We start from the raw sequence: 55,465 nt of genomic DNA, 5'->3' as shown, positions 1-55,465 counted from the left end.
ATGTAGGCCGGGCAAGCGAAGCGCCCCCGGCAACGAAACAGGCAATCACTCTTCCTTCGGCAAACACTGCAAATGACCGTGGCGCACGCCGCGCTGGGCGATGACGTCATCGGCAAAATGCTGAACGTCGCCCATATCGCCTTTCAGTACGGCGATCTCCAGACAGTCGTCGTGATTAATGTGTACATGCAGCGTCGCCACCGACAAATCATGGTGATGATGCTGAGTGGAAACGATGCGGCTGGCTAAATCGCGTTTCTCATGCTCATAAACATACGAGAGCACCGCGAAGCCCTGGGTGCCGTGCTCCTGCGTGGCCTCCTGCGCCAGCGCGCCGCGCAGAATGTCACGAATCGCTTCGGAGCGGTTGTTGTAGCCCCGGCGCTGGCTCAGGCTATCCAGCGTTTCGAGTAAATCGTCATCGAGAGTAATAGTGACACGTTGCATCTGAATTAAACCTTTTCTGTCGCGCGACGGCGCACGGGAAATGCGGGAAGTACCGCATTTTGTAACACACGCCCGGCGTCAGAGGAAAAGGTTAATGTGTCACCTACGGTTCGCGTCTCAACAATCTGCCCTTCATCCATCACCATTACCCGGTGGCAAAAACGTTCCACCAGACGTAAATCGTGGGTGATAAACAGACAGGCGGTGCCGAACTGCTGTTGCAGCTTTTTGAGCAGACGAATGACGCCCGCCTGCAATACCAGATCGAGGTTGGAGACCGCTTCATCCAGAATCAGTAACTTGGGTTCGACCGCCAGCGCCCGCGCCAGGCAGACGCGCTGTAATTGCCCGCCGCTCAGCTGTGGCGGACGTTTATCCAGAAGCGTGTCGTCCAGGTCCACCGCCCGCAGCATCTCGCTGGTGCGCGCGATTTGTTCGGCTCTGGAAAGCGACAGCAAATGGCGCATCGGTTCACGCAGGATCTCGCGTACGGTTTTACGCGGGTTTACCGCGCTGATTGAGTCCTGAAACACCATCTGGATATCACGGCGAAACGCTTTTTGTCTGGCCCGGTTAAGCGTGGAGAGCGGCTCGCCCTGCCAGCAGACGCGGCCCTGCGTCGGCGATTCCAGCCCGACCAGCAGGCGGGCAAGCGTGCTTTTCCCGCAGCCGCTACGCCCCAATAACGCCACGGTTTCGCCGCTTTTCAGGCTTAATGACACCTCTTTCAGCACCGTGTGATGCTGATGTTTGCCGCTGAGGTTAGCGTGCGCGTATTGATGGGAAATACCGCTTACCGTCAGTAACGTCATGAGGCTAACTCCATACCGTACAGCGCGAGATGCGCCGAAACCAGATTACGCGTCACGCTATGCTGCGGGGTGCGGAATAACGTTTCAACGTCACCCAGTTCTACGATCTTGCCGTTGTCCATTACTGCCACATCGTCCGCCAGTCGCGCGACGACGCCCATATCATGAGTGACCAGCAGCATACCGGGCGCGCGGCTACGCATAATGCTTTCCAGGAGATCGAGGATTCGTGCCTGGGCGACCACGTCCAGGTCGGTTGTTGGTTCGTCCGCGATGATGAACGGCGCGTCACACAGCAGCGCCATCGCAATCATCATGCGTTGCAGCATGCCGCCGCTCATCTCGAACGGGTAAAGCTTCAGTACCCGCGCGGCATTTTCCAGACCTACCGCCTCCAGTGCCGCGATAAGCGTGGCGTCATCCGCCGGTTTACCTGCCGCCAGGCAGGTTTCTTTTGCGTGGGCCGCCATCGTGTGCAGCGGATTAAAGGCGCTGCGCGGGTTCTGCATGATGGTCGCGACCTTAATTCCACGCAGCTTGCAGGGGGAAATCGGCTGACCATCGGCCAGAATGGCGCCCGCTGTCTGACGCACGCCTGCGGGCAGGATGCCCAGCGCCGCCGCGCAGGTCAGCGATTTACCGCTGCCGCTGCCGCCTACCAGCGCCAGTACGCGCCCACGCCTGAGCGCTAACGACACGCCGTGCACCAACGGTCTGTCTGCTTGCAACACAATGTTTTGTAATTCAATTTGTTGTGGCATCAGTGGGCATGCTCCGTCACCAGATGAGGGTCGAGGTGATCGCGCAGGGCGTCACCCACCATGTTAAAGGCCATCACGCTGATAAACAGCGCCAGTCCCGGCCAGAACATCTGTAGCGGCTGAGTCCAGATATACTGGCGCGCATCGTTAATCATTACGCCCCATTCCGGCGTTGGCGCAGTGACGCCGAGGCCGAGGAATGACATCCCGGCGACGTGCAGCATCATATGGCCGATATCCAGCGTCGCCAGCACGAGCAGGGAGGGGATCACCGCCCCGGCCAGGTGGTCGATAAACACGCGCACATGCCCGGCGCCGGAAAGGCGCGAGGCGAGCACAAATTCACGCTGGCGCAGGGAGATCACCAGGCTGCGCACCATCCGCGCATACCAGGCCCAGTGCGACAGGGCGATTGCGATGATGACGTTGGTCAACCCCGTCCCCAACACGCCCACGAGGAAAAAAGAGAGGATGGAGGTCGGGAACGTCATAAAGATATCCGCGACGCGCATGGTGAACTGATCGACGCGACCGCCCATCAGTCCGGCGCTGCCGCCGACGATCAGCCCCAGCGCTAACACCAGCAACAAACAGGCGATTACGGAACCGAGCGAGACGCGGGTTGCCGCCAGCAGGCGGGAGAAAATATCGCGCCCCAGATGGTCGGTGCCCAGCCAGTGCTGGCTGTCCGGCGACAGTAAACGTGACGGTAAATCAATCGCCTGCGGATCGTACGGCAACCACCACTGGCTGGTGAGCGCGATGATCGCCAGCAAAGCGATAATGAGGAGCGCCAGGCGCACCGGCCAGCGTGCAGAGAGAAAAAAATTCACGAATGCGCTCCTTCATGGCGACGAATGCGCGGGTCCAGCGCGGCGTTCAGCAGGTCAACAATCAGGTTACAGACCACGAAAACCACCACCATAATGAGCGTAAAGCACTGAATGACCGGGTAGTCGCGGTTAAAAATGGCTGACACCGCATAGCGCCCGACGCCCGGCCAGGCGAAGATGTTTTCGATAATCATCGTGCCGCCAATCAGTTCGCCAATGTGCATCCCGACGGCGGTAATCATGGGTAGCGACGCGTTACGCAGAATATGGCGGCGCTCGGTTTGTTTCGCGTTCAGGCCGCGCAGACGCGCCCATGTGACGTGGCGCTGACCGGCGACTTCCAGCATGCTGGCGCGCAGCAGGCGGGCGTTAATCGCCAGCGACATAAACGCAATCGACACCGCAGGCAGAATGATGTGCTGCCAGCCGCCGTAGCCCATTGCCGGTAGCCACTTTAAATACACCGAGAAGAACATCACCAGCAGGAAGGCGAGCCAGAAGTTGGGCATTGATACGCCGAGAAACGCGATCAGCCGCACGATGAAGTCCGGCAGACGGTCACGATGGCGCGCCGCCCAGATCCCCAGCGGTACAGACGTGAGCAGGATCAGCACCAGCGCCGCGCCCGCCAGCTGTAGCGTGGCGGGCAGAAAGTTCAGTACGTCCTCCAGCACCGGGCGCTGAGTGGCGAAAGAGATGCCAAAATCCAGATGCAGCGCTTTCCACAGCCAGGAGCCGTACTGCACGACCAGCGGTTGATCCAACCCCAGCATAACCCGCGTGGAGGCGACCATCTCTGGCGTTGGCGGTAAGTTAGAGAGCCGCAGATAGTCGAGCGCCGGGTCGCCGGTGCCCATGCGCAGCATTAAAAAGATAATTACCGACGCGGCGAAAATCATCGGGATCAGCAGCAAAATGCGCCGCACAATATAACGCAGCATCAGGGTTTCACCGGGTTGATCTGTTCAAATGGGATCTCGGAGGTAATGGGCGCATAAGGAATTTTCCCCAGCCCGGGTTTCGCCACCACCATCATCGACATATAGCTGATGGGCAGATACACCGCATCGTTATGCAGACGCGTGAGGATGTCGCGATACAGAGACTTACGCTGCGCCTCATCGGTGGTGGTGAGCACCTCGCCAATTTCTTTATCAATTTGCGCTTTGTCCGGCAGCCCAAGCTGCGCCTGATAATCGGCGTGGGACGGTACGCGCATCGAGCTCATAAACGCATGCGGATCGTACGGCGCGCCCCAGGTGCGGGAGAAAATCATCCCGAAACGGCCATCGCGCATACGGGCATAAATACTGCTCTCTTCCTCGCCTACCAGCGACACATCGACGCCCACTTTGCGCATATCGGCCTGGATGATTTCCGCCATCGATTTGCTCAGCGCGTCGGTGCCGATATAGGCCAGCTCAACGTGTAGCGGCTGACCGGCTTTTTCACGAATGGTTTTCCCGGCAGGCAATGTCCAGCCCGCTTTTTCCAGCAGCGTGTTAGCCTGTTGGGGATCGTACTGGCGTGGTTTCAGGCCAATGTCGGCGTAAGGCACGGAGGGGGCAAACAGCGTATCGGCGATCTGCTGGGTGCCGTACAGGGCATTATCGATCAGCGATTTTTTATTTACCGCATAGTTCAGCGCTTCACGCACCGCCAGCTCGTTGGTTGGCGCTTTGGCGGAGTTCAGCGCCAGCATGACGGTCTCAACCGGCGCGGAAAGCTGGGTACGGTATTCCGGCGTCTGGCTGAAACGGGCGAAGGTATCGAGCGGCAGCAGTCCTTCATTGCCATACAGCAGGTCAATATCGCCGGTCTCAAAGGCCACCGCGCGGGTCGTCGGGTCCGGGATCACTTTAATCGTTATCTGGCGGATCGCAGGTTTTTCGCCCCAGTAGTGGTCATTGCGTACCAGCACGTCGTACTGGTTGAGCTTCGACGCTTTCAGAACCCACGGCCCGGTTCCGACAGGCGCTTTAATGCCGTTCATCGTTTCGTTGTTTTTAAACTGGGACGGGGCGATAAAGCGGAAAGGGCGCGGCAGGGCGAGTTCTTGCAGGAAAGGATAATAGGCGCTTTTCAGGGTGATTTGCAGTTCGGTTTTACTCAGCGCTTTGACGTCGGTGATTTGGTTCGTCAGCTCCAGCCAGGCATGGCGCTGGCGGTTATCAAGCACCGCGCGGAAATTCTCTGCTGCGGCCTGGGCGTCAAACGCTTCGCCGTTAGAGAAGGTTACGTCATCGCGCAGCGTAAACACCCAGGTTTTGCCATCTGCCGAGTGGGTCCAGCTTTTTGCCAGCCAGGGTTTTACTGAACCATCCGCCTGATACTTCACCAGCGGTTCATACACCATGCTCTGGGCGAACATCTGGTTAGGCGTATAAAGGTGCGGGTTTAGCGGCCCTACGTTTACCGGCCATGCGGTGGTGATCTCGTCAGGTGCGGCGGCATGCGCGAGGAATGACGCACAGGCCAGCAGCGCAAAAAGTGTGCGGCGTAGTCTGGACAAAATGGTGGCCCCGATTAAAAAGAGGTACGACTAAATGAGTATGACGATTCTAAAGATTCATCATACTTTTGACGTGTTCTGGATCAATAGTTGGGCGGTCAAAGGGGGAAGGTATACGAAAATCATATGGTAGCGGCGGCGGAAGGGACACCGGGTGCGCCCCTTTTCCGCAATAAATTTACGCGATGGATTCCAGGCGCTGCACGCAATCAGCGGTCAGCGTGAACGGTGTCGGCGTGCAGACCGCCAGACTCAGGGTATCGAGCTGGCACTGGCTGACCGACAACGCCGAGTTGAGCGTGCTGTCCACGCTGACGATTTGCCAGGCGCTGCCGCCGCGCTGTTTTACGATAGCCTCTTTGCGCGTCCAGATGCGCCAGAACGCCGTCAGCTGTTGTTCGGGATGTTCGGCTTCCACTTCCGCATGTTCGCCAAGGCTGAACACCGCGTTGGCCAGCGACCGCCAGTTATCTCGCGGGCGGATCACTTCAATGTCGCAGCCGACTTCGCCCTCGTCGCTCAGCAGCAGGGCGATATCGTCCCCGCTATGACTCAGGTTAAACCAGAGCCGGGTGTCAGGAGAAAAAGCAGGTTTTCCCTGTTCGCCATACACAATCTCCGGCAATGGCGAAAGGGCATGGGAAAGCAGTACGCGACCGGCCAGCCAGCGCGCGCGGCGAGCGCCCTGCGGCGCCTGTGCGTACAGTGGCGACGGCAGCGCGCCTGTGCTCAGTGTCGAAACTTTTCCCAGAACAATCCGGTACATATCAGGGCCAACGTTTAATAATGATAGAAGTATTGATGCCGCCAAACGCAAAGTTGTTGCTTTGCAAAAACTCACAATCAATCTTGCGGGCTTCACCCATGATGTAATCCAGCGCGCCGCATTGGGTATCCGGCTGACTCAAGTTTAGCGTAGGTGCAAACCAACCTTCACGCATCATTTGCAGACTCATCCAGGCTTCCAGTGCCCCGCAGGCGCCAAGGGTATGCCCAAAGTAGCTTTTTAGCGAGGAGATCGGCACATTATCGCTATAAATTGCGGCCGTTGCCTGACTTTCTGCGATATCGCCCCGATCGGTCGCCGTGCCGTGGGCGGAAATGTACCCTATATCCCGTGCGCTTAAGCCTGCTATTTTCAGCGATTGTTCCATGCAAATCTGCATGGTTTCACGCTGTGGCTGGGTGATATGCGCGGCGTCGCAGTTAGTGGCAAAGCCGATGATTTCGCCGTAAATGGTCGCCCCTCGGGCTTTGGCATGTTCCAGCTCTTCGAGAATCAGCGTCCCTGCGCCTTCGCCAATTACCAGACCATCGCGCTTTTCATCGAACGGCGAAGGCGTCGTTTTCGGTTCGTCATTGCGCTGGCTGGTGGCAAACAGCGTGTCAAAAACCGCCGCTTCAGACGGGCATAACTCTTCTGCGCCGCCGGCGACCATCACCGTCTGGTAGCCGTGACGAATCGCTTCCCAGGCATAACCAATCGCCTGACTGCCGGAGGTGCAGGCGCTGGACGTCGGGATCACGCGGCCCCGCAGGCCAAAGAACAGCCCGGTATTGACGGCGGTGGTGTGCGGCATCATCTGCACGTAAGTGGTGCCGGTGATGTTGTTGGTGTGTTTCTCCGTCAGCATGGTGGCGAATTCGCTCACCGGACCGGTACTGCCGGTAGAAGAACCATAGGCAATTCCGGTTTCGCCGTTGGTCAGCACCGCATCGTCGATAAGCCCTGCCTGCTCCAGCGCCAGTTCGGTGGCGCGGGTGGACATGAGCGACACGCGGCCCATCGCCCGAATACGCTTGCGGGTATAGTGTGCCGGTAGGGTGAAATCATCGACTGGCGCGCCGAGCAGCGTATGCAGTCCGTCATAAACCTGCCATTCCGGCATCTGGCGCACGGCGTTTTCGTAAGCTTTCAGTCTGGTGGAAACGTCCTGCCAGTTCTCGCCAAACGCGGTGACGCCGCCCATGCCTGTAATCACAACGCGACGCGTCATAACATCCCTCCATTGATGGATATGACCTGGCGGGTAACGTAACCCGCAATATCCGACATTAAATAACTGGCCAGCCCTGCCACTTCATCTGCCTGGCCCATACGTTTCATTGGGATGATGGACATCGCCTCTTTCAGCGCGGCCTCTTCCATTGCGATCATGCCGGTGTCAATCAGCCCCGGCGCGATGCAGTTGACGGTGATTTTACGTTTTGCCAGCTCAATCGCCAGCGCTTTTGTCGCACCGATAATGCCCGCTTTTGCGGCGCTGTAGTTAACCTGACCACGGTTGCCCATCACGCCGGAAACGGATGACAGGGTAATGATCCGTCCACCCTGACGTGCGCTAATCATCGGCATGATGCACGGCTGAATCACATTGTAAAAGCTGTCGAGATTGGTGTGGATCACGGCATCCCAGTCGTCGTCGCTCAGCGCCGGAAAGGCAGCGTCGCGGGTGATCCCGGCGTTGCTGACTACGCCATACCACGGGCCATGCGCGTCGATATCCTGCTCCAGCACCTCGCGGCACTGCTCGCGACTGGCGACGTCAAAACTGAGCAGACGGCCTGCGCCGCCGACGGCGAGAATGGCATCCAGCGTTTCTTGCGCGCCCTGTGCGTCACGGTGATAGTGAACCCCGACAACAAAGCCGTCAGCCGCCAGTTGACGGGCGATGGCGCGACCGATGCCTTTGCTGGCCCCGGTAACCAGAACGGAACGACTCATGTTGCAGCTCCCTGTTGAAATAGCGTGGTGAGTTCTTCCTGCGTGGGCTGGAACGTATTTACGCGGCCTGTCGCCAGCGTGTCATCCCCCACGTCGATTGTGCATTCAAAGCTGCCGAAACGCTCATCCTGCATGAGTAATGTGGCCCTGATGGTCAGCGTTTCCCCGGCGGGGAGGGCGCCTGCGGCGCAGACGAGTTCACGCGCGCCGAGCACCATGCCCAAAGAGATGGCGCTCTGACCCTGTTGATGACGATGCCAGCCTGACCAGACGCCGACGGTTTGCGCCATCAGTTCCAGCGCGAACCAGCCGGGCAGATTGCCCTGCGGGTCAAGAAACGGGGCCAGCACGCCGCCTGGCGCCACGGTGACGCGGCAGGCGGCGGACTCGTCCGTGACGCACTCGACGTCTTCGAGCAGCAACATGGGGGCGTCATGTGGCAGATACTCGCCGGGTGATAAATAGCGACTCATGAAACCCTCCCGAGCAGAATGCTGGCGTTGTTGCCGCCAAAGGCGAACGAGTTAGATAAGATCACCGGGCGTTCAAGCGCGCGCGGTTGTTCGATGATGCCGCAGCGCGGCAACGCCGGGTCACGCGGCGAATCGCTGAAATCCTGCGGCGGCAGCGGCAAGCCGCGTTGCAGAATCAACATGCTGAGGGCGGCTTCGGTGATTCCCGCAGCGCCCAGCGTGTGCCCGGTCAGATGTTTGGTGGAGCTACAGGGCACATTCTCGCCAAACAGTTCACTCACGACTTTCGATTCGATCTGGTCGTTGAGCGGCGTGGCGGTGCCGTGCAGGTTGATATAACCCACCTGCGTCGGCGTGATGCCTGCGTCATCGAGCGCCTGGGTAATCGCGCGAATCGCGCCTTCACCTTGCGGATGCGGCGCGGAAATATGGTACGCGTCGCTGGACTCGCCGACGCCCAGCAGCGCGACAGGCTGCGGTTCGCGGGTCAGCAGCATCAGCGCGGCCCCTTCACCGATGGTAATGCCGCTGCGATCCCGGCCGAACGGCAGGCATCGCGTTGGAGAGAGCGACTCCAGGCTGTGGAAGCCGTTAATCGGCATCCGGCTTAAGGTGTCCGCGCCGCCGACAATCGCCACGTCTGCCAGACCGGCTTCGATCAGTCGGCGTCCGCTGATGATCGCTCTGGCGCTGGAGGAACAGGCGGTGGAAAGGGTGAACGCCGGGCCATCAAGCGCCAGCCAGTGGCTGAGAAAGCGCGACGGATCGCCCAGCTCCTGCTGCGGGTACTGCCAGGAGAGGCTTTCCTGGCCGTTTAGCGTCAGGTTGACATGGGCATCACCCTCGTCGAGGCCGGAGGTGCTGGTGCCGAGCACCACGGCGACGCGATCGCGGCCATACTGCGCGATGGCTTCATCCACCCGGGGCTGGATCTGCGCGAGCGCGGCCAGCAGCAGCTGATTGTTGCGCGAACGGTGAGCGGCAAAGTCATCGGGGATGGCGGGCAGTTCGCCGTCAACACCGGCGAGCACCGCCTGTGGATGCCCCTGTAGCCAGCCGGGGCGAGGGCGCATGCCAGGCGCCACGCCGCGCGTCAGGTTCGTGGCGATCTCATCCGTATCGTTGCCCAGCGCGTTGATCATACCGATCGCAGAAATATAGATCATATCAGTCACCCAGATATTGAATGGTGATGTGGTATTTGAACACATGCTGCTCAATGCTGATTGGCTCGCGTTTGCCTTTGCGGTTCAGATAGATAATTTCCGTCACCAGCTTACCGCTGGCATTGCGCAGCTCGCGTTTGTCGCCGTTGTCGGTGAGCGTCCAGCCCGTCGGCAACTGCGGCTGCCAGGCGCTAATCGGCCAGTGGCTGAGCATTACGTCGGCCAGAACCTGGCTGGCGGGCGGCAGCTGCGGCACCACGATGGACTGCTCGGTGTGCAGCCCTTTCTCATCATAGGTGACAAGGAACAGGCGGATGCCAACCGACGACAGTCCGGCAAGGGTGATTTTTTGCTCGTCGGCATTGAGCATCACCAGCAGCGACTGGGTTTTGCCGTTAAAGCTGCCGGTGAGCAGTTGTTGCGAACTGACCGCCGGAGAGATGCCCGGCGCAGGCAGCGTGACGCGCGCGCCGGGTTCCAGCCACGCCTGCGGGCGGCCTTCCGGCGCTTTCTGCGAGTGGCTGCATCCGGTCAGAATGAGCGCTGCGGTCATCAGCAAAAACTGCCGGATGGCACTACGCTTATCCGGCCTGCGGTTTGTGCGCTGGCGTAGGCCGGATAAGGCAAAGCCGTCATCCGGCAAAAGGTGTCTCAACCAGCGCGCTGTTTGTTTGATCATCTTCTTTTTTTCTCTTTTTTACCGGGCATTGCCAGAGGCGATAACAGAAATGCGGTGAAAATCCCGCTGACCAGTACGATACCGAAACTGCTGATGGCCTGGGTGGCGCTAAAGACCAGCATGCCGAGGGTCAGCAGCGTGGTCATCATCGCCAGCGTAATCGCCAGTAGTGAGGTCAGCGGCGTTCCGCGTGGGTTGCTGAAAAACAGCGTATAGTTGATGCCAATCCCCAGCACCAGCACCAGCGCCAATAGCGAGAACAGATTGACCGCATGGCCGCTCAATGTCAGCGCTGCCAGACCGCAGCCCAGCGACAGCACTGACGGCACCAGGCTTACCAGCCCTTTGCGCCAGCCAAGCCTGATCATCGCGCCGCAGGCAATGACCGCCAGCGCCACAAACAGCAGTCCCGTCAGCACATTGCGATAGAGGGCGAACAGTGCGTCGAAGGTGCTTTTTCGGTCAACCCACGCCACGCCGGAATATTGCGTGGCGAGGGCGTTCAGCGCGGCGCTCCGCTTCACGCCGTCTACCGGCACCAGCACGCCGCTTTCGCCATTTTCCCGCGTCAGCCACAGCAGCCGCCAGCCTTCGCTGGCCGGGCTGGCAAGCCAGGCGTCCACCGTTACCGGCATGGCGTTCAGATCCGGGTTAACCGTGGAAAGCCCGGCATTCTGTAGCGCGCGGCTCACCGCCGGAGCAGCGTTTTTCAGTAGCTTCAGATCCTGCTGCTGACGGGCGAGCGAGTTGATCGGAAGCGTGCGATAGCCGCCGAGCAGCCCGTCGCGCTTTGCCTGTTCCAGCGCTGGGGTAAAGGCTTCCAGCCGCTCCAGCGTTTGCTGTGCGGACTGACCGTAAACCACAAACCATTTCTGATCGACGCTCTGCCCGGTCAGGGCGGTGATTGCTTTTTCCTGCGCAAGAATCTGCTGCGGCAGCGCCTGTAGCTGTGAAATATCGTCATCCACATGCAGTGTTGCGATGCCCGCCAGCGAGAAGATCGCCAGCGCCACAGGCAGGCCGATGGACAGTTTTTTATTGCGCCGCCACGCCGCCAGCCAGCGCAACATCAGCACCATTGCCGGAACGGGGCGCACAGGCAGCCCGCGACACAGCCACGGATGCCAGAAAATGACCGTCAGGCAGGAGGCGCTTAATCCCACGGCGGCAAATACCGCCATCTGGCGAATGCCGGGGAAAGGAGCGAGCATCATGATCAGATACGCCGCGACGGTGGTCAGCAGCGCCAGCAGCAGGGCGTTACGCACTTTGGCGAGGCTCTGCCACGGCGACGCGTCGTTGCCGTGCACCATGCGCTCGGTCAGGTAATAAAGCGTATAGTCGGCTGAAATACCGATGATGCTCATGCTCATCACCAGCGTCATCAGGTGCAGCTCGCCAAAAATCAACAGGGTGACGACGGTTCCGGCCAGCGCGCCGACGCCAATTGATATCAGGCACAGCAGCAGCGGGCGCAGCGAGCGAAAGACCGCCACGATCAGCAGAATCACGCCCAGAACCGTCGCCACGCCAAGGGTGGAGATATCCTGTTTCGCCTGCTGGCTGGCGTAATCACTGTAAAAAACCGTACCGCGCGACAGCAGCTGCGCCTGCGGATAACGTGTTTTTAGTTCACCTTCCAGCGCGCTGAGCGTGGTGACGAGCTGGTGCGTTTGCTGCATATCAAACGACGAACCGGCCAGCTCGCCGTGCAGCAGATACCAGTAGTGCCCCTGCTCATCCTGAGTGACCAGCCAGCCGTCCATCAGCCGCAGACGCTGGCCGTTTTTCGCCATCGCCAGCTGCGAACCGCGCATCAGCATCAGCGGATCGTTTTGCAGCTCTTTACCGCTCACCCCGGAGAAGGCGGAATACAGCTGAGACAGAATCCACTGCGCCTGCGCGTCGCCGCCGTTTTGCAGACGAGCACGGGTGGCCTCATCGATCAGGCCGTTGCGATGCTGCCAGAAAAAGGCGCCCCATGCCTGCTGGCTGTCGGCGTCCATCGGGCCTTTGACGTCCGCCAGCGCGTGGGATTTTTGCAACAGCGCGAGCCAGTCGCGCGCCACCTGCGGATCGGCCTGTTTACCCGGGCTTACCAGCCAGACCAGCTGTTGGTCGAGGCGCTGCATGAAACCGTCGTTCAGGCCAGGCGGAATGTTCCCTAAAGCCTGTTTTGGCAGCATTGCCAGCACGCTGCTGTTCAGCCGTGACTGGGGCAGCAGCGTCAGCAATGCGCCCAACATAATCAGGCAGGCGACACCCCATAGCAGCGCGAGGCTTTTACGGTTATTGCGCGGTAAAACGTTGGCGTTCGTCATCGGTCAGTTGAGCGGGCGTCAGTTGGTGTTGAGTGAGTGCGATATCCGTGCGATCGCCTTGTTTATCATTCAGTTGGATTGACTCCAGATACGTTTGTCCGGCCAGGTCAATCGTGGCGAAAATCTTGTCCAGCGGCGTGGTGATCGGCGTTAGCCGCAGCGCCCAGCGCCCCTCGCCTTTATCGGCGAAATCGACGCGGAAGTTCTGCTCCAGCACGCTGCGGTCAGCCTGGAACAGCGCGCGCAGCAGGTGATTAAACTGGAACATCTGCGGGTTGTTTTCGGCGGTGATGACCTGCGGCGGCTGGCCGTTGATCACCTGTACCATCCGTTTGTCGTCCAGCAGCAACTGCATCGGGAACGGGGCGGTTTGATCCCACAGCAGCCCCTGGTCGCGAGCGATCAGCATCCTGCCCTGGGATCGCAGCGGCTGCGGCAGATCCTTAATCGTCCGGGTTTGATCGAAGTGGGCGCGGACAACCGGCTGTTCGGTAAAGCGCTGTTGCAGATCGTCGAGCGTCAGAGCGCTCACGAACGGGCTGATGATCAGCGCCAGCAGCGGCAGGAATCTCATGGCGTTACTCCCATACGTTCAAACAAAATATCCGGGCTGACGAAGCACATCTCGCGGCTTTTCTCTTCTACCGCCACCTGGATGGTGTAACCCGTCGTGGCGCGTTTTCCCGTCTGCGCATCAAAAATTTCGTAGCCGATGCGCAGGCGGTTTTCGTACTCCTCAAGACGGGCGCGCACCCGAATGCGTTGTTCGAATGTCAGCGCGTTGCGGTACTTCACGCGGGTATCGACCACGGGCCACAGGTAGCCGGACGCTTTCATCTGGCGGTAGCCGTAGTCGAACTGGTTGAGCAGCGCCTCACGGGCAATCTCGAAGTAGCGGAAATAGTTGCCGTGCCACGCGACGCCCATCATATCGACGTCGTGGAACGGAATGGTCAGCTCTACTTCAGCAGTAAAACGGGGATCGTTAAGCACCCTTTACTCCTTGTTTTTGGCATCCGGCAGTTGCCAGAAATCGAAAAAATTAAACCAGTCGAGCGGCGACTGTAGCGCGTAGTGCTCAAGGCGTTCGGCGTAGCGGTCGATGGCCTGCTGTAATGCCTGCTGGCGTTCGGCGCGCGGCAACAGTAGCGGGTCGGCGAACGGTTCACAGTGGATATGCCGTTTCCCGTTCTGGCGCAGAGCGAAAATAAGTTGAACCGGGCAGCGCAGGATGGAGGCCAGAATAAATGGCCCCTGCGGAAACGGCGCGGGCTGGCCCATAAAACGGCTCCAGCAGACGCGCCACTCGCCGCCACGCTGTGGGTTAACCGCAATACGGTCGCCAACAATGGCGATCCACTCGCCGCGTTCCAGCTTCTCTTTCAGCAGGATGGCGGTGTCCGGGCCGATGTCGGTGACGGGCATCAGGTTCAGCCCGGCCTGCGGCGCCATCTCGTCCATAATCTGTTTAAAACGTTGGGCATTGTCGCTGAACATCAGAGCGTTGATGGTTTTGCTGCCCTGCAATTGCGCCAGCGCGCGGCAGGCTTCGACATCGCCCAGATGCGAGGCCAGCAACAGTTTGCCCGTTGGCGCCGTGATGTTGAGCGTCTCTTCTGCGCCCGGCGCAAAGACCACATCGCGGCCAAACTGTAGCTCCCCGCGCCAGCTGGCGATTTTATCCAGCATCGCCTCGCCAAAACGCAGAAAGTGGTGGAAGCTGGTCAGCCGGGACGGAACGGGGCGCTGGCGTGACGTCAGTTGCGTTCGCACGCGGGCCAGCCAGTGTTGCGACGCGTTGCGGGCGTGCGCTGCCGTCAGCCAGTAGACGCCGACCACCGGATAAAGCAGCAGCGAGAACGCCTTACGCCCAAGCAGACGCCAGACCAGCAGCATCAGACGCATTCCCCACAGCCCTTTAACTTCCTGCTGGCGCGCCCAGTGCGGCGACGAGCGGCGAAACAGCAAAGACGGGATGCGCGGCAGCATGCCGAAGAACAAGCGGGTGTGCATCAGTGAAATTCGGCAGTTGTCTTTTAGCGCGTCAAAATGGGACAGCCCGTCCAGCGGATAGGTAACGCGGGTCGGGACAAAATAGCTGGTGTTGCCCTGCCAGTAGAGGCGCACCATGACTTCGGTGTCGAAGTCCATCCGTTTGCCGAGCGTGGCGCGCTGCGCCAGTTGCAGCACAGGGGCGACCGGATACACGCGAAACCCGCACATGCTGTCTTTCAGCTGGAACGAAAGCGTTTCAATCCATACCCAGACGTGGGTTATCCAGCGACCGTACAGGCGCGAACGGGGAATGGAATCGTCATAGATCGGCTGCCCGGAGATCAGCGCGGCTGGGTTTTCCTGCGCCAGTTCGAGCAGCTTCGGAATATCTTCAATGGCATGCTGGCCGTCGGCGTCCACCTGCACCGCGTGGGTAAATCCCGCGTCTGAGGCCGCCTGTAGCCCACGAATCACCGCAGCGCCTTTGCCCGCGTTTTCCGGCAGGCGGATCAGCGTTAGGTTCGGTTCCTGAGCCGCCAGCTGTGCTAATTGCCGACGTGTTGTTTCGTCACTGCCGTCATCCACCACAATGCAGGGCAGATTAAACGGCTGTAGCCGCGCCAGCACCCGCGCCATCATCGCGCCGTGGTTGTAGCAGGGGATGAGCACGCAGGGAGTGAAGGTCAACGGCATAACCGGATCTTCCCGCTACTGGCGGTATGCCGCGCGTCGCCATCGTGGCGCTGATAGCTAAACGTCAGGAGCTGGCGCGTTTCCTGCCAGCTCAGGGTCAGCGTCACCGTGGTTTCAGGCAGCAGCGGCGCCTGGAATTTGACGTTCTGGATGCTGTGAAAACGCCAGCCGGGCGTGAGCAGCGTGGTGGCGTAATGCATCACCCAGTCCAGTTGCGCGACGCCGGGCAGCAGCGGCTGCACGGTAAAGTGGCCGCTGAACCAGAACAGGGAAGGGTCGAGATGCAGGACGATCTCAAGCTGTTGGGGTTGTGCCTGATGGCGCTCAATTTCATGGGGTATCATGAAATAACTCCTGTAATTGCGCATAGACACGCTTGTTCATACTGTTGACCGGGATCTCGTCGATCACGCGCCAGTAGCGAGGTACGGCAACCGGCTCCAGCCACGGCAGCAGCGAGCGACGCCAGGTCAGCTCCTGGGCTTTGCCGCCGCAGCGCTGCCATTGTTGGCGGGTTTCGTCATCCAGCACCAGCAGAACGCCAATGCCCTGACGACCGCCGCGTGAAACAGGCAGCGCGACCGCCTCGCGGATGCCCTTCAGCTCCAGCAGCCGCTGTTCAACTTCGCTGAGCGAGATCCGTTTCTCTTCAATTTTGACGACGCGCCCCCGGCGTCCCATCAGGCGGAACTGGCCGTTCTCATCAAACTGGAGGATATCGTCGAGCAACAGGCCGTCCTGCTGCACGATCAGCGGCGAAAAGGCGCGAAATGCTTCGCCCTCCGGCTGGAAATGTACGCCGGGGAAGGGGAGCCAGGCGATCTCCTCCTGCTGGCGGTAGCGCCAGGCGAGAATGCCGGTTTCGGTGCTGCCATAGATTTCATCCGGCCAGATATTGAGCCAGGCGGCGGTTTGCGTGACATCGCCCCAGGGCAGCATACCGCCTGCGGAAAGGATCATGTTGACCGGCGGCGGCGTGAGCCGGTGGTCGAGGCGTTTCAGGAACGCCGGACTGCTGATAAACGCATAGCGGTGGTCGTGGCTTAGCGCGGCAAGCTGCTCTGCGTAGTAGAGCATTGCGGCATGAAGCGGCAGGCCGAGCGCCATCGGCAGGAAAATACGGAAAGTCAGACCGTACAGATGCTGAGGAACGACTGACGCCACGACGCGACAGCCTGCCAGGCGGTCGGCAAAACGCATCGCCAGCAGTTCGGCCTCGCAATCCAGCCGCGCGATGGGTTTGATGATGCGCTTGGGCTGACCGGTGGAGCCAGAGGTAAACAATTCAACGAAGGCATCGGCGGCAATATCGTCGAATGTGAAGGCTTCTGTGCTGAACTGTCGTGATGTATTGACCACCAGTAGCGGGCCGTGCCAGCCAGACGTCTTATCGCTGAGCACGCCGTTGAACAGCGCGCGCTGCTCATCCAGCAGAGAGACGCGGTTATGCCCCGGAATAACGGGCGTTTTTCCGCTATGCAGCGTTGCCAGCAGCGCAACAATAAACAGATAGCTGTTCTCAAAACACAGCGCCCAGCGCTCGCCCTCCTGCTGTTGCAGGTGTTTCACCAACTGCGCGACGTCATGGCGCAGGTGGCCCAGCGTCCAGGTGTCCTCACCCAGCCAGGCAACAGGCGTTTCATCCGGGCGTGGCGCGGTGAGCCAGCGGGAGAGCGGAAGGGTCTGCTTCATTGTGTTTCTCGTTTAATCACCTGGCGGCGCACCAGCCACTCGCCCGCCATCAACACGCCCATCAGCAGATAGGCAATCATGCCGTTCCAGGCGGTCCATAGCGCCATGTCGCCGTGTAGCGCGGTAAAGAGCGCAATACCGCCGTTGCCGATGAAAAAGGCGCACCAGATTTGTGTTACGCGACGGGTGTAGCGCACTGCGGCTTCCGGCAGCGCAGGTTCACGCAGTCGCGCCAGACGTTCGACAATCGGCATGGATGTCCACAGCGAGCCGCCAAAAACGGCAAGCATGGCGCCGTTAACAACAACCGGGTAAAACAGCAGCAGTTGATGTGTTTTAAGCAGATAGCTGGCGACGCAAAGCGCTATGCCCGCCACCGCCGCCACCTGAGTGACGACGCGCAGCGGCCCCGCCTGTCGCCGGGTCTGACGAAAGCGTAAAAAGAGCAGCAACGCCATCAGCGGCAGCAGCCAGTGGAGGCTGTTATGCGTCAGCCCAAACCAGATCAAAAATGGCCAGGCCAGCAGCATCAGGCCGGTCAGCAACTGAATACCCATACGCGCGTGAGCGCCTGACATGGCGTATTACGCTTCTTTCAGCAGGCGTTCTACGGCGTCGACGACATCCTGCACGGTACGCACCGCTTTGAACTCTTCCGGCTTGATTTTCTTACCGGTTTTCTTTTGCAGATGCACGATCATGTCAACGGCGTCGATGCTGTCCAGCTCCAGATCTTCATACAGGCGCGCCTCAGGTTTGATGTCCTGAGGGTCGATTTCAAACAGTTTGACCAGCAGCGCGGAGACTTCTTCATAAATGGCATGTTGTTCTGTCATAACGGACTCGCCTCAGGCACGTTGAGCGTGAATGAAAGATGCCAGCGTGGCGACGGAAAAGAAGTGCTGACGCATCTCTTCGCTCTCTGCGGAGAGCACCACGCCATACTGGTTTTTCACCGCCAGCCCCAGCTCAAGGGCATCGATCGAATCCAGTCCTAAACCATCACCAAAGAGCGCCGCCTCGGTATCGATATCGTCAGCGGACAGCTCGTCCAGATTCAGCGTATTTATTATGAGATTTTTAATTTCAAGGTAGAGCGCTTGCATCATTAATTCCTGAAAGAGGTGTAGTACCTGGTTGTAATTGAAGCAAAAGATGCCGGTTCAACTGCCTTGCCGCCAGCGCCGGTTCTTGTAAATTTGCATCGTTAAACGGGTCGATCGCGATCCGCTCGCGCACCTCTACGGTAAACAGAGGTTTCGCGGGAGGCACGTCATACCATTTGCTCTGCTTATCCAGCAGATGCTCGCTACAGTGGATAGTCACTACGCGTAAATCGCTGCCGCAGCGCACGGCGATATTGGCCGCGCCGCGTTGCAGCGTCATTTTTTCACCGGGTCGCGTTCGCGTCCCTTCGGGGAAAATCAATATTGTGTCGCCCTGATCCAGACGCTGCTGGCAGGCTGGTAACAGCGCGTCGGCCTGGCTGTTGATCAGGTAATCCGCAGCGCGAATAACGCCGCTGACGAACGGGTTTTTCAGCAGTGCGCTCTTCACCAGGCAGTCGGTTTCGGGCATGACGGAAGCCAGCAGCACGTAATCGATAAGCGTGGGATGGTTCGCCACCACCAGACACCCTTTCTCCTGTCGCAGCACGTCGCTCCCCTCGATGCGGTAGTCCAGAACGCCAAGCGTTTTCGCTACCGTTAAAAAGGCGCGAAAACTGGCCGCAATGCTGCGACGGGCCAGGCGGCGGCGTCTGACGGGGTTCCATACCAATAGTAACAATAAGTTGAACCACACGACAGAAAGCAACAGCCCGCCGATGCCGAACAGGGCAAAACAAAAACCGGTCATCACCAGTCGCCATGCCCAATCCAGGCGCGCCAGAAGCGTATTCACGCGCGGCTCCACTGCCACTCTACCCGCTCGCCCGGCAGCGTAAAGGCGTCGGCGTTTTGTAAGTAACGCTGTAAAAACAGCAGGCTTTGCGGAAGCGGCGTTTCATCCTGAGGCGCGCCGGGCCGCGTGGCGCAGGACAGCGAATTCCCCGCTTCAATGACAAAGGCGACGGCGTAAGGCCAGGTCGGCATCTGCGGCGGTAATCGCGGATGGTAAAACTCGGGCAGAAAGCCGTCGAAATCGACCATCAGTACCCGCTGATAACCCGCCTGAAGCAGGCACATCACTTCGCACAACCCTTGCTGGAAGGTGTCTCTCCCGGCGGAAAGCGAGGATGAGACAACCGGCTGTTTTGCGGCAATGGTCAGATTACCGACCGCGGAATTGTGTACTGACAGGGCGAAATCGGTGGGAGAGAGCGCCTGTTCCATCGCCAGCGCGTGCAGGATGCGGTAGTTACGCTCCAGTTCGCCGTGGCGGCTGGTATAGAGCACCGCGTCGATATCGTGGCGACGCAGCATGGCCAGCCCGCATTCCACCGCCAGTTTGCTGCCGGAACTGAGCCGCCGGGCGGTCATCATCGGGAGTTCGTGCAGTTTTGCCTGCGGCGCGGCGGGATCGATGGCGTACGGCTCCCGCGACCACTGCTGCCAGTGGGTCGCTTCGCTAAGTCCTGGGGCTCTGGCCTGCCAGTCTGTTATGTTTAGTGCAAATTTCATCAACGCGCGTCCGCGGTAATCCGGTGATACCAGTGACGTTTTTTTAACGTCACTTTGTTATTTTTTCTTTTGGCATATCAATAAAGTATGCCCAACGCCCAGGTTGTCATGGCGTTCATCCACCTGAAACCCTGCCATGTCCAGATAGTGATAAAACTTCTCTACGCTGTAGAAACGGCTGTTGCCATTTGCCATACAGGTAAAATAAAGCGAAGACGCATTCAGGCTAAAAGAGGCCGCTTCAAATTTCTGCGCATCCCAGAACAGCTCCATAATGCACAGCCTTGCGCCGGGTTTCATCACGCGGGCAACGTTACTGAGCATGGTGATAATCTGTTCCGGTGAAAAGCAGTCCAGAAATTGGCTCATCCACCAGATATCGGCCTCTCCGGGTAAAGGCGTATCACCCAGCATATCCACTGCATGGAAATCTATGCGATGAGATAATCCTGCATTTTCGATATTTTTACGGGCAAGTGCAATTTGTTGTGGCAAATCTAATAAAGTGACCGCGATATTTTCATCGTACTGGCAGCAGCGTAATGCCCATTTCCCGGTATTTCCGCCCACATCGTACAGGGTTGCCGGGCGACTGGCGAATACATAAGGCAGCGCGGCGTCAAATGCGCCGTCGGAATAGTAATGATCGAAGGCGAACCAGCTGTCACGCGCCGCCTGCGGTAATTGCGACAGCGCGGGATAAATCGTTGGCCAGTCGCCGAATATTTTCAGTCCTGACGGTTTGCCTTCCTTTAGCGCATTTTCCAGATAAAACAGCCCCTGATAGCAAACATCCTGGGTGAAATCCATATTTATGCGGGTCATGGCGTCATGCAGAAGAAAATGCCCCACCTTCGCGAGATAATAATGCCCCTCTTTGTGAGTAATAATACGTCCGCTTAATCCCATATCCAGCAGTACGCTGGCGGCATATTCATTGATGCTGCTGTTTTCAGTGATATCGTCGAGCGTTGCGCCGCGTTTACCCTGCCGATCCAGATATGTCAGCACACCCGCGTTACGCAGACACAATGCGGCCTGGAAAAGCATGGGGGCGAAGGCGATACGTTGTGCTTCCGTGATGGCATCCAGTGCGCTAAGCGAGTCCTGTTCGTACATAATGGGGACAACCTGTTAAGAGGGGGTAAAAGCGAGTTATCGGGCCGTCTTCGACCCGACTTTAATAATCCGCGTCATCTTTCAGGCCGCCGCTTTTGACGCGTGAACGTTCAGTTCAATGCCGCCTGAATGAAAGTGCGTACCGCCTGAATTACAGACCCGCGCCTGCGGACAAGTTAACCTGGATGTCTTTGTCCAGGTTATGTACCCAGCGGTTGTAGTTTTTGTGAATTTTGCCGCCGGAAGCCTGCAAATTGAGGCTGCTGTCGTATTTGATGTCGTAGCGGGTGGCGGAGTAGGTAATGCGCACTTCAGCGACGTGGTTGCGCGTCTGCTGACGTCCTTTGATAACGCCAGGCCCGACTTCAGACATGATCCATTGACGTTGAACGCCTGCCTTCAGAATGGCGTTTTTGACCTGCTCCTGAGTATGGCCCGCGCTCACGCTGGAGTGAACCTGATCGATAGGCGCAGTACGCGCGCAACCCGCCAGAGTACCCACAACCGCAATAGCGGCAAACCATTTAATGAATTGTTTCATGAAAACTCCCTATCAATTAACTAGTTGACTAATAATGTGCTTATTAATTTATTAATAACGAACGCCAGCCATAATGGCGTCGGTTTTTATTTTATGCATTTTTCATTTCACGCGAAAACCGGCTGAATGCGATATTGTTATATCTGTTTGAGTTAAGTCGCTTTATTCCGGTGAATGCTGTTTCTTATTTATTAAATAACGGGCGGCAGGACATATTTCATTTAAGGTAAACTGCCACATATATTTAAAACGCATGACAGTTTACCGGGCAGGTGCGTAGATAAAAACTACCCTGGTTGGTAGGTAAATTAATTATCCGGGCAACCGACTTTTCGGGCGACCCGGCCCCAGTAAAATCGCCAGCTTGCTGCCGCCTTTGGTGGTCTCCATCCAGATCTTACAGACGCTGGTAAGCGGAACGGAAAGCAGCATTCCTACCGGGCCTAATAACCATCCCCACACCAGTAAAGAGAGGAACACCACCAGCGTGGACATTCCCAGGCGGTGGCCCATCATGCGCGGTTCCAGGATATTGCCGATGATCATATGCACCACCAGAAAGAGCGCGCCGACCAGAACGCATTCGTAGAAACCGTTGAACAGCAGCGCCTGAATCATCGGCGGCACTGCTGAAATGACCGAACCAATGTTAGGGACATAGTTGAGTAAAAACGCCAGCACGCCCCACATCAGCGCAAACTGGATGTCCATCAGCGCCAGCCCCAGCCAGACAATCACGCCGGTCCACAGGCTCAGCAGCGTTTTCAGTGCCAGATAGTGCGACACGCCTTTGAGCGCCCGGTGTAAACCCGCAATGTGAATTTGCGGGTTGTTCAGCGCGAAACGCAGTTTGTAGGGAACGTGGCGGACTTCGAACAGCATAAACACCACCGTCATCACCAGCAGGACTACACTTGCCATCGCCCCGGAAAGGCCGGTCATCAGTGTGGTGGTGAAGGTCATCAGTTTATCGGAGTCGATACGTTGCAGCAGGCGTTCCGGCGACATGTGCAGGTTGAGGAAGGGCAGCATCTCCTGCAAATGCAGAACCTTACGCGTCAGCTCCTTGTTGTATTTCGGCAGCATGGCGACGAATTCATTGATTGACGCAGCCAGCACGCCGATCAGCGCCGTCAGCACGATAAGCATCACGACCACCACGAGGGTAATCGCCACCGGGCGGTTAACGCCGCGACGAATAAACCAGGTTACCAGCGGGTTGAGGACAATGGCGAAAAAGAGTGCCAGTAAGAGCTGCACAATAATATCTGCTGCGGCATGAAGCCCTGCCAGTATGACGACCAACGACGCCAGTTTGAGCAGAATATGCATCCCCGTTTTGTCGGGGTGAGGGGTTGTCATGTCATCTTCCTTTTTGCATTTTTTCTAAGTGTAGCGCCTGGCCTGAGACCAATATTCTTAATCTTGCTACTGATTTTCGCGACTCAGCATGATAAAAATGAAACACTGTTGTAAAAACGTGGTGACCTCCCATGCCCGAACCCGTCGCTGAACCGGCGCTTAGCGGATTGCGCCTCAATCTGCGTATCGTTTCTGTTGTGATTTTTAACTTCGCCAGTTATCTGACGATCGGTTTGCCGCTCGCAGTCCTGCCGGGCTATGTCCATGATGTGATGGGGTTTAGCGCCTTCTGGGCGGGGCTGGTCATAAGCTTACAATATTTTGCGACGCTCGTGAGCCGCCCTCATGCGGGGCGCTACGCTGACCTGCTGGGGCCGAAAAAGGTTGTCGTCTTTGGTTTGTGCGGCTGCTTTCTGAGCGGCCTGAGCTATCTCCTGGCGGGATTCGCCAGCGGCTGGCCGATTGCAAGCCTGCTGCTGTTATGCCTGGGGCGTGTCATTCTGGGTATTGGACAAAGCTTCGCCGGAACCGGATCAACGCTCTGGGGCGTAGGCGTGGTGGGGTCGCTGCATATTGGCCGGGTGATTTCGTGGAACGGTATTGTCACGTATGGCGCGATGGCGATGGGCGCCCCGCTTGGCGTGCTGTTTTACGCCTGGGGCGGGTTACAGGGGCTGGCGTTGACGATCATGGGCGTGGCGCTGCTGGCCGTGCTGTTTGCGCTCCCGCGCCCGGCGGTGAAAGCCAGTAAGGGCAAACCGCTGCCATTTCGCGCCGTGCTTGGGCGCGTCTGGCTGTATGGAATGGCGCTGGCGCTGGCATCCGCGGGATTCGGCGTTATCGCCACCTTCATCACGCTGTTTTATGACGCGAAAGGGTGGGATGGCGCCGCCTTCGCGCTCACGCTGTTTAGCTGTGCGTTTGTGGGCGCCCGTTTATTGTTCCCCAATGGCATCAATCGGTTAGGCGGCTTAAACGTGGCGATGATCTGCTTTAGCGTGGAGATTATCGGGCTGCTGCTGGTGGGCGTTGCGCTGATGCCGTGGATGGCGAAAATTGGCGTGCTACTGGCGGGGGCGGGGTTCTCGCTGGTCTTCCCGGCGCTGGGCGTGGTAGCGGTAAAGGCGGTGCCGCAGCAGAATCAGGGGGCGGCGCTGGCGACCTATACGGTGTTTATGGATTTATCGTTGGGCGTGACCGGGCCGCTGGCGGGGCTGCTGATGACCTGGGCGGGCGTGCCGGTTATCTATCTGGCGGCGGCGGGTCTGGTGGCGATTGCGCTGTTGCTGACCTGGCGGTTAAAAAAACGGCCTCCGGCGGTATCGCAGGAGGCCGTGTCATCGTCTTAACCGTTACTGGATAACCAGCGTGTTAATGATGTTTTCAGCGGCGGTTTGCGCCTTCTGCTGATCGTCTGCTGGCAGCGTGATTTGCAGGGTCAGCAGTTGGTTATCCACTTTGCCCAGCAGTACGGAAGAGTACGCGGTCTGGCCTTTCGCAGAGATAATGCTGTCCAGCTGTTGCAGCGTGTGGCCTTTCAGCTCGATGGCTTTATTGGTCACGACCTGCAACTGCGGGTCGCGGCTGCGCTGTTGATCTTCCAGACGTTTCGCCAGCACGGCGAGGTCTTCATTGGTGTTATCGCCAACAATCACGATCACCGCTTTCTGGCCTGTCGCGTCAGAGTAGACGTGCATATTATTGGCCTGAGTGCCCAGCTTGCCGCTCTGGTCGGTCATATCCGCTGGCAGTGAGAACGTCAGCTTACCGTCCAGCAGGCTGACAGGTTGTCCGGTTGCGTTGCTTTCCGTAGAGGTTCCCTCTGCCGGAGCATTGGTATCGTTGTTATCACAGGCCGCAAGCCCCATAACCAGCAGGCCAATACCGACATATTTAACCAGATTGCGCATTGACTTCTTCCTTTCGATAAACGGCCATAACGGCTCATTCATCCATCTTATCACAACTCGGAAAATGAACCTTTAACTCGTCTGCAATGCCGAGATTTCAGATTTATCTGCCAGCCTTTTCAGCAACATATTCAGCAATACGCCATACATCGGCAGGAAGAAAATGATGCTGATGAGCACCTTGAAGCAGTAATCGACAAGGGCGATTTCCATCCAGTGCTCGGCCATAAAGGCATCGGGGCTGCGCCAGAAAGCGATGAAGAAGAAGGCGAGGGTATCGCTGACGTTGCCAAACAGCGTGGAGGCCGTAGGAGCCATCCACCAGCGGCGGTTCTGGCGCAGGCGGTTAAAGACGTGTACATCCAGAATCTGGCCCAGCGCATATGCCATAAAGCTGGCGGTGGCGATACGCGCGACAAACAGGTTGAAGTGCAGCAGCGCGCCAAATCCCTGCCAGGAACCCATATAAAACAGCGATGAGATGACATAGGAGATGAGCAGCGCCGGGATCATCACCGCAAAGATTATCCGTCGTGCCAGCGGCGCGCCAAAAATGCGCACGGTCAGGTCGGTCGCGAGAAAAATAAAGGGAAAGCTAAAGGCGCCCCACGTCGTGTGGAACCCGAAAACAGAGATCGGAAGCTGTACCAGATAGTTACTGGAGGTGATCACCAGTAAGTGGAATAGCGATAGCCAGAACAACGCTTTTACGCGCTGTATTTGAGTAAAGGAGTTCATATTGTACCTTTTTGATCGATATTTGGGGTGAGGGAACCCAATAAAACCGCCGCATCATACTGCTTTGAAAACGTATTGCAATGGTTGTTTTTCACGCAATCGTTAACTTGATTTGCTTACGGGCAAACAGGGCGTAAACTACAGCCGTTTTTTTAGTGAATGAGACGAAGATGACCGATCTGTTTTCCTCCCCCGACCATACGCTTGATGCCCAGGGGCTACGCTGCCCGGAACCGGTAATGATGGTGCGTAAAACCGTGCGTAACATGCAAACGGGCGAAACGCTGCTGATTATTGCCGACGATCCGGCGACAACCCGCGATATTCCTGGCTTTTGTACGTTTATGGAACATGAGCTGATGGCGAAAGAGACGGATTCGCTGCCATATCGCTATTTGCTGCGTAAAAAGCATTGAGTCTCAGCCGGATAAAACCGGCGTGACCGCTGCGACATTTTTAAACCATCGTTTCAATTTTTCCTGCTTTTTTGTGAAGCACTTCACCTTCATCTTTCAGGGCATCGGCTACGGTTTAAGCGTAAAAACTAAAACAATGTTTTAACGCTACCCTCTCAACCTCTGGAGCTGACCCGATGAAAGTGACTCTCAAGCCGCTCGCGGCTTCCCTGTGCCTGGCTACCGCGTCAATACTGTTTTCCCATTCCGTTTTCGCGCAGGTCATTAAAGCGGCGGATGTCCATCCGCAGGGCTACCCGAATGTCGTCGCCGTGCAGAAAATGGGCGAAAAACTCAAACAACAAACCGACGGTAAACTGGAAATTAAAGTGTTCCCGGGCGGCGTGCTGGGCGATGAAAAACAGATGATTGAACAGGCGCAAATCGGCGCGATTGATATGATTCGCGTATCGATGGCGCCGGTGGCGGCTATTCTGCCGGATATCGAAGTCTTTACGCTGCCCTATGTGTTTCGCGACGAAGACCACATGCACAAAATTATTGATGGCGATATCGGGAAAAGCATTGGCGATAAGCTGACGAACAACCCGAAATCACGTCTGGTGTTTCTTGGCTGGATGGACTCCGGGACGCGCAACCTGATTACCAAAAACCCGGTGGAAAAGCCGGAAGATCTCCACGGTATGAAGATTCGCGTGCAGGGAAGCCCGGTGGCGCTGGATACGCTGAAAGACATGGGGGCGAACTCGGTGGCGATGGGGGTGAGCGAGGTGTTTAGCGGTATGCAGACCGGCGTGATTGACGGTGCGGAAAACAACCCGCCGACTTTTGTCGCGCATAACTACATGCCGGTTGCGAAGAATTACACCCTCAGCGGGCACTTTATCACCCCGGAAATGCTGCTCTATTCCAAAGTGAAGTGGGACAAGCTGACTGCGGATGAGCAGCAGAAGATCCTGACGCTGGCGCGCGAAGCGCAGTTTGAGCAGCGTAAATTGTGGGATGCCTACAACCAGGAGGCATTAGCGAAGATGAAGGCTGGCGGCGTGCAGTTCCACGAAATTGATAAAGCGTATTTCGTGAAGGCCACCGAACCGGTACGCGCGCAGTATGGCGAAAAACACCAGGCGTTGATGAAGGCGATTGCCGACGTGCAGTAAGCGCCTTCGCTTCGCCGGATGAGCAGGCCTGCGTGGGTTCGTGCCATGATCCCCGTAGGCCTGATAAGCCTGGCGCCATCAGGCGACAATCTACCCTTTACGCAATAGCCGCAGCGCGTTGGCGGTCACCAGCACCGTCGCCCCGGTATCCGCCAGCACGGCCAGCCACAGACCGGTTATGCCGAGCAGCGTGGTGATGAGGAAGATCCCTTTCAGCCCCAGGGCAATCGCGATGTTCTGACGAATATTGGCGTGGGTGGCGCGCGCCAGCTGGATCATCTGTACCAGCCCGCGCAGGCGGTTATGCGTCAGGGCGGCGTCTGCCGTTTCCAGCGCGACATCCGTTCCGCTTCCCATCGCAATACCTATCGCGGCGGCTTTCATTGCGGGGGCGTCGTTAATGCCGTCACCCACCATCGCCAGCGGGGCGTGCTGATTGAGCGCCGTCACCGCCCGGACTTTATCTTCCGGCAGCAGGCCCGCTTTAAACGTCAGGCCCAGCTCTCCGGCAATGGCCGCTGCCGCGCGTGGGTTATCGCCGGTCAGGATCACGCCTTTCACCCCTAACTGATTAAGCTCGCCGATCGCGGTGCGGGCGTCATCGCGCAGCGTATCCTGTAGGGCGAGCACGCCGAGTACGTCGTCGTTGCGCAGCACCAGCACGACCGTCTGTCCGGCGCTTTCCAGTTCGCTGATTTGCCCGGCAAAGGCTTCCGCCGGGCGTTTGCCTGCGGCGCAAATCAGGATGCGCTCGCCATTAACCTGAGCTTCGATACCCGAACCGACCAGCGCGCGCTGATCCAGCGCTGGCGGAATGGTCAGTTCACGCGTCTGCGCTTCACGCACAATGGCCTGCGCCAGTGGGTGCGTCGCGCCTTGTTCCACCGCCGCCGCCAGCGCCAGCAGCTCCGCTTCGCCGATCCCGCTTGCCGGATGGATGGCGGTGACGCGTGGTTTCCCTACGGTCAGGGTACCGGTTTTATCGAACGCCACCTGAGTGACTCTGCCTAGCTGCTCCAGCGCTGCGCCGCCTTTAATCAACGCCCCGCGACGTGCCGCCGCCGCCAGCCCGGAGGTGATGGCCGCCGGAGTGGAAATGACCAGCGCACACGGGCAGCCAATCAGCAACAGCGTGAGTCCCTTATAAATCCACTCTTGCCAGGACGCGGCAAATAGCAGCGGCGGCACCAGCGTGACCAGCAGCGCGACGGCCATAATCACCGGGGTGTAAATCCGGCTGAAGCGGTCAATAAAACGCTCAATGGGCGCGCGGCGTTCCTCGGCTTCTTCAATCAGCTTCAGGATACGGTCAATCGCGCTGGCGCCCGGTTCTGACAGCACTTCCAGCGTGACGAGCCGATCCACGCTGGTGGCGCCGGCGGGGACTTTCTCGCCCGTTGAGCGCTCGACCGGAATCGACTCGCCGGTGAGCGCGCTCTCATCAAAACTGGCGAAACCGGAGACCAGCCTGCCGTCGGCGGGTAAGCGCCCACCTGCCGCCACTTCGATAATGTCGCCGGGTTGCAGGGTGTTGATCGCCACCTCTTCGCGCACGCCATCGCGCAGGCGCGTGGCGGTTTCCGGTTTGAGGGCCATCAGCGCGCTGACCCCTTTGCGGGCGCGGCTGGCGGCCCACCCTTCGAGGCGTTCGCCGATCAGAAATAACAGCAGCACCATCGCCGCTTCCGCCGTCGCGCCAATAAACAGCGCGCCAATCGCCGCCACGCTCATCAGCGTTTCGATAGCGAACCAGCTACCGGTTTTCATCAGGCGCAGCGCCTGACGGGCAATGGGATACAGGCCGACCAGCGTGGTGGCGATAAACGCCAGTTGGCCGAACGGATGGTTGAATTGCTCCAGCCCCCAGCTAATCGCCATCATAATGATGAGCGTGATCAGCGGCAGGTTTTCTTGCAGCCGGGATTCGCGCGCCTCTGCTGTGGCCTGTTCATCACGCAGGGTATAACCCGCCTTTTGTACGGCGCGTTCAACGTGTTGGCGGATATCGGCATTCGCATCCACCACCAGTTTCTCGGTGGCGAACAGCACCTGTACCTGATTGACGCCCCCGACCTGGCGCACGGCGTTTTCGACTTTACGGGCGCAGGCGGCGCAGTCCATACCGGCGACTTTCCAGGTGTAACGCGTCCCTTCGATGGTGTCGGGAACGAGAGCTTCCGTTGCGCAGGCGCCCTCACAGCAGCAGTCATCTACCTTCCGGGGGGCTGGCGCCAGTTTGAAGGATGAAAATTGTGGGACTTTTTTGCCATCAGTATCGGGTGTCAACATGGCATCCTCCGGTTGATGATAATTTTCTCATTAACCGGAGGATACACTCTGGAGTCGACTCCAGAGTCAAGCGTTATTAAAGATAAAGTGAGCGGACAATCAGGAAGTGCCCGGCAAAGTAGCAGGCGGCGGAAATAGCGTTATCCGCGCGGAAGCGGCAGCGGTAATGGCTGCCCAGCCAGACGATGTTGCCGAGGAATAACAACGATGCGCCCATAAAAGCAGAGAGCGCCGGGGCGGTCGGGCGGAAGAACCACAGTTCACCGGCCAGCCAGACCATCATGAGCGTCATGGCGATAAAGGTGCATATCGGCCAGCGCAGCTCTTCCAGACGCGTCCAGATCACCGCAATCAGCAACCCGCCCAACACCAGCAGCACTAACGGCAATGGCCAGAAGAACGACAGCGTCATCTGGCTGGCGAAATAGAGGGTGTACAGCAGGTGCGACAGGAAGAATGCGCCAATGGCGTACAGCAGACGTTGGCGCGGCAACAGCGTCAACGCATCGCCCAGCAACGAGGCGCACAGGCCCGCCAGCACAAGGTAGCTGATCGCGTCGAACATCGGCGCTTGCCAGGCGAGTAAAAGAAGGAGAATCAGGGTGAGAGGTTTAAAGACCCAGCGCTGCCACGCTGGCCCACGATAGGATGCGTCCACAAATAGCCATGCGGAAAGACAGACAGCGATAAACGACCAAAGCATCTTAGTTCCTTGAATTCGTTATTTTTTCGCGAGCGGTATGCTCACGGCCCTGTTGTCCAGTGTAGAGGTCGGCGCAGGCAGATGACAACACCATAACGGGCAGGGTATGCTTATTTCCGCATTTTCTGATGGGTTAAAATGATGAGTAAACCACCACTTTTTTTCATTGTTATCATTGGCTTGATTGTTATCGCCGCGTCGTTTCGCTTTGTTTCGCAGCGGCGAGAAAAAGCCGATAACGATGCTGCGCCATTGCAGCAAAAGCAGGTAGTGGTGAGCAATAAGCGCGAAAAGCCGATCAACGAGCGGCGCTCGCGTCAGCAGCAGGTGACGCCAGCGGGCACCAGTATGCGCTATGAGGTTAGCTTTAAACCGCAACGCGGCGGGCTTGAGCAGACGTTCCGGCTTGATGCCCAACAGTACCATGCGTTAACGGTCGGGGATAAAGGCACGCTGAACTACAAAGGTTCGCGGTTTGAGGGCTTTAAGCCTGAGCAATAACGCCGATCGGCACTGTGTTTATAGCGCCAGTGCCGACAATAAATTCAACTGAAATATATAATGCCTTTCAAATATGGCTGCTATTTATTTTTCTGTGGTAATACCTTTGGTGTTATATTTTTGTGTGACTAAAATATCGGTCATATCACTATTCTGCTATCCACTTTTCACTATCCTGCTATTGCAACGTTATCGCAGATATATATGAATATAATTTAAAAAGCTAAGGAATTTATATGGCGAATACAATGTGGTTGGCCTTGAATGGGCAGGCGCAGGGGTTGATTTCTGCTGGATGTGCCTCGGTAAATTCGATAGGAAATAAATCACAACCCGCCCATCGTGATCAGATAATGGTAATGACAGTTAATCATGGCATGAGCCGGGTACAAAATGTGAACCATCAATGTTTGACATTTATTAAGCCGGTAGATAAATCCTCGCCGTTATTAGGGAAAGCCATAACTGACAATGAAACATTGAACTGTGAATTTAGCTTCTACCGAACTAATAGGGCGGGTTTAAACGAGTGTTATTACACGCTAAAACTTATCAATGCCAGAATATCCAGCATCCATCTGCAAGTACCTCATACCATTGATGACTGCGCGGGTCAGCCAGAAGAAGTCATTGAGCTGTCGTATGAGTCTATTGCCTGGGAACACCTTATTGCTGGGACCAGCGCATACAGTATCTGGGATGAACGAATTTATTAAGGAGTAATGATGGAAAGGTATTATGACTGGATAGGGAATCACCGTGAAGATATTCTTAGAGGAAATAACTGGCAACGTAATCAGCGTGTCGAGAATGAAATCAGAACGCTAAAAAATAACCTGAACAACAATCCTCAACACATCATGCTGCTGACGCCTGAGGAGGCTCAGGGCGTAATTGACGATTTGCTGGGCAGTAAACCCGTCAGTTTTTCGACGAATTATGCCGGTAACATTAAAGATACGGTTTCTGCTACTAAAAACCTGTCAAAGCTTTTTTCTTATCAGCAGGCCGGGAAGATTGTCTTCACCTTAAAAGGCCTTGGGATTAAAGCAACGCAGTATGCTTATCAGGGAAAGCTGTATGTGAAGATTACAGGTTACCCTTCTTTGCGACGCATCCTTAATGGAACCCGTTACCGGATTAATCATCCTAAGGTACTTGAAGTGGGCATTGGCCGCGCTGGATTTCGAAATGGCATAATGTCAGGGGCCAGATTCTGCATCTGGTTTTCCGCATGCTGGCGGTTGATTGAGTTGATCTTTAAATCCGACCATGACGTCGCCGCACTGCTGGGGAACGTGACGATGGATGTGGCGAAGGTGATTGTGGGTCTTTTTGTCTCGCAATCAGCGGGTAATGCTCTTAGGTTAGCCGTACCGCTCTTGTTCTCTAGCGGGGCCGTTCCGGTTTGGGGAGAAATCGTCGTTGTCGTTGCATTAGGTTTTTTCATTGCCTGGACTTTGAATGAGGTGGACACAAAATATAAGTTATCAGACAAACTTATAGCGTGTATTCGTCAGGGATTTAAAGAACGGCAAAGAATTGAAGAGTGGAACGCCCAACGCCTGGGGTACAGAAGCTCCCTTTATGGCGGAATTTATTGATATGAATGTTAATATTAATCTGGAGAATCTTAAGAAAAGGTGCAGCCTGTTTCTTTGTATGTTCTTTTTTGGGGGAATGACCTGGGGTTTTTATATTGCCAGCGTACCGGATCTCACCGATCTGGTTGAATCAAGAAGCATCGTCTATTTTTTCTGGGGTTCATTTTGCATGTTATTCATGGTTCCGGTGATGGGTTGCCTTGCTTTAGGTATTGCTTACCTGGCCTTTGCAAAAAGCATGCAGCCGCCCAAATTCTTCGACAGGACATTTACCATTGTTTTCCACGTCGCGGGGGGAGGGTTTGTTGTTGGTAATATCCTCTCTTTTATTGTTATTTTTTATCCCCTCGGCACTAATTATGTCTTATGTGAGCGCTCAGGCCCGACGTCTGGCACCTATTACACCCGGACCGAAGAGATTTGCGAGCAGGTGAAATATCTGCTCAAAACAAAATACAGCGATATTGAAAAACTGAACGACACACTGGACGGCAAACCAAAGCAGCAATAGCGTTTTTGGCCCGGCTCGCCACGCGCCGCCGGGCCAAAAGATCACGGTTACTTCTTCAACTGATCTTTAATCTTCTTCTGCCACACCAGCAGCTCAAACACGCCGAACAGGAAAATACGGATTTTCTCGCCGGTGGTCATCTGCGGGCCGTCTTTAGGCATGGTGCTTTTTAACAGCGCCAGCTGCATACCGTGCATCAGCACCATAAAGACCAGCGCGACGTTGACGAAAATATTCAGCGGGCGTGGAAAGGGTTGGAAAATATTCAGTAGTAAAAATGCCCAGACGCACAGCATCAGCAGACGTCCCAGATTAATCAGCATCGCTTTCTCCTTGTGCTTCCCGTTGATACAGGCGGTATGCGACCTGTCCGGCCACTTTTTCACGATACAACGACCAGTTTGCCGGGACGGGCGGCAGACCGTTTTCGACTTCGCTTTCGACGTAAATATACGCGTCATCAGCCAGCCAGCCGTACGTTTCCAGCAGGCTTAACGTCTCTTCCAGCAGCCCTTTGCGAAACGGGGGATCGACAAACACCACGTTGTGCGGCGTACCGGTCTGCGCCAGAAAGGCCAGCGTATTGGCGTTGACCACGCGGGCGTTGCCTGCCTTTAGCGTAGCAAGATTCTTTTGTAACTGCTGTGACACGGCGCGATCCATCTCCAGCAACGTCGCGCCCGCCGCATAGCGGGAAAGCGCTTCCAGCCCCAGCGCGCCGCTTCCGGCGAAACAATCCAGACAGTGGGCGTCTACCATGACCGGTGCCAGCCAGTTAAACAGCGTCTCGCGAACCCGGTCGGTTGTCGGGCGCAGCCCTGGGCTGTCGGGAACCGGAAGTTTACGGCCCCGCCACTGTCCGCCAATAATGCGGATTTGACCGCTGCCAGAGTGATTCGGTTTTTTCATTTCTATTGCTCAATCCGCTGCTGACGTGTCATTCCAGGCGGTGATGTGAATTAAGTTAAGTGGTAGACTATTTCATCATTTTTTTAGCTTCCATGTATATAGCGCCAGATATTAACCGCGAGGAGTACAGTCGCAGATGGCAAAACAGAAAAAACGTGGCTTCTTTTCCTGGCTGGGCTTTGGTGAAAAAGAGCAGGAACAGGAACAAAAAACCGAAGAACAACAGCGTGTTGAAGAACCGTTAGCGCCAGAGACGCCGGTTGAGACGGCGGCAGACGCCGACGCGGAAACGCACGCCCACGGCAAGGCGGAGACCGACGCTTTCGCCGAAGCCGTGGTGAACGTCACCGAACAGGTTCAGGAAAGCGAAAAACCGCAGCCGGTTGAGCCAGAGCCTGTCGTAGAGCCTGTTGTTGACCCCGTGGTTGAAGAAGACATCGTTGAGCCGCAGGCGGTGGTGGAACATGAAGAACTGCCGCTGCCGGAAGAGGTGAACGTCGAAGAGACGTCGCCTGAAGAGTGGCAGGCCGAAGCGGAAACGGTAGAGATCGTGGAGGCGGTAGAAGAAGAGGCGCAAAACGAACCGCAACTGACCGACGAAGAACGGGAAGCGCAGGCGCTGGTGGTGGAAGCGGCGGAAGACGCGGTGGTTGTCGTGCCGGCGGCAGAAGAAGAGACGCCGGTTGAGGAGGTGATTCAGGAGCAAGAGAAGCCGACAAAAGAAGGTTTCTTTGCGCGCCTGAAACGTAGTCTTCTGAAAACAAAAGAAAATCTCGGTTCAGGATTTATCAGTCTGTTCCGTGGTAAGAAAATCGACGATGATCTGTTTGAAGAACTGGAAGAGCAGTTGCTGATTGCCGATGTGGGCGTGGAAACCACCCGCAAGATCATCGCTAACCTGACAGAGGGCGCCAGCCGCAAACAGCTGCATGACGCCGAAGCGCTGTATGGCCTGCTGAAAGACGAGATGGGCGATATCCTCGCAAAAGTTGACGAACCGCTTAATATTGAAGGCAAAACGCCATTTGTTATTCTGATGGTTGGCGTTAACGGCGTGGGGAAAACCACCACGATCGGTAAGCTGGCGCGTCAGTTCGAGCAGCAGGGCAAATCCGTGATGCTGGCGGCGGGGGATACCTTCCGTGCGGCGGCGGTAGAGCAGTTGCAGGTCTGGGGCCAGCGTAACAACATTCCGGTTATCGCCCAGCATACCGGCGCGGATTCCGCTTCCGTTATCTTTGACGCCATCCAGGCGGCGAAAGCGCGTAATGTGGATGTGCTGATTGCCGATACCGCAGGTCGCTTGCAGAACAAAGCGCACCTGATGGAAGAACTGAAAAAAATCGTTCGCGTGATGAAGAAACTCGACGAAGATGCGCCGCATGAAGTGATGCTGACCATCGACGCCAGCACCGGGCAGAATGCGATAAGCCAGGCCAAACTGTTCCATGAAGCGGTTGGCCTGACCGGTATCACCCTGACCAAGCTGGATGGCACGGCGAAGGGTGGGGTTATCTTCTCGGTTGCCGATCAGTTTGGCATTCCTATTCGCTATATTGGTGTGGGCGAACGTATCGAGGATTTACGTCCGTTTAAGGCGGACGATTTTATAGAGGCACTTTTTGCCCGAGAGGATTAACAATGATTCGCTTTGAACATGTCAGCAAGGCCTATCTCGGTGGGAGACAAGCGCTGCAAGGAGTCACATTCCACATGCAGCCAGGCGAGATGGCGTTTCTGACCGGCCACTCAGGCGCGGGGAAAAGTACCCTGCTGAAGCTTATCTGTGGGATTGAACGGCCGAGCGCCGGGAAAATCTTCTTCAGCGGGCATGACATTACGCGCCTGAAAAACCGTGAAGTGCCGTTTCTGCGTCGTCAGATCGGAATGATTTTCCAGGATCACCACCTGCTGATGGATCGTACGGTCTATGACAACGTGGCGATCCCGTTGATTATCGCTGGCGCCAGCGGGGACGACATCCGTCGTCGTGTGTCGGCGGCGCTGGATAAAGTCGGGCTGCTGGACAAAGCGAGGAATTTTCCCATTCAACTCTCTGGCGGTGAGCAGCAGCGCGTGGGGATCGCCCGTGCGGTGGTGAACAAGCCTGCGGTGCTGCTGGCGGATGAACCGACCGGGAACCTGGATGATGCCTTATCGGAAGGGATTTTACGTCTGTTTGAAGAGTTTAACCGCGTTGGGGTGACGGTATTGATGGCGACGCACGACATCGGGCTTATCTCCCGTCGTTCGTACCGTATGCTCACCCTGAGCGAAGGTCATTTGCATGGAGGCCTGGTCAGTGAATAAGCGTGACGCTATCAACCAAATCAGGCAGTTTGGCGGCAGACTGGACCGTTTTCGTAAATCTGGCGGTTCGTCCGGCGACGGCGGCCGCAATGCGCCGAGACGCGCAAAATCCTCGCCAAAGCCGAACTCGCGTAAAACCAACGTCTTTAACGAGCAGGTGCGCTATGCGTTCCAGGGCGCGTTACAGGATCTGAAAAGCAAGCCGCTGGCGACGTTTCTGACGGTGATGGTGATTGCCATCTCTCTGACGCTGCCAAGCGTTTGCTACATGGTCTATAAGAACGTCAACCAGGCGGCGACGCAGTACTATCCGTCTCCGCAGATCACCGTTTATCTGCAAAAGACGCTGGATGACGACGCGGCCGCCGGGGTGGTCGCACAGCTCCAGGCCGAGCAGGGGGTGGAGAAGGTTAACTATCTCTCCCGCGACGATGCATTGGGCGAGTTCCGCAACTGGTCCGGCTTTGGCGGCGCGCTGGACATGCTGGAAGAGAATCCGCTTCCGGCAGTGGCGGTGGTGATCCCGAAACTGGATTTCCAGGGAACGGAGTCGCTGAATACGCTACGCGATCGCATCTCGCAGATTAACGGCATTGATGAAGTGCGTATGGATGATAGCTGGTTTGCCCGTCTGGCGGCGCTGACCGGGCTGGTAGGGCGCGTTTCCGCGATGATCGGCGTGCTGATGGTGGCGGCGGTGTTCCTCGTCATCGGCAACAGCGTGCGTCTGAGCATTTTCGCCCGCCGCGACACCATCAACGTGCAGAAACTGATTGGCGCGACGGATGGATTTATCCTGCGACCGTTCCTGTACGGCGGCGCGCTGCTCGGTTTTTCAGGGGCATTTCTTTCACTGATTTTGTCAGAAATTTTGGTGATGCGCTTGTCGTCAGCGGTGACGGAAGTGGCGCAGGTTTTCGGCACGAAGTTTGATATCAATGGTTTATCGTTCGATGAGTGCCTGTTGCTGCTGCTGGTGTGCTCGATGATCGGCTGGGTTGCGGCGTGGCTTGCCACTGTGCAACATTTACGTCACTTTACTCCCGATTAATAAAAGCGTGGTATACTCTTTCCCTGCAATGAGTTCCCGTTCGCAGGGAAAGAGCTTCAAAACATCTCATCCCCCTGCCCACAGTGTTTTTTCATAGCGGTGTCACATTTTGTGCGTAATTTATTCACAACGTTGCATTGAACTTGTGGATAAAATCACTGTCTGATAAAAGAGTGAGTGCTATTCTCGTTGCTCATAAACGCTGGCACGTTTGTTGCTCATTTGCAGTGCCAGACGATATAAATTGAGAGGATTTGAATGACCAAAGAAATGCAAAATTTAGCTTTAGCCCCTGTTGGTAACCTGGAATCTTACATCCGGGCTGCAAACGCGTGGCCGATGTTATCGGCCGACGAAGAACGGGCACTGGCTGAAAAGCTGCATTACCAGGGCGATCTGGAAGCAGCTAAGACGCTGATTCTGTCTCACCTGCGCTTTGTTGTTCATGTTGCTCGTAACTATGCGGGCTATGGCCTGCCGCAGGCGGATCTGATTCAGGAAGGTAACATCGGCCTGATGAAAGCCGTGCGCCGTTTTAACCCGGAAGTGGGTGTGCGCCTGGTTTCTTTCGCCGTGCACTGGATCAAAGCGGAGATCCACGAATACGTATTGCGTAACTGGCGTATCGTTAAAGTCGCAACCACTAAAGCACAGCGTAAGCTGTTCTTTAACCTGCGTAAAACCAAGCAGCGTCTGGGCTGGTTTAATCAGGATGAAGTGGAAATGGTGGCGCGCGAACTGGGCGTAACCAGCAAAGACGTTCGCGAGATGGAATCCCGTATGGCGGCGCAGGACATGACGTTTGACATGTCTTCGGACGACGAGTCTGACAGTCAGCCGATGGCGCCAGTGCTGTATTTGCAGGATAAAACCTCTAACTTTGCCGACGGCATTGAAGAGGATAACTGGGAAGATCAGGCGGCAAACAAACTGACCCACGCAATGGAAGGTCTGGACGAGCGTAGCCAGGACATCATTCGCGCCCGTTGGCTGGACGAAGACAATAAGTCCACGCTACAGGAACTGGCCGACCGCTATGGCGTTTCTGCTGAACGTGTACGTCAGCTTGAAAAGAACGCGATGAAGAAACTGCGCGCCGCTATCGAAGCGTAATTTCCGCGAAGTGCCCGAAAAACCCTGGATGAGAATCCGGGGTTTTTTGTTTTCCAGGCCGGATAAGGCACCGCCGCCATCCGGCAAACAGGCAAACATAAATGCCCGATGGCGCTTCGCTTATCGGGCTATGGGGATAACGCTTTTTTTCTCCCCCGCTCTGGCGAATTCTTCCCCCCTGGCAAACACTTACCGATGGGTTGTGCGCATCTTAGGGGGAGAAGGTGAAAAATAACGAACTGAATGAAAGACGGTTGCAGGCGACGCCGCGCGGCATCGGGGTGATGTGCGGTTTCTATGCCGACAGAGCGGAAAACGCCACGCTGTGGGATATTGAAGGCAATGAGGTGATTGATTTCGCCGCCGGAATTGCCGTGTTGAACACCGGGCACCGTCATCCAAAAGTCATCGCGGCAATTGAAAAACAGCTCCAGTCATTTACCCATACCGCGTATCAAATCGTGCCTTATGAAAGCTACGTTACGCTTGCCGAGCGTATTAACGAGCGCGTGCCGGTCAACGGCCCGGCGAAAACGGCTTTCTTCTCCACCGGCGCGGAGGCGGTCGAAAACGCGGTGAAAATTGCGCGCGCCTGTACCCGACGACCGGGGCTGATTACCTTTGGCGGCGCGTTTCACGGGCGAACCTTTATGACGATGGCGCTCACCGGTAAGGTCGCGCCCTACAAAACTGGCTTTGGGCCGTTCCCGGGATCGGTCTATCACGCGCAATATCCGAATCCTTTGCATGGCGTTACCACGGCGGATGCGCTGAACAGTCTCGAACGGATTTTTAAAGCCGATATTGCGCCGGACCAGGTGGCGGCCATTATCCTGGAACCGGTGCAGGGGGAAGGGGGCTTTAACGTCGCGCCAACGGATTTCATGCAGGCGCTGCGTACGTTATGCGATACCCACGGCATCTTGCTGATCGCCGATGAAGTGCAGACCGGTTTTGCCCGTACAGGCAAACTGTTTGCGATGGAGCACCACGGCGTTCAGCCGGATCTCATCACGATGGCCAAAAGTCTGGCTGGCGGTATGCCGCTGTCGGCGGTATCCGGTCGCGCCGAGGTGATGGATGCGCCTGCTCCGGGCGGTCTTGGCGGCACCTACGCCGGAAACCCGCTGGCGGTGGCCGCCGCGCATGCGGTGCTTGATGTGATTGAAGAAGACGATCTCTGCACTCGCGCCACGCAGCTTGGTCAGCATCTGGTTGAGGTGTTGAACAAAGCGAAAGCCGCCTGCCCGTCCATTGCCGAGATCCGCGCGCAGGGCTCGATGGTGGCGGTAGAGTTTACCGATCCGCAAACCGGTCAGCCGTCCCCGGAATTTACCCGGCAGGTGCAGGATCGCGCGTTGCAGGAGGGTCTGCTGCTACTCAGCTGCGGTGTTTACGGCAACGTGATCCGCTTCCTCTATCCGCTGACGATCCCCGATGCGCAGTTCCGTAAAGCGCTGGAGATCATTACGCGTTCGCTGACACGATAAACCGACGCCGCCCGTTGCGGCGGCGTCCCGTTTTGTCATCAACTTGTTATCTGACTGTCAAATTAGCTATTCCAAAATCATAAAAATCGGGTATGTTTTAGCAGAGTATGCTGCTAAAGCACGGGTAGCTTACCATTAATTGAAATAAAGTGCTGAACAACAACATCACAACATACGTAATAACCACAATAATGGGGATTCTCAGGATGAATATGAAGGGTAAAGCGTTATTGGCAGGATGTATCGCCCTGTCTTTGAGCAATATGGCGTTTGCTAAGGATATCAAAGTGGCCGTTGTCGGCGCGATGTCCGGCCCGGTAGCGCAGTACGGCGATCAGGAATTTACCGGCGCGGAGCAGGCGATTGCCGATATCAACGCGAAAGGCGGCATCAAGGGCGATAAGCTGGTTGCCGTGAAATATGATGATGCCTGCGACCCGAAACAAGCGGTAGCCGTAGCCAACAAAGTGGTCAACGACGGCATTAAATATGTTATCGGCCATCTGTGCTCCTCATCCACGCAGCCTGCGTCTGATATCTATGAAGACGAAGGCATTCTGATGATTACTCCGGCTGCGACCGCACCGGAACTGACCGCACGCGGTTATCAGCTGATCCTGCGCACCACCGGTCTGGACTCCGATCAGGGGCCGACGGCGGCGAAATATATTCTGGAAAGCGTGAAGCCGCAGCGCATCGCCATTATTCACGATAAGCAGCAGTACGGTGAAGGCCTGGCGCGCGCGGTGCAGGATGGCCTGAAAAAAGGCAACGCCAACGTGGTGTTCTTCGACGGGATTACCGCCGGCGAGAAAGATTTCTCCACCCTGGTGGCGCGCCTGAAGAAAGAGAACATCGACTTTGTGTATTACGGCGGCTACCACCCTGAGATGGGGCAGATCCTGCGCCAGGCTCGCGCTGCTGGCCTGAAAACGAAGTTTATGGGGCCGGAAGGGGTAGCGAACGTGTCGCTGTCTAACATTGCCGGTGAGTCTGCCGAGGGGATGCTGGTCACCAAGCCGAAGAACTACGATCAGGTTCCGGCGAACAAACCGATTGTAGATGCTATCAAAGCGAAGAAACAGGACCCAAGCGGCGCGTTTGTGTGGACCACTTACGCGGCGTTGCAGTCATTGCAAGCGGGTCTGAATCAGTCCGACGATCCGGCTGAAATCGCCAAATACCTGAAAGCGAATACCGTGGAAACCGTTATGGGGCCGTTGTCCTGGGATGAGAAGGGCGATCTGAAAGGCTTTGAGTTTGGCGTCTTTACCTGGCATGCCGACGGTACGGCAACCGACGCCAGGTAATTGAGTGCCGGGTGGCGGCTTCGTCTTACCCGGCCCGCATGCCTGGAAAATTGCGTGAGAGTTGCAAAACACGTAGGCCGGATAAGCGTTAGCGCCATCCGGCTTTTTTATTACCGTTTTTCCCAGCCGTCCGCCTGCGCCGTAAACCCTAATGCCTGCATAAACGCCGCCATTACGCCTCGCTCTTCGACGCCGACATCTGCCATCCACCAGGCTGAAACGCCCGGATTATTGCGGATCACCTCTTCCACCAGATACTGCCCCACGCCGCGACGACGCGTGATCTCGCGAACCCGCAATGAATCCAGCGCGCCTTGCGTACCGCTTAGCGTTACCCGCACAGCGCCCAACAGACGCTCATTGAAACGCGCCGCGTAGATCCGGTGAGTATCATCTACGCTTAAAGACGAGGCGGAGTATTCCGGCCAGATTTTACCCAGATCGATGAGATCCTGGGCGCTAAAGTTTTCTAAACGAACGATGGTCAGCTTCATCGACAGCATGTCCAAATCACCAAAGAGAGAACCAGTGTACCGAAATAATGTGTTCCGACACTTTCTCTTTTTTATTTCATTTACCAGGCGATTAGTTTTTTGGCAACGATAAGTACAGTTTGAAACATCAGAGAATGAAAAACAGGCAGGATAATCCCCTGGGAGGCAGTGTTTTATTCCGCTCTTTGTACCGTTATTTTATGCTGACAAGTGCGCTTTTTTTTGTTTATCTATAGTTGAAATCAGAATATTATCTTTTCTTAATCGACTGAAAAATAGAGTGTTTACTCTGATTTTGCATAAAAAACTGTGCTAAACCATTAATGCAACAGGTAAAAATAGCATAGTTCAAAAAAAGCACAGTCTGCTTTTTAACCACATAAATACAAAATATATACACAAAATCATTCAAGGTGCATCAAGGCGGCAAGAGCGTGAATCCCCAGGTGCTTACATAAGTTAGTGACTGGGGTGAACGCACGTAGCCAACACCGGGGCAGCTTGAAGGATGAAGTGTAATAACGTCACGAATGGGGATTCAGTAAATGAAACGGAATGCGAAAACGATCATCGCAGGAGTGGTTGCACTGGCGATGTCGCATACGGCAATGGCGGACGATATTAAAGTCGCCGTTGTCGGGGCGATGTCCGGCCCGGTAGCGCAGTGGGGCGATATGGAATTTAACGGCGCTCGTCAGGCCATTAAAGACATCAACGCCAAAGGCGGCATCAAAGGCGATAAGCTGGTGGGCGTTGAGTATGACGACGCCTGTGACCCGAAACAGGCTGTCGCGGTGGCGAACAAAATCGTCAACGACGGCATTCAGTACGTTATCGGCCACCTGTGCTCCTCTTCCACACAGCCCGCGTCTGATATCTATGAAGATGAAGGCATCCTGATGATCTCCCCGGGTGCCACAAACCCGGAACTGACGCAGCGCGGCTACGAACACATCATGCGTACGGCGGGCCTGGACTCCTCCCAGGGGCCAACGGCGGCGAAATACATTCTTGAGAAAGTGAAGCCGCAGCGTATCGCCATTATTCACGATAAGCAGCAGTACGGCGAAGGTCTGGCGCGTTCCGTACAGGACAGCCTGAAAGCGGGCAACGCCAATATCGTGTTCTTTGACGGGATTACCGCTGGCGAGAAAGACTTTTCCGCGCTGATTGCCCGCCTGCAAAAAGAGAATATCGACTTCGTTTATTACGGCGGTTACTACCCGGAAATGGGCCAGATGCTGCGCCAGGCGCGCGCTATCGGTCTGAAAACCCAGTTTATGGGGCCAGAGGGCGTGGGCAATGCCTCACTGTCCAACATTGCTGGCGCGGCGGCAGAAGGCATGCTGGTGACGATGCCAAAACGCTATGACCAGGACCCGGCGAACAAAGGCATTGTCGATGCCCTTAAAGCCGACAAAAAAGATCCTACCGGCCCTTACGTGTGGATCACCTACGCTGCGGTGCAGTCGCTGGCAACCGCAATGGATCGTACCGGCAGCAAAGCGCCGCTCGATCTGGTGAAAGATCTGAAAGCACACGGGGCTGATACCGTGATTGGGCCGCTGAACTGGGATGAAAAAGGCGATCTGAAGGGATTTGAGTTTGGTGTCTTCCAGTGGCATGCCGACGGCTCATCGACCGTTGCCAAATAACGCCTGAAGACAAGTTATCCCTCCGCCCGCGCAAAACGGGCGGGTTGAGAAAGGTTACCTTATGTCCGAGCAGTTTCTCTATTTCTTGCAGCAGATGTTTAACGGCGTCACGCTGGGAAGCACCTATGCGCTGATCGCTATCGGCTATACGATGGTTTACGGCATTATCGGCATGATCAACTTCGCCCACGGCGAGGTCTATATGATCGGCAGCTATGTCTCTTTCATGATCATCGCCGCGCTGATGATGATGGGCATTGATACCAGCTGGCTGCTGGTCGCCGCCGGGTTCGTCGGGGCTATCATTATCGCCAGCGCCTATGGCTGGAGTATTGAACGGGTGGCCTATCGGCCAGTGCGCAGTTCCAAGCGACTGATTGCGCTCATCTCCGCGATCGGGATGTCTATTTTCCTGCAAAACTACGTCAGTCTTACCGAAGGTTCGCGTGACGTGGCGCTCCCCAGCCTGTTTAACGGCCAGTGGATTATCGGCAGCAGCGAGAACTTCGCCGCCAGCATTACCACCATGCAGTTGGTCATCTGGATTGTCACTTTCCTGGCGATGCTGGCGCTGACGCTGTTTATCCGTTACTCCCGTATGGGACGCGCCTGCCGCGCCTGTGCGGAAGACCTGAAAATGGCGAGTCTGCTGGGCATTAATACCGACCGCGTGATTGCGCTGACCTTTGTGATTGGCGCGGCGATGGCGGCGGTGGCGGGCGTGCTGCTCGGTCAGTTCTATGGCGTTATCAACCCGTATATTGGCTTTATGGCCGGGATGAAGGCCTTCACCGCTGCTGTGCTTGGCGGCATCGGCAGCATTCCTGGCGCGATGATTGGCGGCCTGATTCTGGGCGTCGCCGAAGCGCTCTCCTCTGCGTACCTGAGTACCGAATATAAAGATGTGGTGTCGTTTGCGCTGCTGATTCTGGTGCTGCTGGTCATGCCGACCGGTATCCTGGGCCGCCCGGAGGTAGAGAAAGTATGAAACCGATGCATTTTGCGATGGCGCTGCTCTCTGCCGGCATGTTCTTCGTACTGGCGGGCATCTTTATGGGCGTTCAACTGGAACTCGATGGCACCAAACTGGTGGTGGGGACTGCTGCGGATATTCGCTGGCAGTGGGTGTTTATCGGTACTGCCGTGGTCTTTTTCTTCCAGTTGCTGCGACCGATTTTCCAGAAAAGCCTGAAGGGCATTTCCGGGCCTAAATTTGTTCTGCCAGCGATTGATGGCTCAACCGTGAAGCAGAAGCTGTTCCTGATTGCGCTGCTGGTCATCGCCGTCGTGTGGCCGTTTATGGTGTCGCGCGGCACCGTTGATATCGCCACGCTGACCATGATTTACATCATCCTCGGTCTTGGGCTGAACGTGGTGGTGGGGCTGTCTGGTCTGCTGGTGCTGGGCTACGGCGGTTTCTACGCCATTGGCGCGTATACCTTCGCGTTGCTGAACCACTATTACGGTCTGGGGTTCTGGACCTGCCTGCCGCTGGCGGGGCTGGTCGCGGCGGCGGCGGGCTTCCTGCTTGGCTTCCCGGTATTGCGCCTGCGCGGCGACTACCTGGCGATTGTGACCTTAGGCTTTGGCGAGATTGTGCGTATCCTGCTGCTCAATAACACCGAAGTGACCGGCGGGCCGAACGGTATCAGCCAGATCCCGAAACCGACGTTCTTCGGTCTGGAGTTCAGCCGTACCGCCCGAGAAGGCGGCTGGGATACCTTCAGCAACTTCTTCGGCGTGAAATACGATCCATCCGACCGCGTGATTTGGCTTTACCTGGTGGCGTTGCTGCTGGTCGTCTTCTCGTTGTTTGTGATCAACCGTCTGCTGCGTATGCCGCTGGGGCGGGCATGGGAAGCGCTGCGTGAAGATGAAATTGCCTGCCGTTCATTAGGCTTAAGCCCGACGCGCATTAAGCTGACGGCGTTTACCATCAGCGCCGCGTTTGCGGGGTTCGCCGGAACGCTGTTCGCCGCGCGCCAGGGCTTTGTCAGCCCGGAGTCGTTCACCTTTGCCGAATCCGCTTTTGTACTGGCGATTGTGGTGCTTGGCGGCATGGGTTCGCAGTTCGCGGTTATTCTCGCCGCCATCCTGCTGGTGGTATCGCGCGAGCTGATGCGTGACTTCAACGAATACAGCATGTTGATGCTCGGTGGTTTGATGGTACTGATGATGATCTGGCGTCCGCAGGGCTTGCTGCCGATGACCCGTCCGCAGTTGAAACTGAAAAACGGGGAAGCGAAAGGAGAGCAGGCATGAGTCAGCCATTATTATCCGTTAACGGCCTGATGATGCGCTTTGGCGGTCTGCTGGCGGTAAACAACGTTGAACTGGAGTTGCATCCACGCGAAATCGTCTCATTGATCGGGCCAAACGGCGCCGGGAAAACCACGGTCTTTAACTGCCTGACCGGTTTCTATAAACCGACCGGCGGCACCATTATGCTGCGCGATCAGCATCTGGAAGGGCTGCCGGGCCAGCAGATTGCCCGTATGGGTGTGGTGCGTACCTTCCAGCACGTCCGCCTGTTCCGTGAGATGACGGTGATTGAAAACCTGCTGGTGGCGCAACATCAGCAGTTGAAAACCGGCGTCTTTTCGGGTCTGTTGAAGACTCCGGCGTTCCGTCGGGCGCAGAGTGAAGCGCTCGATCGCGCCGCCACCTGGCTGGAGCGTATCGGCCTGCTGGAGCACGCCAACCGCCAGGCCAGCAACCTGGCCTACGGCGACCAGCGTCGTCTGGAGATCGCCCGCTGCATGGTGACGCAGCCGGAGATCCTGATGCTGGATGAACCGGCGGCGGGCCTGAACCCGAGAGAGACCAAAGAGCTGGACGAATTAATTGCGGAGCTGCGTAATCATCACAACACCACCATTCTGCTGATTGAGCATGATATGAAGCTGGTGATGGGGATTTCCGATCGCATTTACGTGGTGAACCAGGGAACGCCGCTGGCGAACGGGACGCCGGAAGAAGTTCGCAACAACCCGGACGTGATCCGCGCCTATTTAGGTGAAGCATAATGGTGGTGACGCATAAGATGGAAAAAGTCATGTTGTCCTTTGACAAAGTCAGTGCCCACTACGGCAAAATCCAGGCGCTGCACGAGGTGAGTCTGCATATTCGTCAGGGAGAAATCGTCACCCTGATTGGCGCCAACGGCGCGGGTAAAACCACGCTGCTCGGCACGTTATGCGGCGATCCGCGCGCCACCAGCGGTCGGATTGTGTTTGATGGTAAAGACATTACCGACTGGCAGACGGCGAAAATCATGCGTGAAGCGGTGGCGATTGTCCCGGAAGGGCGTCGCGTTTTTTCTCGTATGACGGTAGAAGAGAACCTGGCGATGGGCGGTTTTTTCGCCGAGCGCGACCAGTTTCAGGAGCGCATTAAGTGGGTTTACGCGCTGTTCCCGCGTTTGCATGAGCGTCGTATCCAGCGTGCGGGCACCATGTCCGGCGGTGAACAGCAGATGCTGGCGATTGGTCGTGCATTGATGAGCCAGCCGCGTTTGCTGCTGCTGGATGAACCGTCCCTGGGTCTGGCGCCGATCATCATCCAGCAGATTTTCGATACCATCGAACAGCTGCGCGAGCAGGGAATGACCATCTTCCTCGTCGAGCAGAACGCGAATCAGGCGCTGAAGCTGGCGGATCGCGGCTACGTGCTGGAAAACGGTCATGTGGTGCTGGAAGATACCGGCGATGCGTTGCTGGCCAACGAAGCGGTGCGCAGCGCATACCTCGGAGGTTAAACCGTCTGTGTGCCCGGTGGCGCTACGCTTACCGGGCCTACATATTATCTTCACCATTCCATCATCTTCTTATCATCCTGCTGACGTTTGGCTGTCATTTATTTGTAACTAAAAAGTTATTTTTCTGTCATTCGCGCATGTCATGTTACCTCGCGAGCATAAAACGCGTGATATCGCGCATCCGGCACAACAAGAGAGATAAGCGAATGACATCGTTACGACATACAGCGTTAGGACTGGCGTTAAGCCTGGCATTCGTGGGAAACGCCATGGCCGTTACCACCATTCCATTCTGGCATTCTATGGAAGGCGAGCTGGGGAAAGAGGTTGATTCTCTGGCGCAACGTTTCAATGCGGCCAATCCTGATTACAAGATTGTGCCGGTGTATAAGGGCAACTATGAACAGAGCCTGAGCGCGGGTATCGCCGCGTTTCGTACCGGTAACGCTCCGGCGCTGTTGCAGGTTTATGAAGTCGGCACTGCGACTATGATGGCGTCGAAAGCGATTAAACCGGTCTATGAAGTGTTCAGCGACGCGGGCATCAGTTTCGATGAGTCGCAGTTTGTACCGACGGTGTCCGGTTACTACACCGATTCCAAAAGCGGACATCTGTTGTCCCAGCCGTTTAACAGCTCCACGCCGGTGCTGTACTACAACAAAGACGCTTTCAAAAAAGCCGGTTTAGATCCAGAGCAGCCGCCGAAAACCTGGCAGGATCTGGCGGAGTACACCGCGAAGCTGAAGGCGGCGGGAATGAAGTGCGGCTACGCCAGCGGCTGGCAGGGCTGGATTCAGATTGAAAACTTCAGCGCCTGGCATGGTCTGCCGGTCGCCACCCAAAATAACGGCTTTGACGGTACTGACGCGGTGCTGGAATTTAACAAGCCGGAGCAGGTGAAACATATCGCGCTGCTGGAAGAACTGAACAAGAAGGGTGATTTCAGCTACTTCGGGCGTAAAGACGAATCCACTGAGAAGTTCTACAACGGCGATTGCGCCATCACCACCGCCTCTTCCGGTTCTCTGGCGGATATCCGCCACTATGCCAAATTTAATTACGGCGTAGGCATGATGCCTTATGACGCGGATGCCAAAGATGCGCCGCAAAACGCCATTATCGGCGGGGCGAGCCTGTGGGTGATGCAGGGTAAAGACAAAGAGACCTACACCGGCGTGGCGAAATTCCTCGACTTCCTGGCGAAGCCGGAAAATGCCGCTGAATGGCATCAGAAAACCGGCTATCTGCCGATCACCAAAGCGGCTTACGACCTGACCCGCGAGCAGGGATTCTATGATAAGAACCCCGGCGCGGATATTGCCACGCGCCAGATGCTGAACAAGCCGCCGTTGCCGTTCACCAAAGGTCTGCGTCTGGGCAACATGCCGCAGATCCGCACCATTGTGGATGAGGAGCTGGAAAGCGTGTGGACCGGGAAGAAATCCCCGCAGCAGGCGCTGGATGCCGCCGTTGAGCGTGGTAATCAGCTGCTGCGTCGCTTTGAGCAGTCAACGAAATCGTAACGCATGATATGCCCGGAGGCGCTGCGCTTACCGGGCCTACAAGACCGTAGGCCGGGTAAGGCGAAGCCGCCACCCGGCACTGTTCAGGAATCAAATCTTCATGTCATCATCCCGTCCGGTGTTTCGCTCGCGTTGGCTGCCGTATTTGCTGGTTGCGCCGCAACTGGCGATCACCGTCATTTTCTTTATCTGGCCTGCGGGCGAAGCGCTGTGGTATTCGCTGCAAAGCGTCGATCCGTTTGGGCTGTCCAGCCAGTTTGTCGGTCTGGATAACTTTGTCGCCTTATTCCATGACAGCTACTACCTCGACTCCTTCTGGACGACGATGAAATTCAGTGCGCTGGTGACGGTAAGCGGCCTGTTGGTCTCACTGTTTTTCGCCGCGCTGGTGGATTACGTGGTACGCGCAAGCCGCCTGTATCAAACGCTGATGCTGCTGCCTTACGCCGTTGCGCCAGCGGTGGCCGCCGTACTGTGGATCTTCCTGTTCAACCCTGGGCGCGGGCTAATCACCCATTTTCTTGCCGGGTTCGGCTATGACTGGAACCATGCGCAACACAGCGGCCAGGCCATGTTTTTGGTGGTGTTCGCTTCAGTCTGGAAGCAGATTAGTTACAACTTCCTGTTCTTTTTTGCCGCGTTGCAATCCATTCCCCGCTCGCTGACGGAAGCGGCAGCGATTGATGGGGCGGGTCCGGTTCGGCGCTTCTTTAAACTTTCGCTACCGCTGATTGCACCGGTGAGTTTCTTCCTGCTGGTGGTCAATCTGGTGTATGCCTTCTTCGACACCTTCCCGGTGATCGACGCCGCTACCGCAGGCGGACCGGTACAGGCGACGACCACGCTGATTTATAAGATCTACCGCGAAGGCTTTGCCGGGCTGGATCTCTCCGCCTCTGCCGCACAGTCGGTGGTGCTGATGTTCCTCGTCATCATTCTGACGGTTATCCAGTTCCGCTATGTGGAAAGTAAGGTGCGTTACCAATGATTGAGAACCGTCGCGGGCTGACGATATTCAGCCACACTATGTTGATTCTGGGGATTGTGGTGATCCTGTTTCCCTTGTACGTCGCCTTTGTGGCGGCGACGCTGGACAACAGCGCGGTGTTCGATACGCCGATGACGCTCATCCCCGGAACGCATCTGCTGGAAAACATGGCAACGATCTGGGTTAACGGCGTGGGCGTGAACAGCGCGCCGTTCTGGCTGATGATGCTTAACAGTTTCATCATGGCTTTTGGCATTACGGTGGGGAAAATCACCGTTTCTATGCTGTCGGCGTTTGCCATTGTCTGGTTTCGTTTTCCGCTGCGTAATCTGTTTTTCTGGATGATCTTTATCACCCTGATGCTGCCGGTTGAGGTGCGTATTTTCCCGACGGTGGAAGTGATCGCCAATCTGAAAATGCTCGACAGCTACGCGGGTCTGACCCTGCCGCTGATGGCCTCAGCGACCGCCACCTTTCTGTTTCGCCAGTTCTTCATGACGCTGCCGGACGAGCTGATTGAAGCGGCGCGCATCGACGGCGCTTCACCGATGCGCTTTTTCCGCGACATCGTGCTGCCGCTGTCAAAAACCAATCTCGCGGCGCTGTTCGTCATCACTTTCATCTACGGCTGGAACCAGTACCTGTGGCCGTTGCTGATTATTACCGACGTTGATCTCGGCACCGCCGTTGCGGGGATTAAAGGCATGATCGCCACCGGGGAAGGCACCACTCAGTGGAATCAGGTGATGGCGGCGATGCTGCTGACCCTGATTCCCCCCGTCGTTATCGTTTTAGCCATGCAGCGCGCGTTTGTACGCGGCCTGGTGGACAGTGAGAAGTAGGAAATTTTATGGCTGGTTTGAAATTACAGGCAGTAACCAAAAGCTGGGACGGCAAAACCCAGGTCATACAGCCGTTAACGCTGGATGTGGCGGATGGCGAGTTTATTGTGATGGTTGGGCCGTCCGGCTGCGGTAAATCGACGCTGCTGCGTATGGTGGCCGGGCTTGAGCGGGTAACGAGCGGCGATATCTGGATTGACCGCCAGCGCGTTACGGAGATGGAGCCGAAAGACAGGGGCATTGCGATGGTGTTCCAGAACTACGCGCTCTACCCACACATGAGCGTAGAGGAGAACATGGCGTGGGGGCTGAAGATTCGCGGCATGGGCAAAGGGCATATTGCCGAACGGGTGAAAGAGGCGGCGCGGATTCTGGAGCTGGACGGTTTGCTCAAACGCCGTCCACGCGAGCTTTCCGGCGGCCAGCGCCAGCGTGTGGCAATGGGGCGTGCGATTGTGCGCGATCCGGCCGTCTTCCTGTTTGATGAGCCGCTGTCCAACCTTGATGCTAAATTGCGCGTCCAGATGCGCCTTGAGTTACAACATCTGCATCGCCGCCTGAAAACCACCTCGCTGTACGTGACGCACGATCAGGTCGAAGCGATGACGCTCGCCCAGCGGGTGATGGTGATGAACAAAGGCGTGGCGGAGCAAATCGGTACGCCGGTAGAGGTGTATGAGAAGCCCGCCAGCCGCTTTGTGGCGAGCTTTATCGGCAGCCCGGCGATGAATCTGCTGGAGGGGCGCATCAGCGCCGCAGGCACCCATTTTGAGCTGGAGAGCGGGATGGCGCTGCCCGTTAACTGGAACTATCGTCGCTATGCCGGGCGGAAAATGACGCTGGGTATCCGTCCTGAGCATATTGCGCTAAGCTCGCAAGCGGAAGGCGGCGTACCGCTGGTGATGGACACGCTGGAGATGCTGGGGGCGGATAACCTGGCGCACGGACGCTGGGGCGATCAAAAAATGGTCGTGCGGCTGGCGCATCAGCAACGCCCGACGGCAGGCAGCACGCTATGGCTGCATTTGCCGGAAAATCATCTGCATCTTTTCGATGGCGAAACAGGACAACGAGTATGAGTAACTGGCCTTATCCCCACATCGTCGCGCATCGCGGTGGCGGAAAACTCGCACCGGAAAACACGCTGGCGGCGATTGACGTGGGGGCGCGGTGCGGACACACGATGATTGAGTTTGACGTGAAGCTGTCGAAAGACGGCGAGATCTTTCTGCTGCATGACGACAACCTGGAGCGCACCAGTAACGGCTGGGGCGTGGCGGGGGAAGTCAACTGGCAGGATCTGCTGCGCGTTGATGCCGGGAGCTGGTTTAGCGGCAAGTTTAAAGGCGAGCCGTTGCCGCTGTTGTCTCAGGTAGCGGAACGCTGCCGCGAGCACGGCATGATGGCGAATATTGAAATTAAACCGACGACCGGCACCGGGCCATTGACGGGGAGAGTGGTGGCGCTGGCGGCGCGGGAGCTGTGGTCTGGAATGACCGCGCCTTTGCTTTCATCGTTTGAAATTGATGCGCTGGAAGCGGCGCAACAGGCGGCGCCAGAGCTACCGCGCGGTTTACTGCTGGATGACTGGCGTGACGACTGGCATACGCTGACGACCCGACTGGGCTGCGTCTCTGTTCATCTCAACCATAAATTGCTCGATGAAGCGCGGGTAAAAACGCTCAAGGCGGCGGGACTGCGCATTCTGGTTTACACCGTCAACAAACCCCAGCGCGCGGCGGAACTGCTGCGCTGGGGCGTGGACTGCATCTGTACCGATGCCATTGATGTGATTGGGCCGGATTTTACTGCGGCGAGTTATTGAGCATATCGCCACTCTGTCGCTGGGGCAGCAGATGTTGCTGACCGCTGCTCTGGCGGGTTCCACCGCTTAACATACCGCCATTGTTGTTTGGTAAAACCTGCTCACGCACCTGGCCCTGCTGGACCCGCTGCGCGTTATTGTTCATCTGCGTTTGCAGATGCTGTTGCTGAAGCTGGGTCTGCGTTTTTAACTGCTGGTTAAGCATTCCTTTCTGCTGGGTCTGCTGCGTCTGCATTTGGGTTTGCATCCGCTGTTGACTCGGGATCTGATACCCCGGCTGATTCGGGTTATTCATGGTGTTGATGGGCTGCGCAAAGCCGGAAAACGGCAGTAGCGCCGCTAAAATTAAGAGTCGTTTCATCGTCTTTCCTCCTCTGGGGGGATCTATTAAGTTTACTCCTTTCCCGTCGCAACGATGATTATTTCAGAGTTATGCACCAGGCTTAGTGGGGGGCTGACCCCGTATCTCTGGAGAATAACGATGATGAAACCGACGTTTTTGCGCCGGGTAGCCATTGCTGCTCTGCTCTCAGGAAGTTGTTTTAGTGTTGTTGCCGCGCCGCCTGCGCCACCTCCGGTGTCATACGGTGTTGAAGAGGATGTTTTCCACCCTGTTCGTGCGAAGCAGGGGATGGTGGCATCCGTGGATGCGATGGCGACCCAGGTCGGCGTCGATATCCTTAAGCAAGGGGGAAATGCCGTCGATGCGGCGGTTGCCGTTGGCTATGCGCTGGCGGTGACGCATCCGCAGGCGGGGAACCTCGGCGGCGGGGGTTTTATGCTGCTGCGCACCAAAGACGGGAATACCACGGCGATCGACTTCCGCGAAATGGCGCCAGCCAATGCCACCCGCGATATGTTCCTGGACGATCAGGGCAATCCTGACAGTAAAAAATCGCTGACGTCGCACCTGGCGACCGGTACGCCGGGCACCGTGGCCGGATTCTCGCTGGCGCTGGAGAAATACGGCACCCTGCCGCTCAACAAAGTGATACGCCCGGCGATGAAACTTGCGGATGAGGGATTCGTCGTCAACGATGCGCTGGCGGATGACCTGAAAACCTACGGTAGTGAGGTGCTGCCGAATTATGAAAACAGCAAGGCTATTTTCTGGAAAGACGGCGAACCGCTGAAGAAGGGCGACAAGCTGGTGCAGAAAAACCTGGCGAAAAGTCTGGAGATGATTGCTGAGAATGGCCCTGATGCCTTCTACAAAGGGGCAATAGCCGACCAGATCGCACAGGAGATGCAGAAGAACGGGGGGCTTATCACCAAAGAGGATCTGGCGGCTTACAAAGCGGTAGAACGTACGCCGATTAGCGGCGATTATCGCGGGTATCAGGTCTTTTCGATGCCGCCTCCGTCCTCCGGCGGCATTCATATCGTGCAGATCCTCAATATCCTTGAAAACTTCGACATGAAGAAATACGGGTTTGGCAGCGCCGATGCCATGCAGATAATGGCTGAAGCGGAGAAATATGCCTATGCCGATCGGTCGGAGTATCTCGGCGACCCGGATTTTTTGAAGGTGCCGTGGCAGGCGCTGACCAGTAAAGCGTATGCGAAATCCATCGCCGATCAGATAGATATCAATAAAGCCAAACCGTCCAGCGAGATTCGCCCCGGTAAACTGGCGCCGTATGAAAGCAATCAGACCACCCACTTCTCGGTGGTGGATAAAGACGGCAACGCGGTGGCCGTTACCTACACCCTGAACACCACGTTTGGCACCGGGATTGTGGCGGGAAACACCGGAATTCTGCTCAACAATGAGATGGATGACTTCTCCGCGAAACCTGGCGTACCAAACGTTTACGGTCTGGTGGGCGGCGATGCTAACGCCGTAGGGCCGAAGAAACGTCCGCTGTCGTCAATGTCGCCGACCATTGTGGTGAAAGACGGCAAAACCTGGCTGGTGACAGGTAGCCCTGGCGGTAGCCGGATTATTACCACCGTGCTGCAAATGGTGGTCAACAGCATCGATTTCGGGATGAATGTCGCTGAGGCGACCAACGCACCGCGTTTCCATCATCAGTGGCTGCCGGATGAGCTGCGCGTGGAAAAGGGCTTTAGCCCGGATACGCTGAAACTCCTGGAACAGCGTGGGCAAAAAGTCGCGCTGAAAGAAGCGATGGGCAGCACCCAGAGTATCATGGTCGGGCCGGATGGTTCGCTGTACGGCGCGTCTGACCCGCGCTCAGTCGATGATTTAACGGCGGGGTATTGAGGTAAGTGGCCCTCTTCGGTGGAAGGGGGCTTGACTTATTAGACATAATTTTGGGAAGGATTATAAAATTCAAGGCTAAAGAAGTTGTTGTTGGTTTTTAAGGAAGTCAAAACCATTTTGGGAAACTCTGTAGCGTGGTCTTGATTTGTCCTTACCGTATACGACATCAACTAATCCGTGATTAACCAGAATAGTTACGATATTAGCAACGTTACTAAATCCAGGAATGTTTCTGGTAGCCAGGGTACGATCCAGAACCATCCAGTTCCAGTTAATGTCTTTTTCTGCCATAACTTTCAATACGTTAAACTCAATTATAGTTATTGTTATATATAACTATTTGATTTTTATTTATTGCTCTTTACCTTTTTAAAGGTGTTTTTTTTGTGATGCATTAGATAATTCCCAATGATTCTGGAAGGTTTCTAACATATTCTGCTTTATCACTTGTATATTTTTTTGATAAATTTTTAAATATATTAGCCATGTTGTCTCTATCTTCATGGTTTAAGGATTGCAGTTCAGCTGAAATACCTTCCATTGCTTCTACAGCGCAGTCAGGATCAAGCAAATCAGGGCTGGTAAACTCCAAAAATATAGCCAGATCGACAATGATTTTTGCAAGTTTCACTTCACTGTTCTTTAACAATTTTCACCTCTATATTTTTGATTCCCAATTCATCAAACATCTTTTGTGCGCGACTTGCTTGAGTTTGATTTGGTACTTCCCAACGTCCTGTCATTTTGTTATTGTTCAATGCTTCGGACTGTCTTATTGCTTGATCTTTAGCTTTTTGAGTCGTAACTACAGATATCTTCCTGTCTATCATTACATTTCCATCAACTCCATCAAAGCGAACCGGCCTGCTATTATTTTTTGTATCGGTTCTATCTATGGTTGGTGCTTGACCTTTTTGAGTATTAATGTTTGAACGAGCACCAGTAGCTGAATCGTTATAATTTCTTGCTCTTTGACTCATTCCTGCATTTTCATCAACCCATTTAACCTTTTTTAATTCCTCTAACTGCCTGAGGTTGGGTTGTTTTCTTGCAAAGAGTATAGATGCAGCAGCAATACCCAGTCCAATTGTTTTTTCATTAAGCACCTGCTCGTAACCAGCAGGTGCATCGCCACCTAATTTATCCGCAGTGGCCCTGAACCTCTCTATATTCCCATTGTAAACGCCACCTGCGGCAAGCAGTCGGCCGACAGCTTTACTGTTAAGGGTTTTCAATCCCGGATTGAGCGGGGGGATAAACAGACGGTTGTAGTTCTCGGGCAACGCCAGGTAGCTAAACTCAGTGTCGGCAATAAGGTGTTTGCAGAGGATATATTCATAGCTGATGGTTATTGTTTCTGTATCTAAATTATTTTCGCTGAATTGGT

At 56.2% G+C, this 55,465-nt stretch carries 60 protein-coding genes and 1 pseudogene; 24 read left to right on the top strand and 37 right to left on the bottom strand.

The window, feature by feature from the left end; genetic code table 11:
- Positions 1-45: 45 nt before the first annotated feature.
- The 26 genes from nikR to OGV83_RS08575 all read right to left on the bottom strand — a co-directional run bounded on the left by nikR (position 46) and on the right by OGV83_RS08575 (position 22,752).
- On the bottom strand, positions 46-447 hold the full coding sequence (nikR, locus tag OGV83_RS08700; RefSeq protein ID WP_012135616.1) for a nickel-responsive transcriptional regulator NikR: 402 nt from the start codon (positions 445-447) through the stop codon (positions 46-48).
- Positions 448-452: 5 nt separating this feature from the next.
- On the bottom strand, positions 453-1,259 hold the full coding sequence (gene nikE, locus OGV83_RS08695; RefSeq protein ID WP_248622790.1) for a nickel import ATP-binding protein NikE: 807 nt from the start codon (positions 1,257-1,259) through the stop codon (positions 453-455).
- Complete coding sequence (gene nikD, locus OGV83_RS08690) at positions 1,256-2,020, bottom strand: nickel import ATP-binding protein NikD (protein WP_115181015.1); 765 nt, start codon at positions 2,018-2,020, stop codon at positions 1,256-1,258. Before nikD ends, nikE begins: the two co-directional genes overlap by 4 nt.
- Entirely contained in the window at positions 2,020-2,853 is an 834-nt protein-coding gene (nikC, locus tag OGV83_RS08685) for a nickel ABC transporter permease subunit NikC (RefSeq protein WP_012135613.1), read from the bottom strand. Before nikC ends, nikD begins: the two co-directional genes overlap by 1 nt.
- On the bottom strand, positions 2,850-3,794 hold the full coding sequence (gene nikB / locus OGV83_RS08680; RefSeq protein ID WP_012135612.1) for a nickel ABC transporter permease subunit NikB: 945 nt from the start codon (positions 3,792-3,794) through the stop codon (positions 2,850-2,852). The genes nikC and nikB overlap by 4 nt, the downstream gene beginning before the upstream one ends.
- Positions 3,794-5,368, bottom strand: a complete 1,575-nt coding sequence (gene nikA / locus OGV83_RS08675; RefSeq protein ID WP_248622802.1) for a nickel ABC transporter substrate-binding protein — start codon at positions 5,366-5,368, stop codon at positions 3,794-3,796. The genes nikB and nikA overlap by 1 nt, the downstream gene beginning before the upstream one ends.
- 175 nt (positions 5,369-5,543) lie before the next feature.
- Complete coding sequence (gene acpT / locus OGV83_RS08670; protein WP_012135610.1) at positions 5,544-6,131, bottom strand: 4'-phosphopantetheinyl transferase AcpT; 588 nt, start codon at positions 6,129-6,131, stop codon at positions 5,544-5,546.
- Position 6,132: 1 nt separating this feature from the next.
- Complete coding sequence (locus OGV83_RS08665) at positions 6,133-7,362, bottom strand: beta-ketoacyl-ACP synthase (protein WP_058668238.1); 1,230 nt, start codon at positions 7,360-7,362, stop codon at positions 6,133-6,135.
- Positions 7,359-8,090, bottom strand: coding sequence for a 3-ketoacyl-ACP reductase FabG2 (locus OGV83_RS08660; protein ID WP_012135608.1), 732 nt, complete (start codon positions 8,088-8,090; stop codon positions 7,359-7,361). Before OGV83_RS08660 ends, OGV83_RS08665 begins: the two co-directional genes overlap by 4 nt.
- Entirely contained in the window at positions 8,087-8,563 is a 477-nt protein-coding gene (locus OGV83_RS08655) for a hotdog family protein (protein WP_023285755.1), read from the bottom strand. The genes OGV83_RS08660 and OGV83_RS08655 overlap by 4 nt, the downstream gene beginning before the upstream one ends.
- Entirely contained in the window at positions 8,560-9,729 is a 1,170-nt protein-coding gene (locus OGV83_RS08650; RefSeq protein ID WP_114848083.1) for a beta-ketoacyl-[acyl-carrier-protein] synthase family protein, read from the bottom strand. The genes OGV83_RS08655 and OGV83_RS08650 overlap by 4 nt, the downstream gene beginning before the upstream one ends.
- Before the next feature lies 1 nt (position 9,730).
- Positions 9,731-10,282: a DUF3261 domain-containing protein gene (locus OGV83_RS08645; protein WP_096753934.1), complete on the bottom strand. Its 552-nt coding sequence runs from the start codon at positions 10,280-10,282 to the stop codon at positions 9,731-9,733.
- A 122-nt stretch (positions 10,283-10,404) separates the two neighbouring features.
- The gene (locus OGV83_RS08640; RefSeq protein WP_248622791.1) at positions 10,405-12,729 is read right to left on the bottom strand and encodes an MMPL family transporter; all 2,325 of its coding nucleotides are present in this window, start codon (positions 12,727-12,729) and stop codon (positions 10,405-10,407) included.
- The gene (locus OGV83_RS08635; protein ID WP_047460500.1) at positions 12,698-13,303 is read right to left on the bottom strand and encodes a LolA family protein; all 606 of its coding nucleotides are present in this window, start codon (positions 13,301-13,303) and stop codon (positions 12,698-12,700) included. Before OGV83_RS08635 ends, OGV83_RS08640 begins: the two co-directional genes overlap by 32 nt.
- Positions 13,300-13,722 (bottom strand): acyl-CoA thioesterase, encoded by a 423-nt coding sequence (locus OGV83_RS08630; protein ID WP_012135602.1) that lies wholly within the window; start codon positions 13,720-13,722, stop codon positions 13,300-13,302. Before OGV83_RS08630 ends, OGV83_RS08635 begins: the two co-directional genes overlap by 4 nt.
- Before the next feature lie 3 nt (positions 13,723-13,725).
- Positions 13,726-15,417: a glycosyltransferase family 2 protein gene (locus tag OGV83_RS08625; protein ID WP_286463436.1), complete on the bottom strand. Its 1,692-nt coding sequence runs from the start codon at positions 15,415-15,417 to the stop codon at positions 13,726-13,728.
- Complete coding sequence (locus tag OGV83_RS08620) at positions 15,408-15,761, bottom strand: ApeI family dehydratase (RefSeq protein ID WP_049011356.1); 354 nt, start codon at positions 15,759-15,761, stop codon at positions 15,408-15,410. Before OGV83_RS08620 ends, OGV83_RS08625 begins: the two co-directional genes overlap by 10 nt.
- On the bottom strand, positions 15,748-17,109 hold the full coding sequence (locus tag OGV83_RS08615) for a class I adenylate-forming enzyme family protein (protein WP_114848079.1): 1,362 nt from the start codon (positions 17,107-17,109) through the stop codon (positions 15,748-15,750). The genes OGV83_RS08620 and OGV83_RS08615 overlap by 14 nt, the downstream gene beginning before the upstream one ends.
- Positions 17,106-17,687 carry a COG4648 family protein gene (locus OGV83_RS08610; RefSeq protein WP_114848078.1) on the bottom strand — a complete coding sequence of 194 codons (582 nt, stop codon included), beginning with the start codon at positions 17,685-17,687 and terminating at the stop codon, positions 17,106-17,108. Before OGV83_RS08610 ends, OGV83_RS08615 begins: the two co-directional genes overlap by 4 nt.
- A gap of 6 nt (positions 17,688-17,693) precedes the next feature.
- A complete protein-coding gene (locus OGV83_RS08605; RefSeq protein WP_012135597.1) occupies positions 17,694-17,945 on the bottom strand; it encodes an acyl carrier protein in 252 nt (83 codons plus the stop codon).
- Positions 17,946-17,957: 12 nt separating this feature from the next.
- Positions 17,958-18,215: a phosphopantetheine-binding protein gene (locus OGV83_RS08600; RefSeq protein WP_024131035.1), complete on the bottom strand. Its 258-nt coding sequence runs from the start codon at positions 18,213-18,215 to the stop codon at positions 17,958-17,960.
- The gene (locus tag OGV83_RS08595; protein WP_233603696.1) at positions 18,196-18,966 is read right to left on the bottom strand and encodes a lysophospholipid acyltransferase family protein; all 771 of its coding nucleotides are present in this window, start codon (positions 18,964-18,966) and stop codon (positions 18,196-18,198) included. Before OGV83_RS08595 ends, OGV83_RS08600 begins: the two co-directional genes overlap by 20 nt.
- Positions 18,967-19,007: 41 nt before the next feature.
- Positions 19,008-19,730: a beta-ketoacyl synthase chain length factor gene (locus OGV83_RS08590; protein ID WP_114848077.1), complete on the bottom strand. Its 723-nt coding sequence runs from the start codon at positions 19,728-19,730 to the stop codon at positions 19,008-19,010.
- A 57-nt stretch (positions 19,731-19,787) separates the two neighbouring features.
- Complete coding sequence (locus OGV83_RS08585) at positions 19,788-20,849, bottom strand: class I SAM-dependent methyltransferase (protein WP_012135593.1); 1,062 nt, start codon at positions 20,847-20,849, stop codon at positions 19,788-19,790.
- Between the two features lie 151 nt (positions 20,850-21,000).
- Complete coding sequence (locus OGV83_RS08580) at positions 21,001-21,378, bottom strand: hypothetical protein (protein WP_286463518.1); 378 nt, start codon at positions 21,376-21,378, stop codon at positions 21,001-21,003.
- A gap of 324 nt (positions 21,379-21,702) precedes the next feature.
- Positions 21,703-22,752 (bottom strand): AI-2E family transporter, encoded by a 1,050-nt coding sequence (locus OGV83_RS08575; RefSeq protein ID WP_012135589.1) that lies wholly within the window; start codon positions 22,750-22,752, stop codon positions 21,703-21,705.
- A 131-nt stretch (positions 22,753-22,883) separates the two neighbouring features.
- Here OGV83_RS08575 and OGV83_RS08570 point away from each other — a divergent pair, with 131 nt between their 5' ends.
- Complete coding sequence (locus OGV83_RS08570) at positions 22,884-24,101, top strand: MFS transporter (RefSeq protein ID WP_012135588.1); 1,218 nt, start codon at positions 22,884-22,886, stop codon at positions 24,099-24,101.
- Between the two features lie 3 nt (positions 24,102-24,104).
- On the opposite strand, the gene OGV83_RS08565 is transcribed toward OGV83_RS08570, so the two are convergent.
- Together OGV83_RS08565 and OGV83_RS08560 are read right to left on the bottom strand one after the other, a co-directional pair.
- Positions 24,105-24,662 carry a DcrB family lipoprotein gene (locus tag OGV83_RS08565; protein WP_024131033.1) on the bottom strand — a complete coding sequence of 186 codons (558 nt, stop codon included), beginning with the start codon at positions 24,660-24,662 and terminating at the stop codon, positions 24,105-24,107.
- A 72-nt stretch (positions 24,663-24,734) separates the two neighbouring features.
- On the bottom strand, positions 24,735-25,400 hold the full coding sequence (locus OGV83_RS08560) for a 7-cyano-7-deazaguanine/7-aminomethyl-7-deazaguanine transporter (protein WP_012135586.1): 666 nt from the start codon (positions 25,398-25,400) through the stop codon (positions 24,735-24,737).
- A 170-nt stretch (positions 25,401-25,570) separates the two neighbouring features.
- Between OGV83_RS08560 and tusA the strand changes: the two genes are divergently transcribed.
- Both tusA and OGV83_RS08550 read left to right on the top strand, forming a co-directional pair.
- Positions 25,571-25,816 carry a sulfurtransferase TusA gene (gene tusA / locus OGV83_RS08555; RefSeq protein ID WP_012135585.1) on the top strand — a complete coding sequence of 82 codons (246 nt, stop codon included), beginning with the start codon at positions 25,571-25,573 and terminating at the stop codon, positions 25,814-25,816.
- A gap of 176 nt (positions 25,817-25,992) precedes the next feature.
- Positions 25,993-26,976 carry a TRAP transporter substrate-binding protein gene (locus tag OGV83_RS08550; protein WP_012135584.1) on the top strand — a complete coding sequence of 328 codons (984 nt, stop codon included), beginning with the start codon at positions 25,993-25,995 and terminating at the stop codon, positions 26,974-26,976.
- A 90-nt stretch (positions 26,977-27,066) separates the two neighbouring features.
- Here OGV83_RS08550 and zntA read toward each other — a convergent pair whose 3' ends face one another.
- Entirely contained in the window at positions 27,067-29,265 is a 2,199-nt protein-coding gene (gene zntA / locus OGV83_RS08545; protein WP_199977290.1) for a Zn(II)/Cd(II)/Pb(II) translocating P-type ATPase ZntA, read from the bottom strand.
- A gap of 76 nt (positions 29,266-29,341) precedes the next feature.
- Positions 29,342-29,968: a lysoplasmalogenase gene (locus tag OGV83_RS08540; RefSeq protein WP_012135582.1), complete on the bottom strand. Its 627-nt coding sequence runs from the start codon at positions 29,966-29,968 to the stop codon at positions 29,342-29,344.
- Between the two features lie 141 nt (positions 29,969-30,109).
- Between OGV83_RS08540 and OGV83_RS08535 the strand changes: the two genes are divergently transcribed.
- The 4 genes from OGV83_RS08535 (at position 30,110) to OGV83_RS08520 (ending at position 32,584) form a co-directional block, all read left to right on the top strand.
- A complete protein-coding gene (locus OGV83_RS08535; RefSeq protein ID WP_058668229.1) occupies positions 30,110-30,469 on the top strand; it encodes a DUF2500 domain-containing protein in 360 nt (119 codons plus the stop codon).
- A 236-nt stretch (positions 30,470-30,705) separates the two neighbouring features.
- Positions 30,706-31,185, top strand: a complete 480-nt coding sequence (locus OGV83_RS08530; RefSeq protein WP_058668228.1) for an Hcp family type VI secretion system effector — start codon at positions 30,706-30,708, stop codon at positions 31,183-31,185.
- A 9-nt stretch (positions 31,186-31,194) separates the two neighbouring features.
- Positions 31,195-32,073 (top strand): hypothetical protein, encoded by an 879-nt coding sequence (locus tag OGV83_RS08525; protein WP_058668227.1) that lies wholly within the window; start codon positions 31,195-31,197, stop codon positions 32,071-32,073.
- Positions 32,057-32,584, top strand: a complete 528-nt coding sequence (locus OGV83_RS08520) for a DUF1240 domain-containing protein (protein WP_248622796.1) — start codon at positions 32,057-32,059, stop codon at positions 32,582-32,584. The genes OGV83_RS08525 and OGV83_RS08520 overlap by 17 nt, the downstream gene beginning before the upstream one ends.
- A gap of 47 nt (positions 32,585-32,631) precedes the next feature.
- Here the strand turns inward: OGV83_RS08520 and OGV83_RS08515 are convergent, their stop codons facing one another.
- Both OGV83_RS08515 and rsmD read right to left on the bottom strand, forming a co-directional pair.
- The gene (locus OGV83_RS08515) at positions 32,632-32,907 is read right to left on the bottom strand and encodes a DUF1145 family protein (RefSeq protein ID WP_049011343.1); all 276 of its coding nucleotides are present in this window, start codon (positions 32,905-32,907) and stop codon (positions 32,632-32,634) included.
- A complete protein-coding gene (gene rsmD / locus OGV83_RS08510; protein WP_112001438.1) occupies positions 32,897-33,493 on the bottom strand; it encodes a 16S rRNA (guanine(966)-N(2))-methyltransferase in 597 nt (198 codons plus the stop codon). Before rsmD ends, OGV83_RS08515 begins: the two co-directional genes overlap by 11 nt.
- A 136-nt stretch (positions 33,494-33,629) precedes the next feature.
- Here rsmD and ftsY point away from each other — a divergent pair, with 136 nt between their 5' ends.
- The 6 genes from ftsY to livJ all read left to right on the top strand — a co-directional run bounded on the left by ftsY (position 33,630) and on the right by livJ (position 40,767).
- A complete protein-coding gene (gene ftsY, locus OGV83_RS08505; protein ID WP_286463430.1) occupies positions 33,630-35,132 on the top strand; it encodes a signal recognition particle-docking protein FtsY in 1,503 nt (500 codons plus the stop codon).
- A gap of 2 nt (positions 35,133-35,134) precedes the next feature.
- Positions 35,135-35,803, top strand: coding sequence for a cell division ATP-binding protein FtsE (gene ftsE / locus OGV83_RS08500; protein ID WP_012135575.1), 669 nt, complete (start codon positions 35,135-35,137; stop codon positions 35,801-35,803).
- Positions 35,796-36,854 carry a permease-like cell division protein FtsX gene (gene ftsX, locus OGV83_RS08495; RefSeq protein WP_115615313.1) on the top strand — a complete coding sequence of 353 codons (1,059 nt, stop codon included), beginning with the start codon at positions 35,796-35,798 and terminating at the stop codon, positions 36,852-36,854. The genes ftsE and ftsX overlap by 8 nt, the downstream gene beginning before the upstream one ends.
- 258 nt (positions 36,855-37,112) lie before the next feature.
- Positions 37,113-37,967 carry an RNA polymerase sigma factor RpoH gene (gene rpoH, locus OGV83_RS08490; RefSeq protein WP_012135571.1) on the top strand — a complete coding sequence of 285 codons (855 nt, stop codon included), beginning with the start codon at positions 37,113-37,115 and terminating at the stop codon, positions 37,965-37,967.
- A 224-nt stretch (positions 37,968-38,191) separates the two neighbouring features.
- Positions 38,192-39,457 (top strand): 4-aminobutyrate--2-oxoglutarate transaminase, encoded by a 1,266-nt coding sequence (locus OGV83_RS08485; RefSeq protein ID WP_286463427.1) that lies wholly within the window; start codon positions 38,192-38,194, stop codon positions 39,455-39,457.
- Between the two features lie 206 nt (positions 39,458-39,663).
- Entirely contained in the window at positions 39,664-40,767 is a 1,104-nt protein-coding gene (gene livJ / locus OGV83_RS08480; protein ID WP_024131030.1) for a branched chain amino acid ABC transporter substrate-binding protein LivJ, read from the top strand.
- A 110-nt stretch (positions 40,768-40,877) separates the two neighbouring features.
- On the opposite strand, the gene panM is transcribed toward livJ, so the two are convergent.
- Positions 40,878-41,261, bottom strand: a complete 384-nt coding sequence (gene panM, locus OGV83_RS08475) for an aspartate 1-decarboxylase autocleavage activator PanM (protein ID WP_024131029.1) — start codon at positions 41,259-41,261, stop codon at positions 40,878-40,880.
- Between the two features lie 545 nt (positions 41,262-41,806).
- On the opposite strand from panM, the gene livK reads away from it, so the two are divergent.
- From livK to ugpQ, 10 genes are all read left to right on the top strand, one after another.
- The gene (livK, locus tag OGV83_RS08470; RefSeq protein ID WP_012135565.1) at positions 41,807-42,916 is read left to right on the top strand and encodes a high-affinity branched-chain amino acid ABC transporter substrate-binding protein LivK; all 1,110 of its coding nucleotides are present in this window, start codon (positions 41,807-41,809) and stop codon (positions 42,914-42,916) included.
- Between the two features lie 61 nt (positions 42,917-42,977).
- Positions 42,978-43,904: a high-affinity branched-chain amino acid ABC transporter permease LivH gene (gene livH, locus OGV83_RS08465; protein WP_012135564.1), complete on the top strand. Its 927-nt coding sequence runs from the start codon at positions 42,978-42,980 to the stop codon at positions 43,902-43,904.
- Positions 43,901-45,178 (top strand): branched chain amino acid ABC transporter permease LivM, encoded by a 1,278-nt coding sequence (gene livM / locus OGV83_RS08460; RefSeq protein WP_110493705.1) that lies wholly within the window; start codon positions 43,901-43,903, stop codon positions 45,176-45,178. The genes livH and livM overlap by 4 nt, the downstream gene beginning before the upstream one ends.
- Complete coding sequence (livG, locus tag OGV83_RS08455; RefSeq protein WP_110493706.1) at positions 45,175-45,942, top strand: high-affinity branched-chain amino acid ABC transporter ATP-binding protein LivG; 768 nt, start codon at positions 45,175-45,177, stop codon at positions 45,940-45,942. The genes livM and livG overlap by 4 nt, the downstream gene beginning before the upstream one ends.
- 17 nt (positions 45,943-45,959) lie before the next feature.
- Positions 45,960-46,673: a high-affinity branched-chain amino acid ABC transporter ATP-binding protein LivF gene (livF, locus tag OGV83_RS08450; RefSeq protein ID WP_047463875.1), complete on the top strand. Its 714-nt coding sequence runs from the start codon at positions 45,960-45,962 to the stop codon at positions 46,671-46,673.
- Positions 46,674-46,879: 206 nt separating this feature from the next.
- Positions 46,880-48,196 (top strand): sn-glycerol-3-phosphate ABC transporter substrate-binding protein UgpB, encoded by a 1,317-nt coding sequence (gene ugpB, locus OGV83_RS08445; protein WP_024131025.1) that lies wholly within the window; start codon positions 46,880-46,882, stop codon positions 48,194-48,196.
- 100 nt (positions 48,197-48,296) lie between these two features.
- Entirely contained in the window at positions 48,297-49,184 is an 888-nt protein-coding gene (gene ugpA / locus OGV83_RS08440) for a sn-glycerol-3-phosphate ABC transporter permease UgpA (RefSeq protein WP_024131024.1), read from the top strand.
- Positions 49,181-50,026: a sn-glycerol-3-phosphate ABC transporter permease UgpE gene (ugpE, locus tag OGV83_RS08435; protein ID WP_047460601.1), complete on the top strand. Its 846-nt coding sequence runs from the start codon at positions 49,181-49,183 to the stop codon at positions 50,024-50,026. The genes ugpA and ugpE overlap by 4 nt, the downstream gene beginning before the upstream one ends.
- A gap of 8 nt (positions 50,027-50,034) precedes the next feature.
- Complete coding sequence (locus OGV83_RS08430; RefSeq protein ID WP_049009227.1) at positions 50,035-51,105, top strand: sn-glycerol-3-phosphate import ATP-binding protein UgpC; 1,071 nt, start codon at positions 50,035-50,037, stop codon at positions 51,103-51,105.
- Entirely contained in the window at positions 51,102-51,851 is a 750-nt protein-coding gene (ugpQ, locus tag OGV83_RS08425) for a glycerophosphodiester phosphodiesterase (RefSeq protein ID WP_286463426.1), read from the top strand. The genes OGV83_RS08430 and ugpQ overlap by 4 nt, the downstream gene beginning before the upstream one ends.
- Here the strand turns inward: ugpQ and OGV83_RS08420 are convergent.
- The gene (locus tag OGV83_RS08420; protein WP_012135554.1) at positions 51,832-52,212 is read right to left on the bottom strand and encodes a DUF2756 family protein; all 381 of its coding nucleotides are present in this window, start codon (positions 52,210-52,212) and stop codon (positions 51,832-51,834) included. The two genes, ugpQ and OGV83_RS08420, sit on opposite strands and share 20 nt — an antisense overlap.
- 120 nt (positions 52,213-52,332) lie before the next feature.
- On the opposite strand from OGV83_RS08420, the gene ggt reads away from it, so the two are divergent.
- The gene (gene ggt / locus OGV83_RS08415) at positions 52,333-54,078 is read left to right on the top strand and encodes a gamma-glutamyltransferase (RefSeq protein ID WP_286463425.1); all 1,746 of its coding nucleotides are present in this window, start codon (positions 52,333-52,335) and stop codon (positions 54,076-54,078) included.
- A gap of 75 nt (positions 54,079-54,153) precedes the next feature.
- On the opposite strand, the gene OGV83_RS08410 is transcribed toward ggt, so the two are convergent.
- The 3 genes and pseudogenes from OGV83_RS08410 to OGV83_RS08400 form a co-directional block, all read right to left on the bottom strand.
- Positions 54,154-54,408, bottom strand: coding sequence for a MarR family transcriptional regulator (locus OGV83_RS08410; protein ID WP_110493711.1), 255 nt, complete (start codon positions 54,406-54,408; stop codon positions 54,154-54,156).
- Positions 54,409-54,472: 64 nt separating this feature from the next.
- Positions 54,473-54,709: a hypothetical protein gene (locus OGV83_RS08405; RefSeq protein ID WP_223849110.1), complete on the bottom strand. Its 237-nt coding sequence runs from the start codon at positions 54,707-54,709 to the stop codon at positions 54,473-54,475.
- 1 nt (position 54,710) lies between these two features.
- A pseudogene (locus tag OGV83_RS08400) lies at positions 54,711-55,465 on the bottom strand (hypothetical protein); the annotation flags it as partial.

The sequence above is a fragment of the Citrobacter sp. CK189 genome, from assembly GCF_030333505.1.
GTDB lineage: Bacteria > Pseudomonadota > Gammaproteobacteria > Enterobacterales > Enterobacteriaceae > Citrobacter_B > Citrobacter_B koseri.
Note: the sequence above shows the minus strand (reverse complement) of the source record. Positions and strands in the feature narration are given on the sequence as shown.

What these genes read in the sequence shown, in the direction of transcription:
- nikR (WP_012135616.1), bottom strand. Translation starts at nt 447, where the DNA reads ATGCAACGTGTCACTATTACTCTCGATGACGATTTACTCGAAACGCTG.
- nikE (WP_248622790.1), bottom strand. Translation starts at nt 1,259, where the DNA reads ATGACGTTACTGACGGTAAGCGGTATTTCCCATCAATACGCGCACGCT.
- nikD (WP_115181015.1), bottom strand. Translation starts at nt 2,020, where the DNA reads ATGCCACAACAAATTGAATTACAAAACATTGTGTTGCAAGCAGACAGA.
- nikB (WP_012135612.1), bottom strand. Translation starts at nt 3,794, where the DNA reads ATGCTGCGTTATATTGTGCGGCGCATTTTGCTGCTGATCCCGATGATT.
- acpT (WP_012135610.1), bottom strand. Translation starts at nt 6,131, where the DNA reads ATGTACCGGATTGTTCTGGGAAAAGTTTCGACACTGAGCACAGGCGCG.
- OGV83_RS08665 (WP_058668238.1), bottom strand. Translation starts at nt 7,362, where the DNA reads ATGACGCGTCGCGTTGTGATTACAGGCATGGGCGGCGTCACCGCGTTT.
- OGV83_RS08660 (WP_012135608.1), bottom strand. Translation starts at nt 8,090, where the DNA reads ATGAGTCGTTCCGTTCTGGTTACCGGGGCCAGCAAAGGCATCGGTCGC.
- OGV83_RS08655 (WP_023285755.1), bottom strand. Translation starts at nt 8,563, where the DNA reads ATGAGTCGCTATTTATCACCCGGCGAGTATCTGCCACATGACGCCCCC.
- OGV83_RS08650 (WP_114848083.1), bottom strand. Translation starts at nt 9,729, where the DNA reads ATGATCTATATTTCTGCGATCGGTATGATCAACGCGCTGGGCAACGAT.
- OGV83_RS08645 (WP_096753934.1), bottom strand. Translation starts at nt 10,282, where the DNA reads ATGACCGCAGCGCTCATTCTGACCGGATGCAGCCACTCGCAGAAAGCG.
- OGV83_RS08640 (WP_248622791.1), bottom strand. Translation starts at nt 12,729, where the DNA reads ATGACGAACGCCAACGTTTTACCGCGCAATAACCGTAAAAGCCTCGCG.
- OGV83_RS08635 (WP_047460500.1), bottom strand. Translation starts at nt 13,303, where the DNA reads ATGAGATTCCTGCCGCTGCTGGCGCTGATCATCAGCCCGTTCGTGAGC.
- OGV83_RS08625 (WP_286463436.1), bottom strand. Translation starts at nt 15,417, where the DNA reads ATGCCGTTGACCTTCACTCCCTGCGTGCTCATCCCCTGCTACAACCAC.
- OGV83_RS08620 (WP_049011356.1), bottom strand. Translation starts at nt 15,761, where the DNA reads ATGATACCCCATGAAATTGAGCGCCATCAGGCACAACCCCAACAGCTT.
- OGV83_RS08615 (WP_114848079.1), bottom strand. Translation starts at nt 17,109, where the DNA reads ATGAAGCAGACCCTTCCGCTCTCCCGCTGGCTCACCGCGCCACGCCCG.
- OGV83_RS08610 (WP_114848078.1), bottom strand. Translation starts at nt 17,687, where the DNA reads ATGTCAGGCGCTCACGCGCGTATGGGTATTCAGTTGCTGACCGGCCTG.
- OGV83_RS08605 (WP_012135597.1), bottom strand. Translation starts at nt 17,945, where the DNA reads ATGACAGAACAACATGCCATTTATGAAGAAGTCTCCGCGCTGCTGGTC.
- OGV83_RS08600 (WP_024131035.1), bottom strand. Translation starts at nt 18,215, where the DNA reads ATGCAAGCGCTCTACCTTGAAATTAAAAATCTCATAATAAATACGCTG.
- OGV83_RS08595 (WP_233603696.1), bottom strand. Translation starts at nt 18,966, where the DNA reads ATGACCGGTTTTTGTTTTGCCCTGTTCGGCATCGGCGGGCTGTTGCTT.
- OGV83_RS08590 (WP_114848077.1), bottom strand. Translation starts at nt 19,730, where the DNA reads ATGAAATTTGCACTAAACATAACAGACTGGCAGGCCAGAGCCCCAGGA.
- OGV83_RS08585 (WP_012135593.1), bottom strand. Translation starts at nt 20,849, where the DNA reads ATGTACGAACAGGACTCGCTTAGCGCACTGGATGCCATCACGGAAGCA.
- OGV83_RS08575 (WP_012135589.1), bottom strand. Translation starts at nt 22,752, where the DNA reads ATGACAACCCCTCACCCCGACAAAACGGGGATGCATATTCTGCTCAAA.
- OGV83_RS08570 (WP_012135588.1), top strand. Translation starts at nt 22,884, where the DNA reads ATGCCCGAACCCGTCGCTGAACCGGCGCTTAGCGGATTGCGCCTCAAT.
- OGV83_RS08565 (WP_024131033.1), bottom strand. Translation starts at nt 24,662, where the DNA reads ATGCGCAATCTGGTTAAATATGTCGGTATTGGCCTGCTGGTTATGGGG.
- OGV83_RS08560 (WP_012135586.1), bottom strand. Translation starts at nt 25,400, where the DNA reads ATGAACTCCTTTACTCAAATACAGCGCGTAAAAGCGTTGTTCTGGCTA.
- tusA (WP_012135585.1), top strand. Translation starts at nt 25,571, where the DNA reads ATGACCGATCTGTTTTCCTCCCCCGACCATACGCTTGATGCCCAGGGG.
- OGV83_RS08550 (WP_012135584.1), top strand. Translation starts at nt 25,993, where the DNA reads ATGAAAGTGACTCTCAAGCCGCTCGCGGCTTCCCTGTGCCTGGCTACC.
- zntA (WP_199977290.1), bottom strand. Translation starts at nt 29,265, where the DNA reads ATGTTGACACCCGATACTGATGGCAAAAAAGTCCCACAATTTTCATCC.
- OGV83_RS08540 (WP_012135582.1), bottom strand. Translation starts at nt 29,968, where the DNA reads ATGCTTTGGTCGTTTATCGCTGTCTGTCTTTCCGCATGGCTATTTGTG.
- OGV83_RS08535 (WP_058668229.1), top strand. Translation starts at nt 30,110, where the DNA reads ATGAGTAAACCACCACTTTTTTTCATTGTTATCATTGGCTTGATTGTT.
- OGV83_RS08530 (WP_058668228.1), top strand. Translation starts at nt 30,706, where the DNA reads ATGGCGAATACAATGTGGTTGGCCTTGAATGGGCAGGCGCAGGGGTTG.
- OGV83_RS08525 (WP_058668227.1), top strand. Translation starts at nt 31,195, where the DNA reads ATGGAAAGGTATTATGACTGGATAGGGAATCACCGTGAAGATATTCTT.
- OGV83_RS08520 (WP_248622796.1), top strand. Translation starts at nt 32,057, where the DNA reads ATGGCGGAATTTATTGATATGAATGTTAATATTAATCTGGAGAATCTT.
- OGV83_RS08515 (WP_049011343.1), bottom strand. Translation starts at nt 32,907, where the DNA reads ATGCTGATTAATCTGGGACGTCTGCTGATGCTGTGCGTCTGGGCATTT.
- rsmD (WP_112001438.1), bottom strand. Translation starts at nt 33,493, where the DNA reads ATGAAAAAACCGAATCACTCTGGCAGCGGTCAAATCCGCATTATTGGC.
- ftsY (WP_286463430.1), top strand. Translation starts at nt 33,630, where the DNA reads ATGGCAAAACAGAAAAAACGTGGCTTCTTTTCCTGGCTGGGCTTTGGT.
- ftsE (WP_012135575.1), top strand. Translation starts at nt 35,135, where the DNA reads ATGATTCGCTTTGAACATGTCAGCAAGGCCTATCTCGGTGGGAGACAA.
- rpoH (WP_012135571.1), top strand. Translation starts at nt 37,113, where the DNA reads ATGACCAAAGAAATGCAAAATTTAGCTTTAGCCCCTGTTGGTAACCTG.
- livJ (WP_024131030.1), top strand. Translation starts at nt 39,664, where the DNA reads ATGAATATGAAGGGTAAAGCGTTATTGGCAGGATGTATCGCCCTGTCT.
- panM (WP_024131029.1), bottom strand. Translation starts at nt 41,261, where the DNA reads ATGAAGCTGACCATCGTTCGTTTAGAAAACTTTAGCGCCCAGGATCTC.
- livK (WP_012135565.1), top strand. Translation starts at nt 41,807, where the DNA reads ATGAAACGGAATGCGAAAACGATCATCGCAGGAGTGGTTGCACTGGCG.
- livH (WP_012135564.1), top strand. Translation starts at nt 42,978, where the DNA reads ATGTCCGAGCAGTTTCTCTATTTCTTGCAGCAGATGTTTAACGGCGTC.
- livM (WP_110493705.1), top strand. Translation starts at nt 43,901, where the DNA reads ATGAAACCGATGCATTTTGCGATGGCGCTGCTCTCTGCCGGCATGTTC.
- livG (WP_110493706.1), top strand. Translation starts at nt 45,175, where the DNA reads ATGAGTCAGCCATTATTATCCGTTAACGGCCTGATGATGCGCTTTGGC.
- livF (WP_047463875.1), top strand. Translation starts at nt 45,960, where the DNA reads ATGGAAAAAGTCATGTTGTCCTTTGACAAAGTCAGTGCCCACTACGGC.
- ugpB (WP_024131025.1), top strand. Translation starts at nt 46,880, where the DNA reads ATGACATCGTTACGACATACAGCGTTAGGACTGGCGTTAAGCCTGGCA.
- ugpA (WP_024131024.1), top strand. Translation starts at nt 48,297, where the DNA reads ATGTCATCATCCCGTCCGGTGTTTCGCTCGCGTTGGCTGCCGTATTTG.
- ugpE (WP_047460601.1), top strand. Translation starts at nt 49,181, where the DNA reads ATGATTGAGAACCGTCGCGGGCTGACGATATTCAGCCACACTATGTTG.
- OGV83_RS08430 (WP_049009227.1), top strand. Translation starts at nt 50,035, where the DNA reads ATGGCTGGTTTGAAATTACAGGCAGTAACCAAAAGCTGGGACGGCAAA.
- ugpQ (WP_286463426.1), top strand. Translation starts at nt 51,102, where the DNA reads ATGAGTAACTGGCCTTATCCCCACATCGTCGCGCATCGCGGTGGCGGA.
- OGV83_RS08420 (WP_012135554.1), bottom strand. Translation starts at nt 52,212, where the DNA reads ATGAAACGACTCTTAATTTTAGCGGCGCTACTGCCGTTTTCCGGCTTT.
- ggt (WP_286463425.1), top strand. Translation starts at nt 52,333, where the DNA reads ATGATGAAACCGACGTTTTTGCGCCGGGTAGCCATTGCTGCTCTGCTC.